This is a genomic window from Arcticibacterium sp. (assembly GCF_055134445.1).
Genome location: NZ_JBSRVI010000099.1, coordinates 1 through 57,175, shown reverse-complemented (window position 1 = coordinate 57,175; position 57,175 = coordinate 1). Strand labels below are relative to the sequence as shown.

Genomic DNA, 57,175 nt, shown 5'->3' with positions numbered 1-57,175 from the left:
CTATTGGCCAATCCTAAACTCATTATTGTAGATGAACCCACTGCTGGCTTAGACCCTGCTGAGCGAAATAGATTTCTGAACCTTTTATCAGAACTAGGCGAAAACACGATTGTGATTCTTTCCACACATATTGTGGATGATGTTAAAGAGCTCTGTTCTGATATGGCTATTTTCAATAAAGGCGAAATTTTATTTAAAGGAAGCCCTGAAGATGCTTTAAAAGACATAGAAGGAAAGATATGGGAGAAAAAAATCAATAAATCTGACTTGGTAGATCATAAGGCTAAATACCAAGTGATTTCTGAAAAACTGATCGCAGGAAATCCAGTTATCCATATTCTATCGGATACTAATCCAGAAGATGGTTTTGAAGCCGTAGAAGGTGATTTAGAAGATGTCTATTTCTCTAAGATTTTTGCCCAAAATTAATTCTAACCTAAAATTTACAGATCATGTTTAAAGAAATTTTAAGGTTCGAATTTGCTTACCGTAAGAAAAGACCCGCTACGTATCTCTATTTTGGAATACTCTTTCTTTTGTGTTTTGCTGCGGTTACATCAAAATATGTTACGATTGGTGGCATAGCTGGTGGCCAAATTAAAGAGAACAGCCCATATAATATAGCCTTCATGACGCTGATCATGACCTTCATTTTCACCTTTATTGCCTCCGCTATTATGGGCGTAGCTGTATTAAGAGATTTTGAACATAAAACGGAATCTTTGATGTTCAGCACTACCATGTCCAAATTCGACTACCTCATTGGTCGGTTTGCAGGCTCATTCCTTGTTATGTTGCTTATTTATAGTGCCATTTGGATAGCCTTTATGACCGGTTTTGGTATTGGAAAGCATTTGCCATGGGATCCTTCTTGGAAAGAAAAAGCCATGCTACCTTTTGATGCTTGGGCGTACTTCCAACCCTTTATCATTTGGGGATTCACCAATCTTTTCATTCAAGGAGCCATCTTTTTTGCCGCTGGAGCATTAAGCAGATCCACCGTAGTTATATATACACAAGGAATTATTCTTTTCGTCTTATATCAAATTTCAGACACGCTTTTAGAGGATATTGAGAACAAAAATTTGGCTTCCATGTTGGATCCTTTTGGTATTAGGGCATTCTCTATTTTTACAGAATATTGGACACCCTCAGAAAAAAATAGTCAGCTGGTTCCTTTGGCGGGTATGTTACTTTGGAATAGGATTCTATGGTGCGGCATTGCCGTTTTGATACTGGTAGGCACTTATTTTTCCTTCAGTTTTAATGTGGTGAGAAATAGCATTTTTAAGAAGAAATTGAAAGTAGATAAGTCGCCTAAAATCAAACCAGAGCTCGTGAATATTCCATTTGCGATTCAATATTTCGGTTTTGGAACACAATTAACCCAGCTTTGGCGGCAAACTATTTTCTATTTTAAAATGGTGATAAAGGAAGTGCCATTCTTGGCCATCCTACTTGTGGGAGTGGCTCAAACCATTATCAGTTCCTTCTATTTCGCCAAAATGTATGGTACGAGCTCTTACCCTATTACCGCCAACGTGATAAATATGCTGGATGAATTTGATCTGTTTTTTCTAATCATCATTGTTTTCTATTCAGGCGAGTTGATTTGGAAAGAAAGGGTGTCAAATTTTCATTTGATAGTGGATGCCACACCAACGCCCGACTGGGTGAATCTCACGGCGAAGTTTTTTGGTATGATGCTAATAAATATAGCAATGATGCTTCTCTTAATATTTATGGGTGTAGCTATTCAGGCAGCTCATGGATATTTCAATTTTGAGTTGTTATTATACTTTAAATCTATGTTTACTGGTACGTTAGCCTTTACAGTCCTGTATACCTTATTGTCGTTTTTCGTACAAGTGATGTCCAATAACAAGTTTGTTGGCTTTGCCATGATGTTCGTGTTTTTCTTAGTAACCTTCTTTTTGGGAGCAGCAGGTATTCAGCACCCATTATTGATATTTGGCAGTGGTGGGCTGGGGAGCTATTCGGACATGAATAAATTTGGGCATTTCCTAACATCCTTCTCTTGGATTAAACTGTATTGGTTAGGCTTAGTCATTTTCTTGTTTGTAGCTTCTGTCGTGCTATCGGTCAGAGGTTCTGAATCCATTATGAAAAGTAGGCTTAAAGTGGGAAAACTTCGTCTTACTAAACCTGTCCTTACATTGGGGATATTTGCGTTAATGGCCTTTGTATCCACAGGTTGTTATGTGTTTTATAACACCAATAAGGTTAATAAATACCTCTCAAGAGAAGATGAAGAGCAAATACAAGTAGATTACGAAAAGACCTTGTCAAAATATAAGAATAAGATTGGCCCTAAAATTACCGATGTCAATCTTAAGGTTGACATTTATCCAGAGCAAAGAAGTTTTGTGGCAGAAGGCTATTTTTGGCTGAAAAACAAGTCGGATAAACCGTTAGCTGAAATTCACATTCAAAATGACTTCCAGCATAACATGCAAATTGAATATTTAAAATTCAGCAAAGCAACTCAGGCGGATACCTCAAATGATAAGCTAGGCTATACTATTTATACCTTAGACCAGCCACTTGCCCCTAGCGATTCGGTGAAAATGTCTTTTAAAACCACCTATGAAAGTAAAGGTTTTGTAGCCAGAGGCTCAAACACCGATGTCGTTTTCAATGGCACCTTCTTTAATAATATGTATTTCCCCACATTGGGCTATTCCGAAAACTTTGAGATTAATGATGATGATACAAGAAGGAAATATAAATTACCTGAAAAGGAAAGAATGATGGAGCAAAATGACCCTATCGGACTTTCACAAAACCTTTTTGGTGATGACGCCGACTATATCAATTTTGAAATGGTAATTGGAACTAGTAAGAAACAAACGGCCATAGCTCCGGGTTATTTGGAAGAAAAATGGGAAGAGAATAATCGAAACTATTTCCATTATAAAATGGACGTACCGATGGTTAATTTTTATTCGATTGTGTCTGCCGAATACGAAGTAAAAAAGGATAAATGGAATGACGTAGACCTTGAAATTTATTATAATAAAGGTCACGAGTACAATTTGGACATTATGATGGCTTCCATGAAAGCGTCATTTAATTATTATTCAAAGAATTTCAGTCCATACCAGTTCCGACAAATGCGAATTATGGAATTTCCGAAGTATGCGGATTTTGCTCAGTCTTTCGCCAATACGGTACCTTTTTCTGAAGGGATAGGCTTTATCCAAAAAATAGCAGATCCAGAAAAAGACCTAGACATGCCTTTTTATGTGACTGCTCATGAGCTTGGTCATCAGTGGTGGGGGCATCAGGTTGCAGATGCCAAAGTAAAAGGCAATGCTATGCTTTCTGAAACCCAATCACAATACGCTGCTTTGATGGTCATGAAGAAGAAGGTAAAACCTGAAATGATGCAGAAATTCTTAAAATATGAGCTTGACAGCTACCTAAAAGGGCGTTCTATAGAAAGAAAGAAGGAACAACCCCTAAACATGGTGGAAGGTCAAGGATACATTCATTATAGAAAAGGCTCATTAGTGATGTTTGCCCTTCAAGATTATATTGGTGAAGAGAAAGTCAATTTAGCTCTTAGAAACTTCTTGACGGAATGGCAATATCCTGGACCAGATTCTAAAAACAAGCGTTATCCTACAAGTAATGATTTATTGAAATACATAAAGGCCGAAACCCCAGATTCTCTTCAATACATTATTCAAGATATGTTTGAAACCATTACGCTATTTGAAAACAAAACAGAAAAGGTAGAATACCGAGAGCTTAAAGACAAGACATTTGAAGTCACTATCAACACCATTTCAGAGAAATTTAGAGCCGATAGCTCTGGTAATGAAAAATCAATAAGTCTAAGCGATTGGATAGATGTGGGCGTTTTTGGAAAAGATGATAAAGGTGAAGAGAAGCTACTTTATCTTCAAAAGAGGAAATTCACCAAAAAGGAGAATACTTTTAAGCTTATCGTAAAAGAGAAACCAACCAAAGCAGGCATTGACCCAATTAACAAATTAATTGATCGTCATTCGGACGACAACACGAAATCAGCGGTTTTAATGGAGGGAGTATAGTTTTCAAACCAATATCGTACACAAGGAGTTAAATCTATTGCTAATAAATGGTTTCACTTTCCTATTTAGTTTAAGAAAAGAGTTCAGTCATAGCATGGCTGAACTCTTTAAGTTTTAAATACTTGATTCCTACTTCGCACTTTCCACTACTTCCTCCGATATAAAAAACTGCTCACCAGCTAATACCTTATTCATAAAGTTTAAAAGCACCTCTTGCTTGCGATAAAAGTACCATCCCGCGAACTCGTGCTTTCCGCCAACAAAAGCTTGCAACTGAGCACTTACGTCCAGTGACTTCAAGTGCTGGTAAATAGGTTGAGAACCAAAAAGCATCATCCAACCCACTGTCTCTGGCCCGCAGTAATGATGAGACGCAGTAACAAAAGGCACTACATTATCTACGTTTCCATGAAAGAACAAAGTCGGCATGGCGGTTTCTTTGGTAATAAGGTTGAGATCAATGATGGCTCCAGCACCAGAAATCATGCCCTTATATTTAAAATCACTAGACAAAGAATTACCATGAAGGCTCATCTTTGCTCTGTCAAGATATGCGGCATGGAGCACCGCTTCTCCGCCAGCACTACTTCCAGAAATAAAGACCTTGCTTTTGTCAAAACCTATTTCATCTGCCTTTTCCAACAAGAAAGCGGTTGCTTCCCAAAGTTCACTAGCGGCTAAACGCATCGCCATAATCTTGTCTTCCTGCGGTGTATCACAGCCAAAACCCTTTCCTTTTCTTGAAAGTGTATAAGTGATGGTGGCATAAGCCACATTGTTCTTTGATAAATATCTGCCAAAGGCGTGTCCTGCTGTTCTATTTCCGCCAGAAAAACCACCGCCGTGAACAAATATCATTAAAGGGACGTCTTTGACCGACTTATCGTGAGGTAAAAAAAGGTCTAATTGTAGACTGGCAGTATCACCTTGTAGATAAGTTAAGGTTTTAAAATCCTGTGATTTTGATGATAAAGCGACAAAAAATAGGCTTAGAAAAAAGAGCGTTTTAAGATTAGAGTTTTTCTTAGAAATCATGTTCATTTGAAAGAGGGTTGATTAAACTCCAATTTAACATTTACGCTCAAACTTATCTTTCCTAAACGAGCTAAACTGCCACTTTTGTCTTCAACAAGTCGACATCCTTCACTTTAGAGCAGAAGAAGCAACTTCCATTTCCTTTCAAAGTTCCACCTCCAAAACAGTTATATCCCTATCCCTGTCTTTAGAAATGTGTAGTAATTTGGTGCTTTTGGAATAAGCCACACTCTGGCCACCGTAGGTTAGACCTTTCCAAGGACCTTTTGAGATTTGCCCAACCAAATCTGTTCCTATTACAGGGCAATTTAGTTTCATTGATACATTCTTAACCACGGCGTGTAATTCCTTACCATGCTCTGGCCATTGTTCCACTTTTGCTGCCCAACCATAAGGTATCAACATTAAATCTGGCTTTAAATCAGCCATTTCCATCAACAAATCTTCCTCAAAAGTATCTGCACAAATCATCACACCAATTTTCCCAAATTTAGTTTGTACAGCCTGAACACCTTTTCCTTTACTATATGGAGGCTCCATCAGTTCCGATAATATATTATTCTTTCTATGTTTTAACAGTATTTCACCTTTCTCACTTATTAAAATGGCACTATCATAGAGTTTTTCGCCCTCTTTCTCCCCTAAGCCAATACACAAATAAACGCCATACTTTTTCGCCAATTTGGCTAAATAATCAGAATCTTCTCCGGGAATAGGTTTCGATAATGAATGTGCATCAGGATTCACCCATCCCACTAAGGACATTTCAGGAAATAGTATAATTTCAGCTCCGCCATTCTTCGACTCGATGATGGCATTTTCAATTCTCTTCAGATTTCCACTTTTATCACTATCCAAACAAAAAATCTGAGCCAAAGCTACCTTAACAGTTTTTTGAGCATATGTATCCATTGATATCAAGGTCAAAGTGAACACTAGAAAATAAAATAACTTCATAAGTTTAAAATCCCTTTTTTCCATATCACTAATATAAAGATATGTGCATAAGTATTTAAAGCTAATTGACTTGAAGCAAATAGTAAAAATTTGAACTATACTGTAAGAAGGAATTGTTTGGTCTATATTGCAAAGCAAGAAAGCTATAAGAAATGAACTTCAAACTTACGTCTGATTTTAAGCCTACGGGAGACCAGCCACAAGCCATTGAAAAATTGGTTAAAGGTCTAAATACAGGAGAGCAAGACCAAGTGCTTTTAGGGGTAACCGGCTCTGGCAAGACCTTTACCATAGCCAATGTCATAAAACAAATTAACAGACCTACTTTAATACTTAGTCATAATAAAACTTTGGCGGCACAGCTGTATGGGGAATTCTTACACTTTTTCCCTGAAAACAAAGTAGAATATTTCGTGTCCTACTATGACTACTACCAACCGGAGGCATTTATAGCTACAACGGGAACTTACATTGAGAAAGACCTTCAGATAAATCAAGAAATTGAAAAACTCCGACTAAAAACGGTTTCTTCATTGATGTCTGGTAGACGTGATATTGTGGTGGTAGCTTCTGTTTCTTGCATTTATGGTGCAGGTAATCCTTCAGAATATAAAAAGAGTGTCGTTCACATAAAAAAAGGCGAAGAAATTAGTCGCAATAAATTTTTACATAGTCTGGTAGATATCCTTTACTCTAGAACGGAACTAGAGTTTGGTAGAGGAACTTTCAGGGTAAAGGGAGACACTGTTGATATTTTCCCGGGTTATGCAGACTATGCCTATAGAATCCTTTACTGGGGAGATGAAATTGAAGAAATTCAAATGATTGACCCAGAAAATGGCAAGAAGATGGATGATCTTTCTGAGCTTATTATTTATCCTGCCAACTTATTTGTGACAGGTAAAGATGTCATGCAAGATTCTATCAAACAGATTCAGGATGACATGATGAAGCAGATCAAGTATTTTGAGGAAGAAGGCAGACCTCATGAAGCAGAAAGAATTCAAGAAAGAACCGAGTTTGACCTTGAAATGATGCGTGAGTTAGGCTATTGCAGCGGTATTGAAAACTATTCTAGGTATTTTGATAAACGTGAGCCTGGTCAAAGACCTTTCTGCCTTTTCGATTATTTCCCCGAGGATTTCCTATTGGTAGTGGATGAAAGTCATGCCACCTTACCTCAAATAAGAGCCATGTATGGTGGTGACCGTTCTAGGAAGGTCTCTTTGGTAGAAAACGGTTTCAGACTGCCTTCTGCCATGGATAATAGACCCCTAAAATTCCCAGAGTTTGAAGAGTTAATAGGACAGTCTATTTATGTGTCTGCCACACCTGCCGACTACGAAATCAACAAATCAGACGGAGTCATCATTGAACAAATCATTAGACCTACGGGACTTTTAGACCCTGAAATAGATGTTAGACCAAGTTTAAATCAAATTGACAACCTGCTTGATGAAATTGACATTAGAATCAAGCGAGAAGAAAGAGTACTGGTGACCACCCTTACTAAAAGGATGGCAGAAGAGCTCAGTAAATATTTTGACAAAGTGGGTATTAAATGCCGCTACATTCACTCCGAGGTCAAGACCTTAGACCGCGTAGAAATTTTAAGAGAATTAAGATTGGGCGTTTTTGATGTGTTGGTGGGAGTAAACCTTTTAAGAGAGGGGCTTGATTTGCCTGAGGTCTCCTTAGTGGCTATTATGGATGCTGACAAAGAGGGATTCTTGAGAGACATTCGTTCTTTGATTCAGACCATTGGTCGTGCCGCCAGAAACTCAAATGGTAAAGTGATTATGTACGCCGACAAGATCACGAAGTCTATGGCACAGGCCATTGATGAAACTGGTAGACGTAGGGCTCTACAAATAGAATATAATGAGGCACATGGAATCACGCCTACTACCATATTAAAGAGCAAAGAAGCCATTATGGGTCAAACCTCTATTGCAGACACTAAACCAATTAACAGAGGCTACTATGTGGAGCCGGAGACCTTTAATATAGCCGCAGACCCACTTACTGCATTCTTAAGCAAACCTCAGCTTACAAAACTGATGGGGGAAGCTCAGCGGAAAATGGAAAATGCTGCCAAAGACCTCGACTTTTTACAAGCAGCCAGATACAGAGATGAAATGAAGCAGCTAGAAGCTAAATTAGCAGAGGTATAAATCATAATTAAATTTTATGGAAGAGATAAAACCAAAAAAAAGAGGTGCCGTTTGGCACCTCTTTTAGTATCTCATCATCTGATGATTATTTTCCAGCTAAATCTGGATTTAATAAGTCATAGAATTGCTCAATCTTAGGCATTAAGATAATTCTTGTTCTTCTGTTAGTAGATCTACCTTCTTTAGTTGAGTTATTAGCGATAGCATTATACTCACCTCTACCAGCAGCAATCAACTTATCAGGGTCAATTCCAAAGTTCTTTTGAAGAACTCTAACTACAGAAGTAGCTCTTTTTACACTTAAATCCCAGTTATCTTCGATACAGTCTGTATTGATAGACTGGTCATCTGTATAACCTTCAACCATAACTTCAAGCTCTGGTCTAGATTTGATGATTTTAGCAATTTTACCTAACACATCATTAGCTTTAGCAGTAATTCTAGAGCTTCCGCTTCTGTAAAGCATTTTGTCAGAAAGGTTAATCATAACCACTGTTCTGTCCACTTTAATCTCAACATCTTCGTCTTCGATGTCAACATCAAGAGATTTTGTTAAATTAATCGCCAAGGCAAGATTCATAGAATCCGCTTTGTTTTTTGCATTTCTAAGTAAGTTGATATACTTATCTCTCTGCTCTAGCTGAGCCAAAGTTTTGTCAATATTATCAGCTGCTGCTTTCGATAAAACAGTCAAACCTTCAACTTGTTGCATTTGCTGATTACGAGAAGACTGAAGATCTGAAACTTGACCTCTTAGGTCAGCAATTTGTTCTTCACGAAGTTTGGCAGTGTTAGATGCACTGGCTCTTTCGTTGGCTAAATCGTTTTCTGCTTTTGTTAAATCTTGTTTGTATTTTAAAAGGTCGTCGCTGCAACTTTGAAGAGAGCTTTGAGATTGAGCTAATTCAGATTGTAGACCAGTAAATTTCTTCTTACTTACACAAGATGTGAATGCAGCAGATGCCATAAGAATCACCGCAATACGAGTTGTTAATTTCATTTTTTATCAGAGTTTTTTTGGTTAAATTTTACGAATATTGACACAAACTTAAGCAAAAGAGGATGGCATTACCAAGTTATTATAAGCCATACCGCATCTTTTTTGATAAATAATAGACATAAGGTACTATTCTGATCCAAATTAGTTGTCTTTTGCTCTTAAAATAGCTTTTCTAAGTCAATTCTATCTCGATTCCGTTCAGGTTTGTCGTTAAAAAATCAGTCATTATATCTAAATAAGGTCTCATTTCAGAATAAACTCCAGAAGCTATTTGAGAGAAATCTTTTGATAGCACCTCCTTGTCTGTAAACCCGTGCATTAACACGAACTGTTTATGTCTTAAAAGGTCTATAGCTTCATGATCTTTTGCAAAACCCTTGGGTGCACTTTTCAATTGATCCCCTTTTACTTCTCCAAAATACGCCAAGAAGTCTGGAGCGTTAATTATTTCCCTGTACGCTTCGCTTTCTTGACTTAGATGCTCTCTTATCAATTTTAAATCTTCTTTCTCTGGCCCCCAAAACCCACCAGCTATAAAGGATTTATTCCCAGGTCTAAGATGAAAGTAATAACTACCTCTTCTTTGGGCCGTTGCTCTTTTTATTCTACCACTCCAATTATTCTTATATGGAATCTTCTCTTTTGAGAATCTTACATCCCTATATATTCTATGTAAAGATTTCTTACCAGAGTTAGTTTCTAAAACATCATGCTTACCCACTTCCAATAACAGCTCATCTGCAAAAGCGATAACACCACTTAAAGCAGTTTCATAGTCCGCCCTATATTCGGCAAACCACTCTCTATTATTATGCTCAGCCAAACGGGCTATAAAATCTAAAGACTGTTTCATGTCCATTGAAAAAAAATAATATTAAACCATTTTGAAAAAGTCTCTTAGACCACTAAGAATACTTTGAACAGCATAGGAGGCCAAAATAAGACCCATTATTTTACTAATAACTGTAATTCCATACTCCCCTACTTTCTCCTGAACGATGTTGGCACCCAAAAGTAGCAAACATGTTAAACCCACGACAACAGCCACAAGAACGGTAAAAATAAGCTGCTGCTGGAAATTATAAATATGATTATCAGTCATTAATACCACCGCCATGATAGCACCAGGAGATGCAATAGACGGAATGGCCACAGGAAAAATAGTGACGTGTTTATAATCCTTTATGAGATGCTTTTCCATTTGGGGTTTACCATCACCAAAAATCATAGTTAACGCAAATAGAAATAAGATAACACCCCCAGAAATTTGAAAAGCATCCAAGGAAACGGCCATACCCTCTAAAATTAACTGACCTATGACAATGAAAAAGACTAAAATAAAGAATGCTATGACCGAAGCACGTAAAGCCACCTTCTTTTTATACTTAATATCAAACTGCTTAGTGGCCTCCAGATAAACAGGAACAGATCCCAGAGGGTCTATTACGGCTATTAGAAAAAAAATGGTTGCAAAAATGTCGGACATAGAAAAATATTTTTTGGTTTCTCACTTAGTTTTTAACGGCATACATTATAAGAATAAAAACAGTAATTAAAAGCCAATGAACGCATTTTCTCTCAATTGAAATTTTCTACAGTCCATCAAATACCTTAATACCAGAAAAATAAAACTTCGTAGCCAAAAAAACAAAAGCCGCTTAGTGATTCTCACTAAGCGGCTCAATATCCCTTATCTTAAAATTAGGCGTTGGCAGATAGATACTCAGAAACACTTTCGTGACTTTCCTTTAAAGTATCTTCTCCAGATTGCCAGTTTGCTGGACAAACTTCACCATATTTCTGGCTAAACTGCCAAGCGTCAATGGTTCTCAATTCCTCATCAACACTTCTTCCTATTGGGAAATAATTAACGACTTCATGACGTACGATACCTTCTTTATCTATTAAAAAAGTACCTCTGAATGCTACAGGCTCACCCACAAAAGTTAACTGGCCGTTAGCATCTTTCTCATAAGAACCACCTAAAACGCCAAAGTTGCTAGCGATGGTTTTATCGGTATCTGCAATAATTGGATATGTAACACCTTGTATGCCACCTTGCTTTTTTGGTGTACGTAACCAAGCCAAATGCGACTGCTCCGTATCTGTAGAACATCCTACTACTACAACTCCTCTTTTTTCAAACTCTTCTAATTTGTTCTGAAAAGCAATTAGCTCCGTAGGACAAACAAAAGTAAAGTCCATTGGGTAGAAGAATAATAAAACTTCATTTTTCCCTATATATTTCTCTAAAGAAAATTTCTCATCTAAAGTGTAACCTTCTATAGCCGCAACTGCTGTAAAATTTGGTGCTTTCTTTCCTACTAATGACATATTCGATTTATCTTTTTTTCGTGTTTACAAAGTTACGTTTCAAACCCTTTTCACTGCAAAGTTTTGAGCGACTTTCAGCCTTAAAAACAAAAATCAAATAGAACTATTCTAAGATTGATTTTTACACAAAAAAGAACTTAGGACTTAAGCAATTTTAAATATTAAAATTACCCGATCGCTAAAATAAGCTTCTTTGAGATTTCGAATAGTAATTAATGAATATCACAAACGAGATTTAATAATTCATAGCATAAAAGTAACCGTAAAACAGGCTGACAAATCCCAACCCAAATTAAACTATTTCAAGAACTCAAAAGACCTACTGAGCCTTTACTTATTCAAAAATCGAATGATAACCAAGAAGCAACGATAACAGTCTTATCGGGACTTTTAAATAAACAGCTCATGGATTTTAACCTCAAAATTGACATGAATCATATAATTCACTTTATTTAGAGCCTGTTTTAAAGTATAAAACACATATTTGAGAGAATAATTGGAATGCTTTTTGCGTTTTCACGTTAGTAATAAGCATCATAAAAAAAGTATACATGTTTAATAAAACCTATCTAGCACTTATTTCTACCTTTTTAATACTGGTCTCAACTTCCTTTAACTCGGACGATAGAAAACAAGTTGCTTCTGAGATTAACTGGATGAGTATGGAAGAGGCTTATGCCGCAGCTCAGCAGAACCCTAAAAAAGTTTTAATAGACGTATATACAGACTGGTGCGGTTGGTGTAAAGTGATGGACAAAAAAACTTTCACAAATGCAGAAGTTGTGAAATACGTGAACGAGAACTTCTATGCCGTTAAACTGAATGCAGAAACGAAAAGTAGTATTACCATAGGCGGTACTACTTATGAATATAATGAGCAAAACAGAGCTAACGATATAGCTGTGGCTCTTTTACAAGGAAAGATGAGTTTCCCGAGTATCGTTTATTTGGATGAACAGTTCAATATGATACAGCCAATTCCTGGTTATATGGAAGCAAGAGCTTTTCATGAAGTCATCACATTTATTGGCGAAGACTACCACAAAAAGGAGACTTTCGATGATTACAAAGCCAATACTTACAAAACCGTTTTTAAGACTGCTTTAGTAAGTTTGTAAATTAATAATTTACTTGAAGCTGTAGCCTCAAAGTATTACCTTTTACATTGTAATCTGGTCTGATAGCATCTTCAAAAGTTCGATTTGATATCATATAAAGAGCTACTATTTCCAAGTATCTTTTATACTGCCATTCTACGCCTATTTCGGTATCTTTTACTAAGTATGAACGGGCATCAATTTCAAATTTCTTACCGCCATCGTAATATTGATATTTTACAAAGGGAGTGAAATTATGATGTTCTGTCTGTATTCTGTACATCAATTGAGCGTAGCCGCCCTTTAGGCTCTGCAGTTCCGTTTTCATGGTGGCAGGGTTAAATTCTGGACCTTTCCCTATATTATACTCTGCTTGAAAGCCAAAAGGCTGTGGATGATAAACAAAAGATGCTGCTATCCTCTCATCTTTCCACAAGTCTGTATTAGACAGATTATTATCACTTAGCGAAATACTATACTTACCCTTATACGCTTGAATACCTGCTTCTATCATCTGTCCATTGGTCAGCTGAAAAGGGTAAGACAATCTAGTAAAAGCGTGAAGATTATCATTCTTTTCTATTTTCCCAGGACCCTGTCCATTAACCAAGCCAAAGGCAAACATGCCGAAATCACCTGAACCTTTGTTCCAGCCACTAGTGAGCATTGCTAAACGTTCACGTACTTTCACAGGAGCATAATAAAATGTTATACCCATATCTCTCTCATTACTAACCGCAGAATTCAAGGCATCATTTCTGTCCAACGTCAATCTATTACTGGAAGATTGCATATTTTCAAAGCCATAAGGTAGCTTGCTCTGACCTATTCTGAATCTATATTTTCTTTCATCATCAATAGCCAAATCGAAATAGGCATCCTTTAAACTTAACATATGCTGAAGCGAGTTACCGGCAGATGTAGCCATATCTACCTGGATATAAGCATACATCTTTTCATTGATATTTCCATCTAATTTGAGCCTGGCTCTTCTCAGGAAAAAGCCCTTTCCAGCTCCCAATGATTTATCGCATTGCTCGCATTCTAGGTTCTCATTGGTCTCAAATAGTCTATTATATCTTAACTGGGTATAACCTCCAAACCTAAACCTTTCATACCAATTTGCTCCGATATGCTCTACTTTTTGCGAAAAAGCATGTGTGTGACACAATGCAAAAAAAAGAGCCATCAATTTGATGGCTCTAAAAAAAATCTTCATTCTATTCTTGATTCAAATAATGCCTTGAATCGTATAAGTACTCTTAAAGAGAATTAGTTCCTTGATGCTATATAATTAACAGCTAGGGCTATAACTACCGACACCGTCATACCTAAAACCAACTTACCAAAATCGTTTCTAATAATTGGGAATAACTTTTTCATTTTTCTATGTTTAGAAAGAGTCGTTATGGCCATTTCTCTACCACTTAAAAGGCCTATAAATACCCACGTAGTAGACATCGGTATAGAGTTAATTTCTTTAAAGAAGAATAGTATGGCGGCATAAACGAAGTCTATGATAGTTGCAGACCTTACGTATTTAGTGTTTGTCTTACTTAAAACGATGTTTTGAATTTTACCCCCACCTTCTCTAAAAATGAAAAAGATAACACTGGTAAAGAATACTAAAATAAGCACAAGCTGAAGAGCTGTAATCTGACGCGGCAAGAATACCGAAATATTGGCGACATCATGTGTTAACCAGCTCCACCATAAAAACCCAGTAGACACCCACTGTAATCTCACCCATAAATCCTTGTTTTTCCCTCGGATACTGGCCTTTTCATCTAAAACCTTAGAAATAGCAATCCAAAAAACATAAGCCGTAACTGCTGCCAAACCATACCCAATGATAGACTTAATCAGCATAGATTCTAAAACAACGGAAGAAGCAAAAGTTGCTAAAATTAAAAATGAGGTAGAAACCGGAATACCTATTCTAGTTAAAAATATCAATACCACAGGAGCAATTCCATGGTACCAGTGCACCTCTATATATGGTATTTTCTCTAGTCTACCGTAGGAGATATCTCCATTATTAGCAAACCAGCTATACGAAACCGTTAAAATTAAACCCACAGCAGCAAAAGACGCAAGATAATACCATGGCATCTTCTTGTTTGAAGACATCCAAGTTCCTAAAGTTTGAATTGAGTCGTTTGCGATTACCGAATAAGAAGCTAGAAGGAAGAAAAAAATTGATAAGAACTGATCCATTACTTATAATTTTATTTGGAGATATGTATTGTTATATAGTGGACAAACCGCTCCTTATTTTAAGTTTGAGATATCAAATTTCACTTCTCTAACCTTCAAAAATCCCGCATTTAATAGATAAATAGTCACAAATGCTACAAACTAAATATCTTGCTGGAAAAGCTTATTCCTTCACTCTTATTAATTATTGTGCCGCAAAAGTCCGTAATAAAAAAAACTAGCTGGCACTTTCCAATATTAATAAATTGTTAAGTTTAGCAAAATGGCGACTTAAGCGAGCCCAAAAAGACACACAAACCTTCTACTTGAAGGGACATAAGACCATGACATAAACAAGCCTTACTTTGATGTATTGAAACCCCAATGGCAGAAAGCAGGAAACCAACCGAAAAATAGACTTTCAGATGGTTTCAAAACACTATCAACCAAAAGCCCATCGAAATAGAAGAAATAAAGAAGCCGATAAAAGAATCGAAACAGGCAATGTTAGCACCCAGGCCAATGCAATAGATTTTACCGTTCCAGATTGCAAATTCTTTATTCCCTTATTTGCCACCATAGAACCTGCAATACCTGAAGAAAGTGTATGCGTAGTGCTTACGGGCATTCCAAACCCAGTGGCCAAACCAATGGTTATGGCTGCCACGAGCTCCGCAGAAGCTCCTTGGGCATAGGTCAAATGAGTTTTACCAATTTTTTCTCCTACCGTAACAACAATTCTTTTCCAACCAATCATAGTTCCTAATCCTAAGGAAATTGATATGAGCAGAATCACCCATAAAGGTGCGTAGTCTGTTGCTTTACGGATTCCCTTTTCTTCTTTAGTAGCAAGGAGTGCTAGTTCCTTTTTATCCTTGTTGCTTAAGTTAATATTTTCAGATTGCAGCAATTTTTTGGCATTGCTAGAAATACTGAGAATAGCCCCTCTAATTTCAAGTTTATTTACATTTTCATCTGTAAAGGCATTTTGTAATACCAGGGTATTCGTTTGAATCGTATTAATCTGTGTTTTTTCTGAATTTCCTAAACCCAGCGTATCAATTTTAGAAACAATGGCATCAATGGAATTAACTTCAGGTTCCAATTTTTGAAAATCCTTTATGGATGTAACCCCATAAATGGAAGGCAGAATCCCTATGAGTATAAGCATGATAAGACCAATGCCTTTTTGACCATCATTTTTACCATGGAAAAAACTGACTAAAGTACATGTTCCTATAAGAATTAACCTTATCCAAGTGGGAGGCAAAGCTCCTTTTTTGGGCTCAGAGAAAACAATCTTTTGTAGCTTTTTATTTATAGCATTCTTCAATAAAAACATTAAGGCAATAGCCATGGAAAAGCCCAATAGTGGAGCTAGTAAGAGTCCTGTAAAGACACTTTGAGCCTTTTCCCAATTTACCGCAGCCAAACCAAGAGTATTATCTGGCAATAAGGCATAACCTAAACCTACTCCTAAGATAGCCCCAATTAATGTATGGGAACTAGAAGAAGGTAATCCTAAATACCAAGTTCCAAAATTCCAAATAATGGCCGAAATCAACATGGCCATAACCATAGCAATACTATGGTATATATTTTGGTCAATTAATAATTCTACAGGAAGTAAATAAATGATACTGATACCAACGCCTACTCCACCAGTAATAACCCCTAAAAAATTCATAAAACCCGACCAAATAACAGCATGGTTTGGTTTAAGTGAGTTGGTATAAATTACGGTAGCTACAGCATTAGCGGTATCATGAAATCCATTGATAAATTCAAAAAGGCATGCAAAGAGCAATGCAACAACCAAAACGGCTAACAAGCCGATTTCAATTCCAAACATGTTTTTAATATTTGACCATTTCAGAAAATTATTAACAGCGATAATGTTCGAAATTGATCCATCAAAAGTCATTATAAATCGGGAATATAATCTCAAACCAATATTAAAAAATTGTAAAGCTTTATTACTTTGCCTACTTCTAAAGGAAACTGATAATTGAACTTATTGTTTTCTTAATTTTGGAACCAATCAAAAGAAACAATGAATATAAAAATAGGACACGGCTACGATGTACATGAACTAGCCCTTGGATACGAATTGACTTTAGGAGGTGTTAAAATACCGCATACCGTGGGTTCAATGGGGCATTCTGATGCCGACGTATTACTGCATGCCATTTGCGACGCCCTTTTAGGAGCACTTTCTTTGGGAGACATAGGATTGCATTTTAAAAACACAGACCCCAGATGGAAAGGAGCCGATAGTAAAATATTTCTTGACGAAATCAACTGCATGATCAATGAGAAAGGATGGGTAGTCGGAAATATTGATTCTACACTTATTCTACAAGAACCGAAAATTGGAAAATATGTCCCTAGTATGAAAAAAGCCATTGCAGAATGTCTGAAGATTGACGAGGACTGTGTGAGCATAAAAGCAACTACGGCAGAAAATATGGGTTTCGTGGGCAGAAAAGAAGGCTTAGAAGCTCATGCCGTTTGCTTATTATTTAAAAAATAGCCCCTTTGGACTATAAAATTTGCCTTTTGAAACAGTTTGAAGTATAATCTTCCTTTTAACAATGCAATGAACGTAAAGCGAATGTTACCTTTATAACAATTCAATTAAAAACCTTTTATGATTAAAAGTAAATTTCTTCTAGGACTAGGTCTCTTAATTTCTTCCGCTTCTTTTAGCCAGCAGATTGCCATAGGTGAAGGAGCCAATGGAGAAATATCTTTTGAAGAATATACCCCAAAGTCGACCTTAGTGGTGGAGCATCATGTACCCACTACGGCCAAATTTCCTTTTATAGATATCCATAATCATCAGTATGGCATGGACACCAAAGCTAAACTGGACGACATCGTACATGACATGGATAGCCTTAATATGAAGGTGATGATTAACCTAAGCGGAAGAGGTTGGTCCAGAGACATTAATGAATCTACAAAGATCTTAGAAGGCTATGTAAAAGCAGTTAATGACAATTACCCAGAGCGATTTATCATTTTCACTAATATAGATTTCAATGGCATTAGCGAACCTGGCTGGACAGAAAGGGCCGTAAAATTGTTAGAAGAGGATGTCAAGCTTCGTGGAGCTGGTGGATTAAAAATTTTTAAAAGCTTAGGCTTTAATGTAACCAATGCCGATGGTTCTGTAGTGGCTGTTAATGATAAACGTATTGATCCTGTATGGGAAATGGCGGGTAAACTGGGTATACCTGTTTTGATTCATACCGCCGAACCTGCTTCTTTCTGGAATCCACTAAACAGATACAATGAAAGATGGTTAGAGCTCAAAACACATCCTCGTAGAGCAAGAAATACAGAGAAAGGTGATTATTCTTTTGAAGAACTTATTGAGCAACAACATGACGTTTTTGCAAAGCATCCAAACACCACGTTTATCAATGCTCACATGGGTTGGTACGCCAATGACCTTCAAAAACTAGACAGCTTAATGTTAGCTCTCCCAAATACTTATGTGGAAATAGGAGCTGTAATAGCAGAACTTGGTCGTCAGCCTAGAGCTGCCAATAGCTTTTTCACAAAATGGCAAGACAGAGTTCTTTTTGGAAAAGACTCTTGGAAACCGGAGGAATACGAAACGTATTTCCGTGTTTTAGAAACTAAAGATGAATATTTTGAATATCATAAAAAATACCACGCCTTCTGGCCAATGTATGGAATTGGTCTTTCAGATGAGGTTTTGAAGAAATTGTATTATAAAAATGCATTGAAGATACTGCCGGGAATTGATAAGCGTATGTTTCCGAATTAGGACAAAAGCAAGCATGATAAGAATGCCTTTGAAAGTAAAATTCAAGGGTATTTTTTTTGAAATTTTCAATATGCTCGCTATTGGTTAAATCCCTTCAAACAAATAGGCATCTTTATAGTCGATCTCATGAGCCTTTAAAAATTGAATATATTCCTCTTTAAATGATTTCTTGCTATGATGCTCTTCTTGATTCTTTATATAATTAATATTTGTAGGTAGTTGAGATTGACCAATAGTAAAAGCCCAAAAGCCAGCTTACCATTCAAACTTACCTTTTACCAATAGTTTTTCATTTATCCATTTAGAGGAATTTGCTTTAATATCTCTAATAAGGTCAGATAGATTTACATTGGCCTAGGTTAAAAGAAGAATGTGAATATAGTCTGGCATGCCGTTAATAATTATTAACTAATGATGCTTGTTAGAAAAAATACCCGAGATATCTTTCATTTGCTCTTGTTTCCATGAAGATTGAATTAAGCTTTTTCTTCCTTTTACAGCAAAAATGATATGGAAGTATAATTGTGTGTATGTGTTAGCCATGAAATAAAAATAACATTATTATTCTAGATGTTTTCAACGATACAGTAAGGGTTAGAGTCATTAACGTTAATAACAAGCTCTAGCGGAGCGAAATTTTATTCGTCCTAAATAAATCGCCAACAATAACATGTCACCCCTCTGGGGTTTCAAAACTTTTAACATAAAATTACTATGAAAATACCACCCTATAGGGGCTTTTAATTGATTATAATAAGCTTTACTCAAATTAAGTGTATTATTGACAATTAAAATATTCCACTTTATTCTTAGCTTTGGGATTCAAACCTGTTAATTCAAAAGAAATATGTATTTATTAGGATTAGATATAGGCACCTCTTCTATCAAAGCTTCCGTGGTAGACGCCAACACAAAAAAAGTGGTGGCATCTGCTCAATACCCAGATTCAGAAACACCAATCTCTTCTCCTAAGGCAGGTTGGGCGGAGCAAGATCCTGAAATGTGGTGGGAGAATAGTCAAAAAGCCATTGAAAGGGTTATTGCCTCAGGAAAATTTAATCCATCTGAAATAGCATCTATCGGAATTTCCTATCAAATGCATGGTCTTGTTATCATAGATAAAAACAAGAAAGTGTTACGCCCGTCTATTATTTGGTGCGACAGCCGTGCCGTAGAAGTTGGAGAAAAAGCTTTTCAGAAAATTGGAGCAGAAAAAGCACTTAACCATCTTCTTAATTCACCGGGAAACTTTACGGCGTCAAAACTAGCTTGGGTTAAAGAGAACGAACCGGCTATTTACGAGCAATGCTATAAAATGATGCTGCCGGGTGATTATATTGGTATGATGCTCACCGACGAAATCACCACCTCTAACTCAGGATTATCAGAAGGCGTATTTTGGGACTTTTGTGACAACAAAGTCTCTGAGGATATTATGAATGCCTATGGCTTTAGCATGGATTTAATTCCCGCTATAAAACCGGTATTCTCTAATCATGGTGAGGTTACCTCTCAAATTGCGGGGCGTTTGGGTTTACCCGTAGGTATTCCTGTGGCCTATAAAGCAGGAGACCAGCCAAACAATGCTTTGTCATTAAACGTAGTCAACCCTGGCGAAATAGCGGCTACCGCAGGTACATCGGGAGTGGTTTATGCCGTGAGCGACCAAGTCTCTCATGACCCTAAGTCTAGAATAAATTCTTTTGCACACGTTAACCATCAGCTTGACGACCAAACAAGAATTGGGATTCTTTTATGTATCAATGGAACAGGAATTCTGAACTCGTGGGTAAAGCATAACATAGCCAAAGGACTTGACTATCCAGAAATGAATGCAGCAGCTTCCAAAGTAGCCATTGGCTCAAATGGACTTTCAGTATTGCCTTTTGGAAACGGTGCAGAAAGGATGTTAGAGAACAAACAAGTGGGTGCACAGTTTGTCAACTTGGATTTTAACCACCATACCGATGCCCATATTTACAGAGCGTCGCAAGAAGGAATTGCTTTCTCATTAAAATATGGTTTTGATATGATGCAAGCAAATGGTGTAGACCCAAAAGTGATTCGTGCCGGCCAAGCCAATATGTTTTTAAGTGACGTATTCTCTGAAACACTGGTAAACGCCACACAGACGCCCGTAGAACTTTATGACACCGACGGTTCCAAAGGTGCTGCTTTAGGTGGGGGTTTTGGAGCTGGCATTTTTAACTCGCTTTCAGAAACTATGGAGGGACTTACACTTCTAAAAACTATAGAACCTAAGGCCAAGCAAAAAGATGCTTTTGAAGAAGCGTACCAAAAATGGGTAAAAGCCTTAACTTTGTTCGTTTAAGGTTAAGCCGTGCCTAGTTGGGTGAAACATTTGATGCCAGATGAACGTGATTTTTAATTTTACACTAAACATCTGGCATTAACTTTAATAGGGTTAACCATACTTCTGAAAGCAAACAAATGAAATTCTCCCAATATAATATATCCGATGAAATCAAGAAGAGCCTTGAGCAGCTAGATTTCAAAAAACCTACCGACATCCAGTATAAGGCCATACCTCCTATTTTAAAAGGAGAAGATGTGCTAGCTATAGCTCAGACCGGAACTGGTAAAACTGCGGCTTTCGCTATTCCTATCATCCATCTGATTAACGAAAGAAAAAAGAGATCTAAAACGAAGGGTATCAAATGTTTGGTAATGGCTCCTACCCATGAGCTTGCCATTCAGATAAACCAAGTTTTTCAAAGCATAGGGAAATATTCAAGAATAAAGACTTTTGCCCTTTTTGGCGGTACAGACCAAGCACCTCAGATTGAAAAACTGACTTCTGGGATAGATATTTTGGTCACCACGCCAGGAAGAATGTTCGACTTAAGAAGTCAAGGACATTTAGATTTGAGCACTGTGGACATATTGGTTTTGGATGAAGCCGATCACATGTTGGATTTAGGTTTTATAGATGACATTAGAGATGTCATTCGATTCCTTCCTTTAAATAGGCAAACCCTCTTTTTCTCAGCCACCATCAACGAGAAAATCAAAAAACTGGCTTACTCGCTGGTTAGAAATGCCATAAGGATTCAGGTTTCGCCTAAAGACCCTGTTTCTAAAAATATTGTTCATTCGCTAATGATGGTAGAAATGGACGACAAACGCTTTTTCCTAGAGCGAATCATCAAAGAAAATCCGGAGAAAAAGATGATTGTCTTTGTTAGAACGAAAGTACGAGCGGAAAGGGTCATGCTCGCCATGGAAAGAGTAGGACTGGCTTCAGAAACCATTCATAGTGGCAAAGAACACAGCGAGCGTAAAGATGTGATGCACCATTTCCATAAAGGAGACAATAAAGTCTTGATAGCGACAGATGTCAGTGCCAGAGGTATTGACATTCCTAATGTGGATTTGGTTATTAATTATGATCTGCCAGATGTAGCAGAAAACTACGTTCACAGAGTAGGAAGAACAGGAAGAGGCATGAATAAAGGCCAAGCGGTAGCTTTTTGTGCAACAGAAGAAATGAAATATCTTACTGAAATAGAAGCGTATCTTGGTGGCCCGATTGAGGTTATTAAGCTGGCAAAAGACGAATACAAAGAGACGTTAGACTTTACTAAAAATGAGTCCAATACCACCTGGAAAGACATTCAAAAAGAAATGCAGATGGCGGAAGAGCTTAGTGCCAAACACCATAAGAAAAAGAATAAAGAGAAGCTAAAGAAGGCAAAAAAGAAAAAGTAATTCCTTTAAAAATTAAAGAACTTTTCAGAAACTTCGAACTCGCAACTGTCGTATCTGTGTTTTAAGAAAAATATAAAACCAATCAATAAAAATGGCTGAAATAACATTAAAAGGAAATCCTATACATACCAATGGCAACTTACCCCAAATAGGCGAACAGGCAAAAAACTTTGAATTAATAGCTCAGGATATGTCAAGAACTAATCTTGATAAATATAAAGGTTCTAGAGTCGTATTAAATGTATTCCCAAGTTTAGATACGGGTATATGTGGTACTTCTGTAAGAGAGTTTAACAAAGTGGCTGCTGACCTTAAAAACACTAAAATACTTTGTATTTCTAGAGATACGCCAATGGCTCAAGGTCGTTTTTGTGGAGCAGAAGGCATCGAAAACGTGGAAACACTCTCTGACCTTGCAAATGGAAGTTTCGGTAAAGATTATGGCCTTCAAATAGTAGATGGTCCATTAAAAGATTTCAACAGTAGAGTAGTTATAGTACTAGACGAAAACCATAAAGTGATCTATACAGAGCAAGTTCCTGAAATAGCACAGGAGCCAAACTACGAAGCTGCTTTAAAAGTATTGGCGTAGTAACTGTCTAACACTAACATCGTAAAGCACGCTAGTTTCGCTAGTGTGCTTTATTTTTGCCTATTCCTTTGAAATCAATCAAAATTAAACCGTTTCGTTTGCTATTTCTTTTGAAAGACATAGCAAACCTTGTATAATGCATTGGGCATTAAGCTAAACCTATTGAAAGAAAAAAGATGAGTATCAAAATCATAAGTATCAACGAATTCTCCGCTACGCCAAAATATCAGCAACTGGTCAACAGTATTCTGGAGAGTATACGATTTGGTCGATTAAAAAAAGGCGATACGCTACCTTCCATCAATGAGGTGAGCTACGGCTTTGAAATTTCTAGAATTACGGTGGAGAAAGGTTATAACGAACTCCGAAAAAGGAACTTTATAGCCGCCCACCCGGGTAAAGGTTTTTTTGTCATTAATGACCAAGTGGAGCAAGACCTTAAAATCTTATTGCTTTTCAATAAACTAAGTGCTCATAAGAAACAATTGTATGATGGACTGGTATCAAAATTAGGAAACCGTGCGGCTATAGAATTTTATATCTATAATAATGACGCCACACAGTTTTGTCAGATTCTAGAAAACAACAGGAAAGGGTATTCGCATTACGTTATTATTCCAAACTTTATTGAAGGGGACGAGCTGGCTCTTAAAGTAATTAACAAGTTACCTAAAGACCAGTTGGTCATATTGGACAAAATGCTTCAAGGTATTACAGGAAAATTTGCGGCTGTTTATCAGCCCTTTGAAACTGATATTTTTGGAGCCCTTGGCGAAGCTTGGGAAACATTGAAAAAGTACAACAGAATGGTGCTTATTTTTCCAGAGAACTCCTACTATCCGAAAGACATTATGGAAGGTTTCATTAATTTTTGCAATAGCTATGAGTTTAATTACAAAATCATAAACGACATCAGAAAAAGTAAAATAAGACCCGGAGAGCTTTATATCAATGTCATGGAAGACGACCTCGTCAAACTTTTAGACATGATCCCCGACTCTGGTTTGATTTTAGGCAAAGACATTGGTATCATTTCATACAATGAAACACCGCTTAAAAAATTCATTCTTAACGGCATCACTACCATTTCAACTGATTTCGCTGGAATGGGCGAAAAAGCAGCAGAGCTTATACTCAACAACAAAAAAGAACATTTCGAAAACCCCTTTACCATTCGATTAAGAGCGTCGAGTTAATCATCGAATCCGCTTTTTATCCCTATTCAATCCCTAAAAGCAATTCCACCAGCCGCTGCTAAAGACATCCGTTTTTAGAAAAACGCAGCTAAATAAGAAATGTTATAAATGACATTTCCCACTATCCTCCTGACTAACAGGACATAAGACGCCTTTTTGTCATTATTTATGAATACATTTTGGAAGAATAGTCCTACTATTTAAATATCCAACAACGAAACAAATCAATACAACGACATTACTTTTTTTTGTATAGACGAAAACAACAGGCACCAGACAGTATAAGACAGCTATTAAGACAGTATATGACGGTCTGAACTCTTCATAGAAATACATTTGGGACTTAAAGAGGAATAAATATTTCTTTTTATATATATATACTATTCAATCCTAAACTATTGTACTATGAAATTAAAAACTACTCTAAAAAAGCAGTGGATGAAGGAATCGGGGATTCTCCTTTTCCTTTTCCTTGGATGCTGCTCTTCTGCGTTTTCACAAATACAGGGAACTGTAATAGATGAAAGCGGAAGTCCCATGATTGCGGTAAGTGTCAGTATTAAAGGAACTACCAAAGGTACCTCTACGGATATCGATGGTAAATACAAAATTGATGCTCCAACTTCTTCTACTTTAGTATTCAGTTTTGTGGGTTACTTAAACAAAGAAGTAACTGTTCAAAACCAAAAAACAATTAATGTTTCGCTAGACGTTGACGACAAACTTTTAAGCGAGGTCGTAGTAGTGGGTTATGGTAGCCAGTTAAAAAGAGAGGTAACTGGAGCGGTTCAAACCGTTGGCTACAAAGAACTTAAAGACTTGCCCGTTTCTCAGGTTGGTCAGAAACTTCAAGGGCAACTTGCTGGTGTTCAGATTAACCAAACTACAGGAAAGCCTGGTCAAGGAATGAACATCAGAATTAGAGGCCAGGTTTCTGTTTCTGCAGGAAGTGACCCTCTTTACGTTATTGATGGTTTTCCTATCACAGGAAACATCGGCTCTTTAAACCCTGATGAAATTGAAGAAATCACCATCCTTAAAGATGCGGCGTCTACTTCTCTTTATGGTTCTAGAGCGGCAAACGGTGTAGTGCTTATCACCACTAAGAAAGGTTCTGCAGGGACTCATGTGAGCTTCAATGCTTACACGGGTATTCAGACCGTTCCGGAGAAAGGTAGAATTGAGATGATGAATGCAGAAGAATTTGCTCAGTTTAAAAAAGAATACTACACAGATGCTGGTCAGCCAGTTCCTGTTGAATTCCAAAACCCAGCAGATTACAGAGGAAAAAACAATGATTGGTACGATGCTCTTCTTAGAAATGCCCCATTGCAGAGTTACACGCTTAACGTAACTTCAAACAAAGCAGATTCTAAAACGGCGGTAGTAGCTGGTGTTTTTAATCAAGACGGTGTAGTTATTAATAACAAATACCAGAGATACTCTTTAAGAATAAACTCAGAGTTTGATGTTTCTGATAGAGTAAAAATTGGTTTTAACATTGCTCCTCAGTATGTGTATGATAATACCCCTAGAACAGATGGAGATAGAGGTACAGGTATTTTGTTCAACGCACTTCATACTTGGCCAGTTATGCCTATTTATGACGACAAAGGTGAGCTAACGCTTTCTAACAAATTTCCTGGAAGTACTGGAAACATCTTTGACTATGCCAACTGGGTAAGAGCAGCGGATGAATTAACAAACGAAACGACTACGACCAATTTGTTATCTAACGCTTACTTACAATACGAGCCGATAAAAAATCTTGTTTTGAAATCTACGTTCAATGTGGAGATGTTAAGGTCTAAATTCTTCTTCTTCAATCCGTCTACTGCCACGAGTCGAATCAACGTTCCAATTCCAACGACGGCAGAATCTATTCGTCAAAACGTAGAAAGCTTAAGCTGGTTGAATGAGAATTTAGCCACTTATACAAAGAGTTATAACGACCATAACTTTGAACTACTAGGTGGTTTCACAAATCAGAAGTTCACAGAAGAAAGCACTAGAGTGCAAGCTGACACTTATTCGGACGATCGCCTTCCAACCATCCAAGGAGCCATCAACATTAACAGAGGTGGTACTTTCAACGGCGTAAATGAATGGAGCTTAACGTCTTTACTTTCAAGATTGACGTATAACTATAAAGGCAAATACTTATTTACTGCTTCTGTTCGTCGTGATGGTTCTTCTAGATTCGGTTCTGAAAACCGTTGGGGTACATTCCCATCAGTTTCTGCCGGATGGGTAATGTCTGATGAGCCTTTCCTTGCAGATGTGGAGCAATTATCATTTGCTAAAATAAGAACGAGTTATGGTATTATTGGAAATAACAATATAGGTAACTATACATCCTATGCACTTATTAACAACACCGTAAATGGTGTATTTGGAAGCACAGTAGCTCCAGGAGCAGTGGTAACCTCTCTTGCAAATAGTAACTTGGGTTGGGAAACCACCAAGCAGTTTGACTTAGGTTTAGATTTAGGTTTGTTTAATGATAGAATCCAATTTATCTATGATTTCTACACTAAGCGTACCACTAATCTTTTGTACAGTGTTCAAATTCCTCAGGAGTCTGGATTCAGTAATTTCAATGACAACATTGGTGAAATTAAATTCTGGGGACATGAGTTTTCTATTAATACCAAAAACTTAAATCCATCTAAGAAGTTATCTTGGAATACTAACTTCAATCTTTCTGTAAACAGAAACAAAGTAATGTCTTTGGCTGATGGCATCGACAGAGTGTATGGTACATTCCATATTACACAAGTAGGACAACCATTTGGTCAATTTTATGGTCATATAGCTCAAGGTGTTTACTTGAATCAAGCAGATTTAGATAGCTCTCCTCAAGTGCCGGGAAGATCTACCGTAGGTAGTATCAAATTAACGGACCAAAATGGTGATGGTATCATTACCAATGGTGGCAATTTTGACGATAGAGTTATCATGGGTAATCCATTCCCATCCTTTACCTATGGTATTACTAACAACTTCCGTTTCGGCGATTGGGATATGAGCATCGTAGGTTCAGGTTCTCAAGGAAACCAACTATTAGTGCGTCACCTTTATAGTACCGCCAACTTAGACGGTGTCTTTAACATGGTGAAGGAAGTTCAGTATCGTTTCCGTTCTGTGGATAATCCTGGTAAAGGATTCTACGGAACTACCGTAGGTGGTGGAAACGTAACGGGTATTGAAAGAGACTGGATGAATAGCCGTTTCATTGCGGATGCTTCTTACTTCACTATCAAAAACATCACTTTAGGTTATACTATCAATAAGAAAAACAAAGTGTTTAACTCTGCTAGAATTTATACTTCCGTTCAGCAGGCGTTTGTATTCACAAAGTATTGGGGAGGTCCTAACCCTGAAACAAGTGCACAGAGTAATGGTCAGGGAGATGGTGGAAACCTAAGTCCTGGTGTTGACCTTTCAAACTATCCAGTGCCACGTACTTTCACTTTAGGAATTAACCTAAACTTTTAAAAACACTAAATCTATTGTAAAATGAAAAAAACTATCATTCTAATATTACTAGTAGCATTTACACAGACTAGCTGTAAGGAAGATTTTCTAAGTCTAGTACCTGCTACCGCCCTGAGTTCTGCCACCTTCTTTACGAAGCAGGCAGATTTTGAACAAGCCGTTAATGCTACTTACGTACCCTTACGTAATATTGTAAATGACAGAGCTTGGTTACTTGGAGAAATGCACTCTGATAATACCTATTATGCAAGAAACATTCTGTTTGGAGCTACCGAACAGCAAGAGGATATCGCAGATTTTTCTATACCTACTGCAAATGGTGTTACTTCAAACACGCATGTGTTGAATCAGTATAGACTTGATTATCAAATAATAGCAAGAGCCAATCAAATTCTTACTCAAATAGATGGTGTGAATTTTGATGCCACTGTAAAGGCCAATCTTAAAGGTCAAGCACAATTCCTAAGAGCTTATGCTTATTTTGAATTGGTAAGATACTTCGGTAAAGTGCCTTTGCACTTAGAGCCAGTGACAGACAGACAAGGTGCTGCATTGCCTTTGGCAGAAGAAGCTCAAATTTATGCTCAAATTATATCTGATGCTACTGCAGCTGCCTCTGGCCTTAAATCTAAAGCAAACCAAGAGCCCGGTAGAGTTACTTCTGGAGCTGCCAAAACTTTACTTGCAAACGTATACATCGTTCAAAAGAAATGGGCGGAAGCAGAAGCTTTGCTTATGGAAGTGGTAAATAGTGGTTCTTATTCACTAATGCCTACTTATGGAGAAGCCTTTTCTGGCAACAGCAGCAACAAAAACAATGCTGAATCAGTATTTGAAGTTCAATTCTTAGAGGGTTCCGCAGGTTTAAATGGCAACTTCATTTATAATTTCCTGCCACGCCCAATTAGCCCAGTGGAACTTGCACCCATAACTGGAACTTCTAATGCACAGCCAGTAAGTGGAGAAGGAAACAACATTCCTACACCAGACATTATTGCGGCTTATGAGGCTGGAGATCTGAGAAAAGATGAATCTATAGCCTATGTGACTTTAGGCGGTAGCTTAAGAGCCAATAAAGAATACCCATACATTAAGAAGTATGCTAAAAAGCATAGCCTTCATAATAACACAGGTACTAACTGGCCAATCTATCGTTATTCTGAAGTATTATTATTCTTAGCTGAAGCTTCTGCGGAGCAAGGAAAAACAGCTCAAGCAGCTCAATACTTAAACATGGTACGTTCTAGAGCAGGACTTGCAAATACAACGGCAAGTACGCAAGCAGATTTAAGAACAGCTGTTTATAAAGAAAGAAGAGTGGAGCTAGCTTTTGAGAATAAGCGTTGGTTTGATTTGGTTAGAACTGGAAGAGCTGTAGAAGTTATCACCGCTTACGGAAACAGAATCAAAGCTAATCCGTTAGCTTATTATTATCCAGCTGGAGCAGTTCCAAGAAGTAACTCTTTCACTAATATTTCATTGTTTTATGGAATGCCAGCAGATGAGGCTTCATTGTCTCCTCACTTCTAGTATTCAGTAGACGAAAATACTGCACAAGAGAGAATTTATTCTTTATCTTGTGCAGTATAAATTAAAATTCAACCAAGGCAAACAATGACACTAAAAAACCGAAGTATTCTCTTGTTAATTGGGGCATCGGCGATAGTTATCGCAAACTCATTTACCTTTCTTAAAAGTCAGGTACTTCCCTCCATGGACAATGAAAACCCTAAGATTAAAAAGCTTAGACTAACCGAGGGCTTTAAAGCCGAACACCTATTTAGCCCATCAGACGCAGAAATGGGTTCGTGGGTGGCTATGACCTTTGACGACAAAGGTAGAATGATCACTTCTGACCAATATGGCTCACTTTACAGATTAAAAATACCACCTATTGGCAGCCCAACTTCAAAACCAGAAGTAGAGAAAATAAAAGTTGGAACCGGTGCCAATGTAGATGAAGTAGGCATGGGTTATGCCAACGGTTTGCTTTATGCATTCAATAGCCTTTATGTCATGATCAATAACGGAAAAAACAACAAAGAATTTCCGCGTTCTAGTGGCCTATACAGGCTTCAAGATACAGACAATGACGACCATTTTGACAAAATTACGCTCATTAAAGAACTAGTAGGTCAAGGTGAGCACGGACCACACAGTATTGTACTTTCTCCAGATGGAAAATCGCTATATGTAATTGCAGGAAACCATACAGACGTACCAGCAATGGACGCTTACCGATTACCTTCAAACTGGCAAGAAGACAACCTTTTCCCATTAATTAAAGACCCAAGAGGACACGCCAATGACCGCATGGCACCTGGAGGATGGATTGCAAACCTTGACCCAGAAGGAAAAAAGTGGGAATTGGTAAGTGCAGGATATAGAAATGCATTTGACTTGGCGTTCAACGAAGTAGGCGATTTATTTGTCTATGATGCTGATATGGAGTGGGATTTTGGACAGCCTTGGTACCGCCCTACCCGTATTAATCATGCGACCAGTGCAAGTGAATATGGCTGGAGAACAGGAAACAGTAAATGGGCTCCTTCTTTCCCAGACAACTTACCAGCAGTTTTAAACATTGGACAGGGCTCTCCTACCAACCTTTTGCATTTAAAAGATGCTAAATTTCCTGCTAAATATAGAAGCTCACTGTTGGCTTTCGACTGGAGTTTTGGAATTATCCATGCCATTCATTTAAAACCAGATGGCTCTTCCTATTCGGCAGACAGAGAAGAATTTTTGTCAGGGATTCCGCTTCCATTAACAGATGGAGCCATTGGCCCTGACGGAGCTCTTTATTTCTTAACGGGTGGTCGTAGATTAGAATCAGACCTTTATAGAGTAGCATATGTAGGGAACGAAAGCACTGCTTCAGTAGCCGCAAAACCTATCAATGCCGAAAACCAACTTAGAAGAGATTTAGAGAAATTCCATACGGGTGGTCCAAACAAAAACGCTGTAAAAGCTGCTTGGCCAGAACTTAGTAACCCTGACAGATTCATTAGATATGCGGCAAGATTAGCTCTAGAGCATCAGCCTGTTTCAGAATGGCAGTCAAAAGCTCTTACGGAGAAAAATCCTGTGGCCTTAACACAATCTCTTATTTCATTAATAAGAATGGGTGATGGCTCTAAGAAAAACGAAATATTAAGTGCCTTAACCAGCATTAATTATAAAGCACTAAATGAAGCTCAGCAGTTAGATGTATTAAGAGCTTTTGAACTAGCATTTCTTAGAATGGGTGAGCCAGAAGGAGATATGAAAACAAAAGTAGTGGCATTCTTAAACCCTAACTACCCAGCCAAAACAGCTCAATTAAACAGGTCTTTGAGCAAAGTATTATTATACTTAGATGCACCTGGAGCAGTTCAGAAGACTTTGGCTTTAATGAAAATTAAAACAGAGCCGGGCACAGAAAGCTTAATGGAAGAAACCGCTACAGCTTCTAGCGATTTAATCTTAAGAAACCCTCAGTATGGTTCTGACATTGCTAAAATGCTAGCAAACATGCCGCCAATGCAGCACACTTATTACGCTACCGTATTAAGCATGGCTAAAAACGGTTGGACTCCTAAAATGAGAGAGACATACTTCAAATGGTTCGATAAAGCTTTCAGTTATAAAGGCGGAAGAAGTTATGTGGGTTTCATAGACAGAGCTCGTAAACTAGCTTTGAAAAATGTACCAGAAGACAAAATAGCCTATTACGATAAAATGTCTGGTGCAGATAAATTAAGCTCAAATGGAAACGACCTTACAGAGGTTGCCTATCCAAAGGGGCCAGGAAAACGTTGGACTATAGAAAGTGCGGAAAAAGCCATGGAAAGTGGATTGACAAACAGAAACTTTGAACAAGGTAAATCCATGTTTGCGGCTACTACTTGTAAAAGCTGTCATACCATGAGAGGTGATGGAGGAATGATTGGACCAGATTTAACCCAATTAGGTTCTAGGTTTTCTACTAAAGACATGTTGGAATCAATCATAGAGCCCGACAAAGTAGTTTCTGATCAATATGCCGCTTCGCAATTCGGACTAAAAGATGGTAACTCAATAGTAGGAAGATTGGTCAACGAAGACAAGACTACTTACTATGTCTCTCAAAATCCTTTTGCTCCAGAGTCTATTGAAAAAGTGTTAAAATCTGATGTGGTATCTGTAAATACTTCAAAGGTTTCTATCATGTTCCCAGGACTGATAAACAGTCTTAACGAAGATGAATTAAAAGATTTAGTAGCCTATTTAATGGCCGGTGGAAACGAAAAAAATAAAATGTTCTCTTCCAAGTAAAACTAGTGACCATAAAATGTTGTCTAAGATCCTTTTATACTAAGAATGACAGGCTATGGTCAATGGTTAATGTTTAGTTAAAAATTAGATTTGGTTCAGATATGTAATTATCTGAACCAATCTTTCTTATTTCTATTTAGCCGGTTCTAAGACATGAAAAACACCAAACTGATATTATTCCTATTCTTGGCTTCTCAAACCCTATTACGGGCTCAAGATACTACTCCAAAATCTCCTAATATACTCTATATTCTGGTAGACCAATGGAGAGCCCAGACCATGGGATACGCTGGAAATCCGGATGTTATTACGCCTAATTTGGATCGACTGGCCTCCGAAAGTATCAACCTTAAAAATGCCGTATCTGGAACACCCGTATGCACTCCGCACAGGGCTTCTCTTATGACCGGCCAGTACCCACTGACCAATGGCGTTTTCATGAATGATGTCTTATTAGACACCAATGCCATTACGCTACCTAAGGTATTTAACAAGCATAATTACAACACGGGATTCATAGGCAAATGGCACCTGGATGGTCACGGCAGAAACACTTACATTCCCCCTACTCTCCAGCAAGGATTTGCGTATTGGAAAACCTTGGAATGCACACATAATTATAACAACTCTGCCTATTATACTGGAGATTCTGACCAAAAGAAATTTTGGGATGGCTATGACGCTGCCGCTCAAACAGACGATGTATTAAAATATTTAGATAAGCAAACCTCAAAAGATAAGCCCTTCTTACTCATGCTTTCCATTGGTAGCCCTCATGCTCCTTATGAAACAGCCCCTGCCGAATTCAAGGAATGGTATGAAAACAAAGAAATAACCCTTCGAGACAATGTGCCAGCTGAACTTAGAGAGAAAGTGCTTGAGGACACTAAAGGTTATTATGCACATATGACTGCCATAGATACTTACATAGGACAAATGTGGCAAAAACTCATCGACCTAAATCTGGAAGAAAACACCATCATCGTTTTCACCTCTGACCACGGCGACCTACTCGGCTCTCATGGTTTCTATAAAAAGCAGCAGCCCTATCAGGAAAGTATTAAAGTGCCCTTTCTTATTCACTACCCAAAAGCATTTGGGAAAGAAGGTAAAACTTTAGAAACCTTAATTAATTCGCCAGACATCATGCCTACGCTTTTGGGGCTGTCAAATATTGCTATTCCAGAAACTGTAGAAGGCATAGATTTTTCGTCCGTCCTCAGCGGAAAAAAGAAAGACAAAGTAAAGCAAACGCTAATTTCTTGTCCACAGCCCTTTGGACAGTGGGCCAGAAAAAAAGGAGGCAAAGAATATAGAGGGCTCTTTACTGGTAAATACACTTATGCCAGAGATTTGGAAGGACCTTGGCTCCTTTTTGACAATGAAGAAGACCCTTTCCAAATGAATAATTTGATTGGCAAAGCCGAATATCAAAAGTTACAAAAGGAAATGGATAAGAATCTAAGCAAGGAACTCAAAAAAAAGAAAGACGAATTTCTTCCAGGAATGGCATACGTTAAGAAATGGAATTATTTGGTAGACGAAACTGAGACCGTTCCATATATCAATGTGAATTATGAAGGAAAACCTATTATAGAATAATCATTTACAATCAAACAACCCGAAATGAATTTAAATCAAAACATAAAAACGCTACTGGCTACTGTCGTAATGGGCTCTTTTACAGTTTCATGTACGCAATCGCATAGTGCATCAAAAGCAGCTCAAGAAACAACAGTAAATAAAGAAGCTGGTTTCAAAAAAATATTTAATGGCAAAAACTTAGACGGCTGGAATGGCGATCCTACCTACTGGAGCGTAAAAGATGGAAATTTAGTAGGAGAAATAACCCCTGCGACTTTGCTAAAAACAAATTCATTCATAATTTGGAAGGGCGGTGAGCCAGGCGATTTTGAATTAAAAGGAGAGTTCAATATTACGGAAAAAGGAAACTCTGGAATCAACTATAGAAGTGAGCAACTTTCTGATATTCCTTTTGCATTAAAAGGATACCAGGCAGACATTGACGGTGCAAACCGTTATACGGGCCAAAACTATGAAGAGAGAGGAAGAGCAACCCTAGCCTACAGAGGTCAGATTACGAGTATTAGACCTCAAAATGGTGACATGACACATGAGCAAGTAAGAGCAAAAGTTCAAAAAAATGCTTGGACCGACTTAGATGTGACCGGTAGTGTTGGAGATTCTGATGAATTAAAAACAAAAATTAACGCCGAAGGCTGGAATGAATTTAGGTTGGTCATTAAAGGCAATAGATTACAACATTATGTAAATGGTGTTTTAATGAGTGATGTAACCGACAACGACACCGTAAACGGGAAAACAAAAGGACTTTTAGGGGTGCAGGTGCATGTAGGACCACCCATGAAAGTGATGTATAGAAATTTAAGATTAAAACAAGAATAGCAAATGACAAAAATCGGATTTAACGTACTAGCATGGTCTGCGAATGTATCGGAAGACTTATACCCTATCATAGAACGCCTAAAAAACATAGGTTATGACGGGGTGGAGTATTTTGTGGGAGCAGAGGAAATTAAAAATTATAAGCTAGTAGGAGATCGCTCAAAGGAGCTTGGTCTTGAAGTTACTTGTGTTACGGTGGTAAGCCCTGATGCAAATCCGGTTAGTGACGATATCAATATAAGAGCAAAGGGTTTAGACAGAATCAAATGGTCAATAGACAGAACAGCCGAATTAGGTTCTAAGATACTTTGTGGCCCTTTTCACTCTGCTCATGCTCATTTTTATGGACGCCCTGCCACGGCTGATGAGCTTAAATGGAGTGCAGAAAATATGCACAAAGCAGGTGAACACGCCAAAGAAGCGGGAGTGACTTTGGCACTAGAAGCCTTAAATAGATTTGAGTGTTATTTAGTGAATACCATGGCAGATTTGGCCAAACTGGTGACCTCTGTAAATCACCCAAATGTGAGGGCCATGTTTGACACTCACCATAGCAATATTGAAGAGAAAAAATATGTTACGGCCATCAATAACATTGCCCCACATTTAGAGCATGTACATATTTCTGAAAACGATAGAGGGACGCCAGGAAGTGGACACATTCCTTTCGACGACGCCTTTTCGGCTTTAAAAGGTATTAATTATGACGGTTGGTTAACCATCGAAGCTTTCTCTAGAAGCGACCCAGATTTTGCGAACGCCATAAACGTTTGGAGAGAATATGACGACGCCTGGGACATTGCAGAAAAAGGCTTGAAGTTTATTCAAGACATGTCTGCCAAACATGGCTTATAAACAAGCATGGTTTTTAAAAGAAACGAATTAAACAACCCATTGAAAAATATCCTATGAAAAATCAACTGCCATTCCGTTTTGGCTCCGAAGTCTACACTTGGTTTATGAGTGGCGACGGTGAAACCCATAAAGGTCAGCTTGGTCACATGATTGAGATTATCGCTAAAGCTGGCTTTACAGGTATTCAGCCCATCTTCACTTGGATGGGCGACTTGGTCAATCCAGAATTATTAGCCGACAAGCTTAAAGAACAAGGCATAGAACTGGCTGCACTGGCTTTAGCACAAGACTGGAATGGAGCAAAAGAAACGGATGAGGAAAAAATAGTTGCAGATAATGCCATAGCACTTTTAGAACATTTTCCTGGAGCCATGCTAAATACGGTTCAAATTCCAACTGGACGTCATGATATAAAAAGCAGAAGAAAAAGCTTGGTTAACATTGTCAATACAGTTTCTAAAAGAGCCGCTGATAAAGGAATTCCATGTAGCTATCATCCTAATTCACCGCATACTTCTATCATCAGAACAGAAGAAGATTATAAAATAGTTTTAGAAAGTCTTGACACTGCTGTAACCGGTTGGACCCCAGACGTAGGTCATATCATAAATGGCGATATGGATCCTCTAAGCAAAATGAAGGAATACCAGTCGCTGATTAACCATGTGCATTATAAAGATTGGGATGGAAATCCCGAATTTGTATTAATGGGAAAAGGAAAAGTAAAGCTTTTAGAAATTACCCAATGGCTTAAAGACATTAACTATGGTGGCTGGATCATCTGCGAAGATGAAGGCTCCTTAGCACTTGAAGACCCAGATGCCGTGACCATTCATGACGGACAATGGATAGTAAACGATTTAATTCCTAAACTGAAGTAAAATGCCCATCATTGAAACAAACGGAATAAAACTCTATTACGAAGAAAGAGGCGAATCTCACAAACCTCCCCTTCTTCTTATTATGGGTATTACCGCTCCTGGCTCTGTATGGTATGCTCACGTGGAAGCATGGGAAAAGGAATTTAGGTGCATTATTGTGGATAATAGAGGCGTCGGAAAATCCGACAAACCGAAAGGGCCTTACACCACAGCACAAATGGCCGATGACTATGCAGGACTTTTAGAGCATCTAAACCTTGATAAAGTAAATGTAGCAGGCGTTTCAATGGGCGGAACCATTGCACTTCAATTGGCTATAAGACATCCTAAAAAGGTCAAATCTCTCCTATTAATGTGTCCGTGGGCCAGATGCGACAATACCGCAAAGGCTATTTTTCAGCACATAATGACCTGCAAAGCACGTTTTAGACCTGAGGAGTTTAGCCACTACATTCAACTTCTTATCTATTCAAAAGCCTCTTGGGATAATGAGACCATTTATAAAGAACTAGAAGATGGTAGAGCAGCAGATGCCATTGGTGAAAACCAGCAGCCCCTACATGGTTTGGAAGGTCAAGCCTGGGCTTGCATAACGCACAACGTTTTGGACAAACTGTCTAGCATTAGTCAGCCTACTTTTATTGTTGGTGGTGAAGAGGATCAATTTACGCCAAAATGGATGGCAAATGAGATAGCAGAAACCATACCTAAGGCGGAATTATATCTCTACCCTAAAAGCGGGCATATTTTTCATTTTGAACATCTTGAAGACTTTAACCAGAGAAGTTTAAACTGGTTTATAAAACAATGAATTTCCTAAAAGAAAATAGCTGGAAAGATAAAATCTCTCATACCTCCCAAATAGGTGGTATAGAAACTTCCATTTTGGACAATGGATTAGGAAAAGGCACTAGAATAGCCTGGATAAACACTGGAACAGGCTTAAGATTTAAGGTCGTTTTAGATCGTGGAATGGACATTGTAGATGCATTTTACAAGGAGCATTCTCTGGCATGGATCAGCCATAACGGCGTTACAGCCCCTCAGCCATTTTCTGATGAAGGCATAGACTGGCTTAAGACTTTCTCAGGGGGTTTACTGACCACCTGTGGACTCTCCAATGTGGGAGGCCCAAATGAAGACGAATATGGCAAAAGAGGATTACACGGCAGAATAAGTAACATTTCGGCAGAAATAGAATCTATTATCCAGCCCGATCCTTTGATAGGAAAAATGGAAATGAGCATCACCGGTATATTGAGAGAATCTACCGTTTTTGGTGCCAATCTAGAACTGCGAAGAACCATTTCCTGCACGCTTGGAGCGTCTGAAATCAAAATAAACGACGAGATTATTAACAGAGGAAATACAAAAGTGCCTGTGATGGTGCTTTACCATATCAACTTCGGTTATCCTCTTGTAGACGAAGGCACCCAAATTATGTGGGAAGGAGACTGGAAAGCTCGCGATACCAAATCAGAAGATATTTTTAAGGAGGGCAATGATTTCAAAACCTGTCCGGGAGCTTTATCGGCACATGATGGTACCGGTGAAGCGGCGGCCTACATAGAGATGGCAACAGACAGCGAAGGTTTTTCAAATTGCGGTATAAGCAATGAAAAATTGAATCTAGCAGTCCATCTAAAATACAAAAAAGACCAATTACCCGCATTCTGTAATTGGCAGCATTGGGGCAAAGGCGAATATGTGACAGGCTTAGAACCCGGAACAAATTTACCTATCGGTCAAAAGCAAGCGAGAGAAGACGGCACTTTACAATTTTTAGAGCCTTTTCAATCGAAAACTATAAATTTTGAATTCAAAATAACAAACATTTAAAAGCATAATATAAACGGAACTATGAGTAACATTTCAAACGCATTAGAACAAGGAAAAGGAATTTTGAGACTTACCCCTACTTGGGTACCTCGTTCTTTTTGTGTACCAGGAAGGAGAATTAAACTTCACCCAGACGATTATTACGTACTAGGCGGAGAGCGTGGCGGTATAGACGAAAGATGGCTTTCTTCTACCTGTGCTGCAGAAAATGGCCCATTAACAGGCAAAAACGAAGGTTTGAGTCATGTGGTTTATAACGATGGAGAAAAGGATGTTTTTGTAACGCTGAAAGATGTTATTGAAGAACTAAAAGGAGAGATTATTGGCGATAGACTTTGGGACGAATACAAAAGCTGGCCGATGTACTCTAAGTTTTTTGACAACATGGGACCTCTCCCTCATCATATCCATCACAATGACGAAAAAGCAGCATTAGTGGGTCAAAATGGTAAGCCTGAAGCTTATTATTTCCCTCCTCAGCTTAATAATCATGGCGGAGATTTCCCTTATACTTTTTTCGGAATAACACCAGGTACCACTAAGGAGCAAATCAAAGAATGCTTGATGAACTTCACAAAAGGTGACAATAAAATCACCAACTATTCCGCTGCTCAAAGACTAGAACCTGGCACTGGATGGTATGTTCCACCAGGAGTTTTGCATGCACCGGGTAGCCTTTGTACCTATGAGCCACAGAAAGCTTCGGACATTTTTGCGATGTACCAAAGTCTGGTCAATGAGGCTATTGTACCAGAAGAGCTATTATGGAAAGGTACACCTCAAGATAAAATCGGTGATTATGACGAATTAGTAAGCGTAATCGATTGGGAACTTAACACAGACCCAAACATCGTTGAGAAATTTTTCATGTTACCAAAACCAGTAAAACCCGTAGCAGAAATGGAAGCTGAAGGTTACATAGAAAACTGGATATGCTACAAGGCTGTAGACTTTAGTGCCAAAGAATTAACGGTACTGCCAGGCCAAACCGTTACCATAACAGATGCCGCAGCTTACGGATTGATAGTGATGCAGGGTCACGGTAAAATGGGCGAATGGAACATTGAAACACCAGCATTGATAAGATATGGCCAATTAACCAATGACGAGTTCTTTGTAACTGAAAAAGCGGCAAAAGAAGGTGTGACTATCACAAATTATTCTGCCCATGACCCAATAGTAATATTGAAACATTTTGGGCCTAACAACCCGGATTTAATAGTGGAATAAGTAAATTATTTTTTAATCAACCCAAACTAAAATATAATGAGTACTAATAATTATCCAAAACTACATAATGCTACTTGGCCAGGAATAGTAGGTAAAGGGCCCGATTCTGAACCCGCCATAGCCTTAGATAACATGTTAAAAATGACTGCCGCTGCTGAAGTGAACGGGGTCAAGTTTGATGGTGTAGATCTAGGACTTTTTGACCCACATTATGATCTTGATACTTCTGATGATGGCGTAAAAAGGTTGGCAGAAAAAGTAGCTGCTTATAACCTTTCCATAGGAAGTTTGGTAGCTCCAATCTGGGGTGGTCCTGCTATGGGAACCAAAGAGCAAAGAACAGAATTTGTAGAAATGGTACGTAAGTCTTGCGAAATAGGTCAGAAACTAAGAGCTATGGGCATAAGACCAAACGGAATAGTTAGAATAGACTCTGCCAGCAGTGTAGCAGACTGGGCAAAAGACCCTAAAGGCAATTCAAAATTAATAGCCGACACTTTCCGTGAAGCTTGTGACGTAGCTGCAGACTATGGTGAAAGACTGGCCGCAGAAGGAGAAATATGCTGGGGAGGAATGCAAAGTATGGATTACATGCTAGAAACCTTTGAGATGGTAGACAGGAAAAACATTGGTTTCCAGGCCGATATGTCACATACCACGCTCTATCTTCTTGGTTATAATGCTCCGGAACACAGGGTATTACCAAAAGATTTCAACTGGGACGACAGAGAAACTTTCTTAGCCGCTCTTAAAAAAATCACGGATAAACTAAGACCTTGGACCATAGATTTCCACGTGGCTCAAAACGACGGAACCGTACACGGAACAGGCTCGCATGATAAAACAGGACGCCACTGCCAAGCATTAGATCCTAACGGAAAACTAGACATCGCAAACGATGCTGGCTACTGGCTAAGGGATGGCTCTGGTGAATTAACAAAGGCATTTAAGCATATCTGCTGGGATGGATGTATGTTCTCTAACGAAATTATGACGCAGCCTCAAACATGGAACGACATCTTGGGAGCTATGATACAAGTAAGAGAAAAACACGGCTGGTACGAGGCCTAAAATTTAGCGGGATTTTGCCATCCCGCTAAATTCAAACTCATACATTTTTAACTCTATACTCAACCTGAAACATTAGAAAGAATGGCACAAAAAAAGAAACTTAGAATAGGATTAGTAGGCACGGGCCTCATGGGTAGAACCCATGCAAACGGCTATAACAGAATTCATAATTTTTTCCCTGATTTAGAATTCGAACCAGAACTTATAGCGGTTTGCTCTAGAAATGAAGAAAAAGTTAAGGCTTTTGCTGAGCAGTGGAACTTTGCCTCTTATGAAACCGATTGGAGAAAACTGATAGCTAGAGACGACATTGATGCTATAGATGTATGTACCCCTAACGACAGCCACGCCGAAATATCCATAGCTGCCGCCGAAGCTGGCAAAATGGTCTTATGCGAAAAACCGCTTTCTAGAACCATAGAAGAAGGTCAAAAAATGGTAGACGCTGCCGAAAAAGCAGGCGTTAAAACCACAGTATGGTACAACTATCGTAGAATTCCTGCGGTCACTTTAGCCAAAAACATTATAGACTCTGGTAAATTAGGCAGAATCTTCCATTACAGAGGAAACTTCTTACAAGACTGGACCATCAATGCCGACTTACCACAAGGAGGTGAAGGCCTTTGGCGTATGGATTCTAACGCCGCTGGTTCTGGAGTTACAGGAGATTTATTAGCTCACTGTATTGATTCTGCCATGTGGTTAAATGGTGGTATTAAAGATGTTTCTGCGGTCACAGAAACTTTCGTAAAAGAGAGAATGCATCAGCTTACTGGTAAAGTAGAGCCCGTCAAAATCGATGATGCTTGCCTTTTCCATTGTCACTTCGAAAACGGTTCTTTGGGTCTTTTTGAGGCCACAAGATACGCCAGAGGGCATAAAGCCCTAAAAACATTTGAAATTAATGGTGAGCATGCCTCTATCCGTTGGGACTTGCATGACATGAACAGACTAGAGTTCTTTGATCATGCTGATGAGTCTAAACTCAGAGGATGGCGTTCTATTCACGTTACAGATGGAGACCATCCTTATATTGACAAATGGTGGATTCCTGGTTGTGGTATTGGATGGGAACACAGTTTTGTACACCAAGTGGCAGATTTCCTTAAAAGTCTGGAAGACGGCAGCGACTGCTCCCCTACTTTCAAAGAAGCTTTACAGACGCAAAAAGTTTGTGAAGCCATCATTGCATCTGCAACAGAGAGAAGATGGGTGGATACCGGCGTAGACGGACAATTCGTATAAAATAAATGCAGCCTAGCAAATGCCAGGCTGCATTTTCTTAAAACCCTATGCCCCTTCTTCAAATCTCCCAAATTTCAAAATCATTTTCAGGAATACAAGTTCTTGAAAATATCTCCTTTGACCTTCAAGCAGGCGAGGTGCATGCCCTCATGGGAGAAAACGGAGCTGGTAAGTCTACTTTGATGAAAATACTCATGGGGATGCTCAAAGCAGACTCCGGCAGCATTTCTCTTTCAGGAGAAAATATCACAAAACTAGGCGTTCAGGAAACCCTAAAAAAAGGCATCGCCATGATTCATCAGGAAATCCTTATGGTTCCTGAATTGAGCATTGCCCAAAACATCTTTTTAGGAAAAGAAACCGCCACTTTTTCCTTTTTAAATGAAAAGCATATCAATCAGCAGACGCAAGAGCTGTTTGATAACATTGGTTTAACGCTAAACCCGATAAGCAAAATGAAGGATTTGAGCATCGCTCAAATGCAAATGGTGGAAATAGTCAAAGCGATTTCAAATGAGGCCAAGGTTATTATCATGGATGAACCTACCTCTGCCCTATCCGATAAAGAAGTGGGGAAACTTTTTGAAATCATCAAAGACCTAAAAAGCAAGAACGTGGCCATCGTTTATATCTCCCATAAAATGGACGAGATATTTCAAATAGCAGATCGGGTCACGGTGTTGAGAGATGGACATTATATGGGCACCAAAGCAGCACATGAGCTCAATAACAAAACCCTGATCAGTATGATGGTGGGTAGAGAAATTGACCATATTTATCCCGTCTCAAGTGCCAAAATAGGCCAAACACTACTCGAAGTACAAGGCTTAAGCTCTAAAGGGAAATTTGAAAACATCCATTTTGATGTTAAAGCGGGAGAAGTTTTAGGCATATCTGGATTGGTTGGTGCTGGCAGAACTGAAGTAGCTAGAGCCATAGCAGGGCTAGATAAATTTGACCGTGGTAAAGTGATTTTAGAAGGCAAGGAATTAAAGCTCAAAAGCCCAAAAGATGCGATTGCTGAAAAAATAGGTTATGTCAGCGAAGACCGTAAAGCCCTGGGTTTCATTCCAGATTTATCTGTCAATGAAAACCTAACTCTAGCCAGTTTAAAGGTTTACTCCAGTAACTATTTTCCGATAAAAAACCGTGAACAAACCGCAGGTCAAAATATGGTTAATGACCTTAAAATTAAAACAACTGGTCTCTCCCAAAAAGTAGGAAACCTGAGCGGTGGAAACCAGCAAAAAGTAGTCATTGGCAAAGTGCTTTTAACTTTTCCAAAGGTTATTATCTTGGATGAACCCACGAGAGGAATTGACATTGGAGCCAAATTTGAAATTTATAAACTCATCAGAACGCTGAGCAGTAAAGGAATTGCCATTATCATGATATCCTCAGAACTGCCAGAAATCTTAGGCCTTAGCGATAGGGTTTTAGTACTTGCTAGAGGCCAACAAACGGCCATATTATCAGGAAAAGAAGCCACTCAAGAAAACATTATGCAATATGCAATTCATTAAAAACCTCAAAGAATACGGCATATTTATCTCCTTTATAGTCACTTGTGCTATACTCTCTTATGCTACGCCGCAGTTTTTGAGTATGGCCAACTGGACCATTATAATCACACAAGTGTCTATCAATGCCTTGCTGGCATTCGGTGTGACGTTTGTAATTATCACCGGAGGTATAGACCTCTCTGTGGGCTCCATTGTGGCAGTAACCGGTGTGGTGGCGGCGTCATTGGCACAAAACGGCGACTACCCCGTAATGGTGGCCGTGGCTGGAGGTTTAATCGCAGGACTGGCATTCGGTTTTTTAAACGGTTTTTTAGTTACCAAGAGCAAAATTGCTCCCTTTATTGTGACCTTGGGCACCATGACCATAGGCAGAGGCCTAGCTCTTATACTGAGTAAAGGCAGGCCGGTTTCCAACCTTTCAGATAGTTTCAACTTTATCGGCAACGGGAAAGTTTTAGGACTCCCTGTACCCATCATTATTCTAATTCTTGTCTTTATCCTTAGTTCTGTGGCTCTTCGTAAAACCATTTTCGGAAGATATGTCTATGCCATAGGTGGAAATGAAGACGCCGCTTGGGCATCAGGAATAAGCGTTAATAAAATCAAACTTGCCGCTTATGCCATCTGTGGAGCTTTATCCGGTTTGGCGGGAATACTATTGACCGCTAGAATAAGCACAGGTCAGCCTAACTCAGGAATGGGTTTTGAACTTGATGCCATTGCCGCAGTAGTGATAGGCGGCACAAGTACCACAGGTGGCCGTGGAACTATGGTAGGAACGCTTATTGGAGTGCTGTTGATTGGTGTTATAAACAACGGCCTAGACCTTATGAACGTAACTTCTTATTTCCAGCAGGTCATTATGGGTATCATCATTATTGGAGCTGTATTGATGGACAGCTGGAATCAAAAAACGAGAAACTAAACAGTATATATGAAATCATTAAAATTACTTTTTTTTGCAGGTCTTATTTCACTCACAGCTTGTAATCCTGCCGAAGACGACGGTAAACTGGTTATAGGAGCTACCATGCTCAGTATGCAGAATGAGTTTATTGTAAACGTGGCTGACGAAATGGAGAAGAAAGCCACGGAAATGGGCGTAAAACTCATTATAGTTGATGCCGAAAGGTCTGCTCTAAAACAGATGGAACAGGTAGAGAGCTTTATAGCTCAAGGCGTTGATGCCATCATTTTAAACCCTTGCGAAGTAGAAGCCAGCTCTCCGGCCGTTGCCAGAGCCAAAGCCGCGGGAATTCCAATTATTAATGTCAACTCTGAAACCGCAGAAAAACCCAATGCTTTTGTAGGCTCAAATGACATGGAATCTGCCCGAATAGCCATGAATTATCTGGTAGATAAAATGGATGGAAAAGGAAATCTGGTGATGATTCATGGCTTTATGGGTCAAGCCGCTCAAATCCAAAGAGAGGCAGGTGCTAAAGAAATATTAAAAGCCCACCCTGACATGAAATTACTGGCAGAGCAAACCGGCGAATGGGACCGTTCTAAAAGCATGGACTTGATGCAAAATTGGATTCAATCTTACGGAAATAAAATAAATGCTGTTTTTGCTCATAACGATGAAATGGGCATGGGTGCCGTAAAAGCATTAGAAACGGCTGGACTAAAAGATAAGGTTCTGGTGGTAAGTATAGATGCCATTCAGGATGCTTTACAGGCCGTAAAAAAAGGAACATTGGATGCCACTGTTTTCCAGAATGCCAGAGAACAGGGAGCTGCAGCCATTAGCACTGCCGTTAAGCTGGCACTAGGACAGGAAACCGAGAAAGAAATATTGATTCCTTTCCAGTTAGTGGTCAAAGAAAACGTAAATGAATTCTTAAAGTAGAAAACTCGTAACTATCTAATTACATAGCAGTTACAAACGATAAAAAACAATATTTTCAACCAAGCAGTACAGTAAAGGACGGGATACCTATCCGACCTTAATAATTTAGCACCTATAAACAAGAACAACATCATGGACATTTCGGTTAAGAATTTTAAATATGTAGACTACCTGTGGGATTTCGAAAAAGCAGAGTCTTTAAAAAATGATCAAGTTGCGTTATTTTTATACAGATCTAACATCTTAGGTGCAGACCTAAGAATTACAAATTATGGCGGTGGTAACACAAGCTGTAAAACGATAGAGAAAGATCCGCTTACCAACGAAGAGCTTGAAGTGATGTGGATTAAAGGCTCAGGTGGAGACATTGGCACATTAACTCGCTCGGGTATAGCAGGTCTTTATACAGAAAGATTACGCAACCTTAAGAACGTTTACGAAGGTCTGGCTGACGAAGACAGAATGGTTGGCCTTTTTAATCATTGCATATATGACTTAGACAGTCGTGCCCCTTCTATTGACACGCCTCTTCACGGTCTTTTACCTTTCGCCCACATTGATCATCTTCATCCAGACGCCCTTATTGCGGTAGCTGCGGCAGAAGACAGCGAAAAAGTAACCAAAGAAATCTGGGGAGATACCATGGGTTGGGTGCCTTGGCAGCGTCCTGGTTTTGACTTAGGTCTTCAATTGGAAAAATGTTTGGCAGATAATCCAGGCATCAGAGGTATTGTTTTGGGTAGCCATGGATTGTTTACTTGGGCCGACAACTCCTATGATTGCTACATCAATAGCCTTGAGGTCATTGAGATGGCATCGGAATACATTGAAAAGAAAATTGCTGAAAAAGGAAGCGTTTTTGGTGGACAAAAAATAGAAAGTTTACCTAAGCAAGAGCGTTTAGATAAAGCCGCTGATCTCATGCCACTTTTACGTGGAATGTGTTCCTCCGAAAACCGTATGATTGGGCATTTTACCGATGCCGATGTGGTTTTAGAGTTTATCAACAGTAATGATTTGGCAAGACTTGCTCCTATGGGAACTTCTTGTCCTGACCATTTCTTGAGAACCAAAATTCAACCTTTGGTATTAACACTTGACGCCAACGAAGACTTATCAGATTCCGAAGCTGTTTTAGCCAAGCTAGAGCCTGCTTTTGAAGCCTATAGAAAAGAATATCAAGCATACTACGATACCTGCAAAAAGGCGAATAGCCCAGCGGTAAGAGATGCCAACCCGGTCATTATTATATACCCAGGTGTAGGTATGTTTAGCTTCGCAAAAAACAAACAAACTACCCGTGTAGCCAGTGAGTTTTACATCAACGCCATTAATGTAATGCGTGGTGCCGAAGCCATTACGGCTTACACTTCCCTACCAAGACAAGAAGCTTTCGACATAGAATATTGGCTTTTAGAAGAAGCAAAATTATCTAGAATGCCTAAAGAAAAGCCTCTTTCTAGAAAAGTAGCTTTTGTGACGGGTGCAGGTGGTGGAATTGGTAAGGCCATTGCCGACAAATTAGCACAAGAAGGAGCCAATGTTTTCTTAACGGATATTGCCGAAGATAGACTAAAAGAAGCCGTAGGAACTTACGGTGGTGATACTGCAGCATATGCAGTTTGTGACGTAACCAACAGCAGCTCTGTAGCAGAAGCTTATAAAGCAGCTTGTTTGGAGTTTGGTGGTGTGGACATTGTGGTACACAGTGCAGGACTGGCCATTTCTAAACCACTGGCAGACACCACAGATGCAGATTGGGACATCTTACAAAAGGTATTGGTGAAAGGTCAGTTTGAACTTGCCAAACAGTGTGTAGGCGTTATGCGTAAGCAAAAACTGGGCGGAGATTTCATTAGCATTGCCAGTAAAAATGGTTTAGTAGCAGGACCAAACAATGTGGCTTATGGCACGTCAAAAGCGGCTCAACAGCACATGGCTAGATTATTAGCCGCAGAATTAGGCCCAGAGAAAATCCGTGTAAACACGGTTAATCCTGATGGGGTGATAGTAGGAAGTAAAATCTGGGAAGGTGCATGGGCAGAAGGCAGAGCCAAAGCTTATGGCATAAAAGTAGAAGAACTACCCGCTCACTATGCCAAAAGAAACTTGATGAATGAAATCATTTATCCAGCAGATATTGCCAATGGCGTATTTGCTTTAGTAGCAATATTAGAAAAAAGTACCGGAAACATTATCAATGTAGATGGCGGTATGGCAAACGCATTTGTAAGATAAAAATTTAAATAAAAAAACACCAGAGCCTTCTGGGTCTGGTGTTTTTTTTTACGATTATAACTACTGTTCAAAGCTTCCGTTTTGAACCACTAGTATTCCATAATGAAACAAAAGGTAACCGCAATATTTGACATAGGAAAAACCAATAAGAAGATTTTCCTATTTGATGAAGACTTCCAAGAAGTACATAAGGCGTATGTACGGTTTGACGAGATTGAAGATGAAGACGGCTATCTTTCTGAAGATATTGAAAAGTTGAAAAAGTGGGTGGTCGAGACTTTTGACAACATACTATCCTCTGGAAAATACGAAATTACAGCTCTTAACTTTTCTACCTACGGTGCCAGTTTTGTGCACATTGGAGGAGATGGAGAGGTGGTATCTCCTTTGTATAATTACACCAAACCTTACGACAGCTGTATTGAAGCTATTTTTTACGCCAAATACGGCCCAATAGACAAATTCTGTCAAGAAACTGGCTCTGCAAAATTGGGTATGTTAAACTCTGGTTTGCAGCTCTATCTTATCAAGTACAAACAGCCAGATCTGTATAAAAAAATAAAATACTCGCTACACTTACCGCAGTTTATCAGTTTCCTTTTTACAGGCACACCTTTAAGCGAGTACACCAGCATTGGCTGCCATACTGCCCTCTGGGATTATAACAAAAACGACTACCACCGCTGGGTCTATGAAGAAGGGATAGATAGCAAATTACCCAAAATAGTATCTACCGAAAGTAGCCTAGACATGAATTACAAAGGTCATCAGATGAAGATTGGTGTGGGTATTCATGACAGTTCGTCGGCCTTGGTTCCTTATTTAAGAAGCTCTGAAAAGCCTTTTTTACTGGTTTCTACCGGCACATGGAGCATAACACTGAACCCTTTTAGTGATGGCATTTTAAACCTTGCAGATTTAAAGGAAGACTGTCAGAACAACATGCTTATAAACGGCGATGCCGTAAAAGCTGCTCGGCTTTTCTTGGGTAATGAATACAAACTACAGGTTAAAAAATTAACCGAACACTACGGCGTAAACCACGAAACACATAGAACAGTCAAATTTGACAAAGCCATTTTTAAGCGTCTCAACAAAGACTTTAAACGGTATTTTTCTTGGGAGAGTTTAAATGACAACAATGCTCCTAGCGAAACAACATTACCTTTTGAGACTTTTGAAGAGGCCTATCATCAAATGATGCTGGAGCTGGTTAAACTGCAGGTAAGAAATATTGAAATAGCCAAGGGCTCAGATGATCTGAGAAACCTTTATATCGATGGCGGCTTTAGCGATAACGACATTTACATTAAACTCTTAAGCTACTATTTAAGTGATATGGAGCTAAGAACTACAGATTCTTCTCTAGGCTCTGCATTGGGTGCAGCCATCACTATTTCTGAGGCCACATTAAGCCCAGAATTCTTAAAGAAAAACTACTCCTTAAAAAAACACGAACCTATCATTTTATAAAAACCTTTACAGCATTTTCAAAGCGTAATGTTCCTAGAGCATTACGCTTTTTTGTTTTCTTCAAAAAGGAAAAGCTTTTCTTCCCTCCGAACAATGCCCTAAAATTTTATCCTAGTATTAAGTTTCCTAAAGCCACGCAAAAACGGAGTGAAATCGAGTTAGAAACCATGAATTTCAGATGGAAAATAGTGCAAAACAAAGGAAAGCACATTCCACCAAAGGGTAAAGAAAACATCTACTCAAAAACGAACTTTTTAGGGCTTAAAAAGCACTCTTATTTACCAAAAATAAACTAAAATTAATAGCGGTTTAAACACTACTACTTAAAGAAATTTGGGAAAATTTGGTCTAAACCCTGGAAATTTAAACTTCATACTTTAAGCAAATTTCAACATCAACACTAACTACTCACTTTCAGTGATTTACATCCTTCATTCGAGTTAATCCCAAATAGGCAACTACCGCCATAAACCTTTCATTTGTCCTTCAATGATACCACTTGGTATGAAAATTGAACACAAACATGTAACAAGTGCTATTTCTTACAGAGGTCGTACTTAAAAAAATGTTTTCTAATGCTGTTTACTTTAAAACTAATAACTGGATTTCAATCCATGGGCTTCGGAAGTTCTTCGAATTTTCTAGCCCTTGGCGTTTTACTATACTTATGCCCAGCCCTCGTTAAAACAGCTATTATAACGCATTTACAAAGTGCCTATGGCTCATTAGCAACCGCCATACGGGACACTATCACTTCAATTAATAAAAACTTTACTGACCACTATCAAGTCCTACTTCCTAGTGTGGCAAAGCTTCAATCAGCAATTAATCCATTCATAATCAGACTAGTATTATGAAAAAAAATATCCGACTGCCATTATTTCAAATGAAATCCCTAATGAAGACCAAAAGGTTCGAAGCTTTACCGATTTGTACAAAGCCTATTTCTGTCAATTTTAAGCTGACAGAAAGTAGAATGCCATACCTTTTGTTCTTGATCATTGGACTTGCCTTTGGTTCAACAGCCTCCTTATATGCCCAAACCACCGTCGTTAGATCCATTACACTTTCTACGGACGACATAGAGGAAGAAGGCTCAGCAGGAAATTATGGACATATGTATCATGGCTCTACCGATATAGAATTAACGGAAGATAACGAACCCACTGCCACCGGAAACCAAAAAGTAGGTTTTAGATTTACCAGCTTAAACATTCCTGCTGGTGCAACGATTACAAACGCCTATTTGACTTTCAGAGCCATAGCTGCGGATGCTCCAATGACCAATAGCCAAGCAACAAACTTGACGATTAAGGCTCATAAATCCACAAGTGCTCCAACCTTTAGTTCGACCAATTTTGATATTACCAATAGAACAGCAACTACGGCAAGCACTTCATGGACAAATGTATCCAGTTGGAGTACGGGTTCAGATTATAATTCACCAAACCTATCAACAGTTATTCAAGAGTTGGTCAACCAATCGGGATGGAGTACCAGCAGCCCAATAGCCCTCCTTATTACTGGTTCAGGACATCGTTCATTGAGCAGTTATGAAGGTGGTGGCGTACCAGCTAAATTGACCGTTACTTATACCACCGCTCCTCCTATTGTAGTAACTCCGTCCTTAACACATGAAACTTGTGCCGGTGCCAATAACGGGACAGTTAATTTAACAGTTTCAGGAGGAACCCCTCCTTACTCCTATACTTGGTCGGACGGCTCTACTTCAAAAAATAGAACTGGTCTAAGCCCAGGAACGTATAAAGTAGCGGTAACTGATGCCGCATCTGGTTTGGCAACTGATTTCTTAACCATCAATGTAGGATCGGGTCCCTCCTTAAGTTTAGCCATCACCCAAGAAAGCTCGCAAGGTGCTGGCGATGGGGCCATAAACCTAACCGTAACCGGTGCCACACCAACAGTAGGCTATCAGTGGAAAAAAAACAACATCAATTATGCGACTACAGAAGACATTAGCGGCCTCGGAGAAGGTACCTATGCTGTAACTGTGACAGACGGATGTCCTTCTACCACTACCATTTCAGGAACCATTGCTCAGTATGTTAACAAACACCTCTATCTCTCCGATCCAAGTCAGGCACTTGATCGCATAGATCCTGTGGCAACAGCAGATGCTACAACATCATCTACTCCAACTATTTCATTAACTGGAGGATGCAGTGAATTCAGTGCTCACGATGATTTTAGCTCAGTTTCGTATAACAATTTCCCAACAGAATGGAATTCTGCTTGGAGTGAGAGTAGTGATGATGGGTCTCCAACTGGAGGTACCATACGAATTGTGTCTGGTCAACTTCGATTTCAACAAGCTGGCACTTTGGACTATATTCAGCGAAGTGCTAACCTTACAGGTGCTACTTGTGCCCAGTTAAGCTATTACTGGCAAACCATTGGATTAGAGGAGGAAATTGAAGTTTGGATTTCAGCATCTCCAACAGGTACATTCACAAAATTAATTGGCTATACCGGCCAATCAGAAAGTGGTAATGCCAGTTTTAATATTTCTGCCTACATTTCATCCCAAACTACTATTAGGTTTAGGAACAGTGGAGCCAACTGGTCGGCTACTGATGATCAGGCATTTTTTGACAATGTCCAGATTGCTTTCGGGTCAACATCAAACCCAACTACCACCTTCACCCAAAGCCCAATTTTATGCAGTCCATTGACCATTTTTGCTGGTAAGACCATCACAGTGAGTAATTATGTGAGTGTTGTCAGTGGCACAATGCCTGCCAATCCGAATATTACCGCCGTTTTAAAATACGGTTCAACCAATATTATCACGCTCAGCAATCCCACTTATAGCGGAGGTATATTGACTTGGACGGGCACGCTAGCTTCCAATGTAAGCGTACCAGCGGGGCAAGCCATTGCCTTACAGGTCACCACAGCACAAACTGGCGTAACTTTTAAGATAGATTATGACAGCCAATCAAAACCCTCCAAAATAGAACTACCCGTCACTACGTTTATAAAAATCAATTCCTATGCAGCATACAATGCCCCCTATCCTAGCGGCAGCATTATAAGCAGTGCAACTGCGGGCGATATCGTTTATTTACGCTCCGTAGTGACCGATCCATTTGGAGCATCCGATATCACAGGATTAGACTTCAATATTTCTGGCAGCTCATTAGCAGCTACTTTGAAAGCGACTGCCGGCTGTACCAAAACCTTTGAATACGCTTGGAACTCAACAGGAGCAAGTGGAAACGTATCTCTTCCTGCTACTGCAAAAGAAGGGTATGAAGGCACCGTGACGGATGTGCGTCAACTTAGCGTAGTCTTTTGTACACCGGTGATAGGAGACCCTACCTTCACGGTGGGTGCCACATCCAGATGCCAAGGTGCTGGTACGCAACAGTATACCGCTACATCTACGAATGCTACTGGAATTACTTATAGCCTCGATGCTACCACCGCAGCATTCGCTGGCAATGCTATCAATACGTCTACGGGATTGGTGACTTTTGCTGCGGGATGGAGTGGCACTTCTATCATTACGGCTTCGGCTGCAGGATGTGGGGGGGTAAAGACAACAACGCGTAGTCTAACCACTACGCCTACTGTAGGCACTCCTGTATTTACCTTAGGTGCCACGTCTTCACGTTGTATCGGAGCAGGCACTACCGCCCCATATACTGCCACCGCAACCAATTCAACGGGTATCACCTATAGTTTGGATGGAGCAAGTATAACAGGTGGCAATAGTATCAATCCTGCCACAGGTGCAGTGACTTTTGTTTCCAATTGGACCAATACTTCTACCATCACAGCATCGGCAGCAGGTTGCAATGGCCCTAAAACGGCGACTCATACTATCACTACCACCATCATTAAAGCCATAAATGATAATGCAATAGGGGTGAGGGGTGAGCCATTAATTATCAATGTACTAGCCAATGACGAATGTGATATAAATGCTTCCTCTATTTCCATCATATCCCAACCGATTCATGGTTCATTGCAGATTGGCACAAATGGTTCAATCACCTATTTACCAAACGGTAGTTATATCGGCACAGACCAGTTTACTTATCGTGTTTGTAGCAATCTATATCCTGCGACCTGCGTTGATGCAGGTGTTGCTCTGACTATAGCGGGTAGTATACTTGATCCATGCTATGTAGCCAATAAAGCTCAAACATTTTATCTGCCATTTCCAGAAAACGAAACACAAGTACGAAAGTCCTTAAAAAGTGCTGGAAATACATCTAACCATGGAAATAGTGTACAATCAGTGACTAGTTTTACAGTTCCTTATGGTAGTACCATTATTACCTATGACCACTGGGAAGATGGTTACGAAACGGATTTACACTTTCCTGTTCAATCCAGTACGCAAGTTTGGGGAGACGGGAATACCAGTAATGGCATAGCACCTGGTTATCCTACAGATATTATTCCTCCTGGTGGTTATGTTATTCTCGATAACACGTTTACCTACAATCCAAGAAATTCAGCCACTATCGTTTATGATGGGAAAGATAAACTGTATTCCTCCAATGATATTTCAGTTTCGAAATATGTAGGTGATGCAGGAGAAATAAACGTACAAAGTTTCAAGACAAACGTTTTGGATATCAGCAGTTTTGGTAAACTTTTTGTTGCTCCATTTGGTGAAAATATTACCCTAGGAGGCACTCCTGCCTTTAAATATACGGGTATGTTCGTAAGGGCAGCCACAAATGGTACCATTGTAAAACTTGATTATGATGGCAATGGCACTGTAGACGCAACCAAGAGCCTAAATGAAGGAGAAGTATGGCTTTATGATGGCACAGCATCAACCATTGGGACTTCCACAGATATCAATAATGCAAATGATATTAAAGCAGGTGCTATCCTCACCGCTAATTATGATGTAGGCGTGGATATGGTGTTTGGTGATATCAGCAATTATGGTACGCGAAATTTTGCCTTATTACCTGGAGCTTATTATAGTAATTCTTACATTACTCCAGTATATACCTCTGCTTCTTCCGGCGTCCCTGTATATGTATTTTTTACGAATACATTGAATACCCCAATCACCATAAACTGGACCTCTGCTGTATCTAGTGGCTCCATCGTAGTGCCCGCTAAAGGAACTAACTACCATAACTTGCCAGCTGGAGTTGTCTCTGGTTATAAATATCAAAGTGCAAGCGGAGATTCTTTTTCTGCCATATCTATTATTGATGCGGATGATCCTGGAACATCCTATGACTGGGCTTTCAACTTGTCACCTACGGAACGCTTGACCAATTTCGCGACGATTGCCTGGGCTCCTGGTTCAGAAAACTTGACCAAAAACTACAATCCTATCTGGGTAACACCAAACGCCCCAACAACATTATACATAAAATATGATGGAAACCTTACTTCTACTACAGGCCCTTTCAGTCCTGTAAATGGTATTCCTTATGATGCCGCAGTTTCCTTAACCACCCTTCAGGGATACCGTGTTTTGGATAACACGGATAATAACCAGACAGGTACAGCTCTATTTACAGAGAACGGAGCAGTGTTTGCGGCAGCTTGGGGACAAGATGCTAAAGATTATTCTGGCAGTGGAACCATTCCAACTGGAGGATCTGCCGTCTCTCAAGATGTAGGATATACCTTAATGCCTAAATGTTTGTCCAGGTTAATTTTGGCCAATGATGATTATAGATCTATTGAAATAAATACCCCAGTAACTATAAATGTAGCTAGCAATGATGGAGGTTTTTTAGCCACACCAGATCCTAAATCTGTAAGTACTACAGGACTTTTGCAACCTAAACATGGTACAGCAGTTTTAAACCCAAGTGGTACCATCACCTATACACCCAATCCAAACTTTGTTGGAATTGACACCTTAGAATATAATATATGTGGGGTAAGTAATACCACTGTATGTGATATAGCTACGGTCTATATCAATGTGGCTTGTGTTCCTGTATGGACTACAGAAAATAAAGTAAAAGGTACCGTTTATGAAGACGTGAATGCCAATGCCATCTATGATGCAGGTGACGTACCATATCAAGGAGCTGTGGTGTCTGTTTATAAGGACAATGGCGTAATAGGTACTTATGAAGCGGGAACTGATGTCTTTGATGGCACAGCTACCACTACAGTCAATGGCACTTATACCCGTACCGTCACCTCTGGTATAGGAAAATATATTATGCGAGTGACCTCAGGACTTCCTCAGGGAGCCACATTTACGACAGACAATGTTGAAACCTCAAACTTTACAGCAACTGGTCAAGCAGATTGTATGAATGATTTTGGTTTAAATTTGAATTATCCTCCTGTTAGTAAAAATGATGCATTTAGCGTTTGTTCCAATATACACATTGATGGGAATTTGTTTGCTAACAATGGTAATGGCGTAGATTCTGATCCAGATGGTGATTCTTTTACGCTTACCAAAATAAATGGTTCTACCGGAAATGTAGGAAGCCAGATCACTTTACCTTCAGGAGCCCTACTTACTGTGACCGCTGCTGGCAATATGACTTATGACCCTAATGGAAACTTTAATACAGGCGGAAGTGATTCATTTACCTATAGAATTAATGATGGATTTGTCGAAAGTAATTTAGCCACTGTAACCCTTACCATTCAGAAAGCATTAAAAGCAGGAACAAAAGGAACTTTACAAATTTGTCAAGGTGAAACGGTAACCGCATCCATGCTGTTCAGCAGTCTAGGAGGAAGCCCTGATCCAGGCGGGGTTTGGTCACCAACATTAGCGGGTGCAGGAAATTATATCTATACGCATGCCGCAACTGGCGTTTGTCATGTTGAAAATGCTGAAGTAATGGTAACAGAGCAAGCTCCACCAGTAGCGGATAGTCCAGATAATGTAACAGAATGTCAAAGTTATACCTTACCAGCCTTAAGTGCAGGGAATGCCTACTGGACTGGTTCTGGAGGAACTGGTACGCAAGTGGCAGCAAATACAGTTATTACCACAACCCAAACATTATATGTTTATGCAGCAGCTACGGCTATTTGTCCAGCAGACCAGAATTCAATTTTAATAACGATAAATAATAATCCTGCTGCTCCTACGGCAAGTGTTACCGCTCAACCTACTTGTACCACACCAACGGGTACTATTGTCATAACAGCACCTGCACCAGCCTCAAATGTAAGCTATACAGTTACAGGGACTAGTCCAGGGATCGATGGTGTAACTCAGTCAACAACGACCTTTGCGGGTCTTGCTCCAGATACTTATAGCGTAACCACTACGAATACAACGACAGGTTGTGTTTCTTCTGGAACTAGCTTAACGGTGAATCCAGTACCTGCTAATCCTGCTGCTCCAACAGCCAGTGTTACCGCTCAACCAACCTGTACCACACCAACGGGTACCATCGTAATTACAGCACCAACTCCAGCAGCAAATGTCACTTATACCGTAACAGGAACAAGTCCTGTTGTCGCTGGCGTAACAAAAACAACAACTACTTTCGCAGGTCTTGCACCAGGAACTTATAGCGTAACCACTACGAATACAACGACAGGTTGTGTTTCTTCTGGAACTAACTTGACGGTGGATCCAGTACCTGCAAATCCTGCTGCTCCTACGGCAAGTGTTACCGCTCAACCAACTTGTACCACACCATCTGGTACCATCGTAATTACAGCACCAACACCAGCAGCAAATGTCACTTATACGGTGACAGGAACAAGTCCTGTTGTCGCTGGCGTAACAAAAACAACAACGACTTTTGCAGGTCTTGCACCAGGAACTTATAGCGTAACCACAACAAATACAACGACAGGTTGTGTTTCCTCTGGAACTAGCTTAACGGTGGGACCTATTCCTCCTTGTCCTGTGACTGAGAAAATAACGGTGCCTTCTTCTACAGGGGGAACCATGAGCAACATCGCTTCTAACGATAAAGTCAATGGACTTCAAGCGACCTTGGGTGCGGGTGGTAATGCTACCGTAGCCGTGAGTGGTACTTGGCCAGCAGGCATAACATTGAACCCTACTACGGGGGATGTGGACATTGCTATCGGAACCAAGCCGGGTCTTTATCAGATTGAATATACTTTATGTGATACTTTATCACCAGTCAACTGTGCCAATATGATGGATACCGTAACGGTAACTTCTGTGATACAGCCTGTGACTGAGAAAATAACGGTGCCTTCTTCTACAGGGGGAACCATGAGCAACATCGCTTCTAACGATAAAGTCAATGGACTTCAAGCAACCTTGGGTGCGGGTGGTAATGCTACCGTAGCTACGAGTGGAACTTGGCCTGCGGGCATTACGCTGAACCCTACTACGGGGGATGTGGCCATTGCCATCGGTACTAAGCCGGGTCTTTATCAGATTGAATATACTTTATGTGATACCTTGTCTCCAGTCAACTGTGCCAACATGATGGATACCGTAACGGTAACTTCTGTGATTCAGCCTGTGACTGAGAAAATAACGGTGCCTTCTTCTACAGGGGGAACCATGAGCAACATCGCTTCTAACGATAAAGTCAATGGACTTCAAGCGACCTTGGGTGTGGGCGGTAATGCTACCGTAGC

At 39.3% G+C, this 57,175-nt stretch carries 36 protein-coding genes and 2 pseudogenes; 28 read left to right on the top strand and 10 right to left on the bottom strand.

What is annotated here, in order from left to right:
- Window positions 1–429: pseudogene (locus ACTBZY_RS13060) on the top strand (ABC transporter ATP-binding protein); the annotation flags it as partial.
- Between the two features lie 23 nt (window positions 430–452).
- Entirely contained in the window at window positions 453–4,079 is a 3,627-nt protein-coding gene (locus ACTBZY_RS13055; protein WP_463046775.1) for an ABC transporter permease/M1 family aminopeptidase, read from the top strand.
- Window positions 4,080–4,208: 129 nt separating this feature from the next.
- Here ACTBZY_RS13055 and ACTBZY_RS13050 read toward each other — a convergent pair whose 3' ends face one another.
- Both ACTBZY_RS13050 and ACTBZY_RS13045 read right to left on the bottom strand, forming a co-directional pair.
- Window positions 4,209–5,114, bottom strand: coding sequence for an alpha/beta hydrolase (locus ACTBZY_RS13050; RefSeq protein ID WP_463046774.1), 906 nt, complete (start codon window positions 5,112–5,114; stop codon window positions 4,209–4,211).
- A 144-nt stretch (window positions 5,115–5,258) separates the two neighbouring features.
- On the bottom strand, window positions 5,259–6,026 hold the full coding sequence (locus ACTBZY_RS13045) for a carbon-nitrogen hydrolase family protein (RefSeq protein WP_463046773.1): 768 nt from the start codon (window positions 6,024–6,026) through the stop codon (window positions 5,259–5,261).
- A gap of 197 nt (window positions 6,027–6,223) precedes the next feature.
- Between ACTBZY_RS13045 and uvrB the strand changes: the two genes are divergently transcribed.
- Window positions 6,224–8,245, top strand: coding sequence for an excinuclease ABC subunit UvrB (gene uvrB, locus ACTBZY_RS13040; RefSeq protein WP_463046772.1), 2,022 nt, complete (start codon window positions 6,224–6,226; stop codon window positions 8,243–8,245).
- Window positions 8,246–8,330: 85 nt separating this feature from the next.
- Here the strand turns inward: uvrB and ACTBZY_RS13035 are convergent, their stop codons facing one another.
- The 4 genes from ACTBZY_RS13035 to ACTBZY_RS13020 form a co-directional block, all read right to left on the bottom strand.
- Entirely contained in the window at window positions 8,331–9,245 is a 915-nt protein-coding gene (locus ACTBZY_RS13035) for an OmpA/MotB family protein (RefSeq protein ID WP_463046771.1), read from the bottom strand.
- A gap of 172 nt (window positions 9,246–9,417) precedes the next feature.
- Complete coding sequence (locus ACTBZY_RS13030; RefSeq protein WP_463046770.1) at window positions 9,418–10,098, bottom strand: DUF2461 domain-containing protein; 681 nt, start codon at window positions 10,096–10,098, stop codon at window positions 9,418–9,420.
- 21 nt (window positions 10,099–10,119) lie between these two features.
- Window positions 10,120–10,731 carry a MarC family protein gene (locus ACTBZY_RS13025; RefSeq protein ID WP_463046769.1) on the bottom strand — a complete coding sequence of 204 codons (612 nt, stop codon included), beginning with the start codon at window positions 10,729–10,731 and terminating at the stop codon, window positions 10,120–10,122.
- Window positions 10,732–10,946: 215 nt separating this feature from the next.
- Complete coding sequence (locus ACTBZY_RS13020) at window positions 10,947–11,579, bottom strand: peroxiredoxin (RefSeq protein WP_463046768.1); 633 nt, start codon at window positions 11,577–11,579, stop codon at window positions 10,947–10,949.
- A gap of 551 nt (window positions 11,580–12,130) precedes the next feature.
- Here ACTBZY_RS13020 and ACTBZY_RS13015 point away from each other — a divergent pair.
- On the top strand, window positions 12,131–12,697 hold the full coding sequence (locus ACTBZY_RS13015; RefSeq protein ID WP_463046767.1) for a thioredoxin family protein: 567 nt from the start codon (window positions 12,131–12,133) through the stop codon (window positions 12,695–12,697).
- A 1-nt stretch (window position 12,698) separates the two neighbouring features.
- On the opposite strand, the gene ACTBZY_RS13010 is transcribed toward ACTBZY_RS13015, so the two are convergent.
- The 3 genes from ACTBZY_RS13010 to ACTBZY_RS13000 form a co-directional block, all read right to left on the bottom strand.
- On the bottom strand, window positions 12,699–13,895 hold the full coding sequence (locus ACTBZY_RS13010; protein ID WP_463046766.1) for a porin: 1,197 nt from the start codon (window positions 13,893–13,895) through the stop codon (window positions 12,699–12,701).
- Window positions 13,896–13,948: 53 nt separating this feature from the next.
- Window positions 13,949–14,893, bottom strand: a complete 945-nt coding sequence (locus tag ACTBZY_RS13005; RefSeq protein ID WP_463046765.1) for a hypothetical protein — start codon at window positions 14,891–14,893, stop codon at window positions 13,949–13,951.
- Between the two features lie 421 nt (window positions 14,894–15,314).
- The gene (locus ACTBZY_RS13000) at window positions 15,315–16,724 is read right to left on the bottom strand and encodes an inorganic phosphate transporter (protein WP_463046764.1); all 1,410 of its coding nucleotides are present in this window, start codon (window positions 16,722–16,724) and stop codon (window positions 15,315–15,317) included.
- 201 nt (window positions 16,725–16,925) lie between these two features.
- Between ACTBZY_RS13000 and ispF the strand changes: the two genes are divergently transcribed.
- Together ispF and ACTBZY_RS12990 are read left to right on the top strand one after the other, a co-directional pair.
- Window positions 16,926–17,405 carry a 2-C-methyl-D-erythritol 2,4-cyclodiphosphate synthase gene (ispF, locus tag ACTBZY_RS12995; RefSeq protein ID WP_463046763.1) on the top strand — a complete coding sequence of 160 codons (480 nt, stop codon included), beginning with the start codon at window positions 16,926–16,928 and terminating at the stop codon, window positions 17,403–17,405.
- A gap of 117 nt (window positions 17,406–17,522) precedes the next feature.
- Window positions 17,523–18,671 carry an amidohydrolase family protein gene (locus tag ACTBZY_RS12990; protein WP_463046762.1) on the top strand — a complete coding sequence of 383 codons (1,149 nt, stop codon included), beginning with the start codon at window positions 17,523–17,525 and terminating at the stop codon, window positions 18,669–18,671.
- Between the two features lie 84 nt (window positions 18,672–18,755).
- On the opposite strand, the pseudogene ACTBZY_RS12985 reads toward ACTBZY_RS12990, so the two are convergent.
- Window positions 18,756–19,214, bottom strand: a pseudogene (locus tag ACTBZY_RS12985) (transposase).
- Between the two features lie 304 nt (window positions 19,215–19,518).
- Between ACTBZY_RS12985 and ACTBZY_RS12980 the strand changes: the two are divergent.
- From ACTBZY_RS12980 to ACTBZY_RS12875, 22 genes are all read left to right on the top strand, one after another.
- On the top strand, window positions 19,519–21,003 hold the full coding sequence (locus ACTBZY_RS12980; RefSeq protein WP_463046761.1) for a xylulokinase: 1,485 nt from the start codon (window positions 19,519–19,521) through the stop codon (window positions 21,001–21,003).
- A 119-nt stretch (window positions 21,004–21,122) separates the two neighbouring features.
- Complete coding sequence (locus ACTBZY_RS12975) at window positions 21,123–22,400, top strand: DEAD/DEAH box helicase (protein WP_463046760.1); 1,278 nt, start codon at window positions 21,123–21,125, stop codon at window positions 22,398–22,400.
- 91 nt (window positions 22,401–22,491) lie between these two features.
- Entirely contained in the window at window positions 22,492–22,992 is a 501-nt protein-coding gene (gene tpx / locus ACTBZY_RS12970; protein ID WP_463046759.1) for a thiol peroxidase, read from the top strand.
- A gap of 176 nt (window positions 22,993–23,168) precedes the next feature.
- Complete coding sequence (locus tag ACTBZY_RS12965; RefSeq protein WP_463046758.1) at window positions 23,169–24,188, top strand: winged helix-turn-helix domain-containing protein; 1,020 nt, start codon at window positions 23,169–23,171, stop codon at window positions 24,186–24,188.
- Between the two features lie 405 nt (window positions 24,189–24,593).
- A complete protein-coding gene (locus ACTBZY_RS12960; protein ID WP_463046757.1) occupies window positions 24,594–27,686 on the top strand; it encodes a SusC/RagA family TonB-linked outer membrane protein in 3,093 nt (1,030 codons plus the stop codon).
- Between the two features lie 21 nt (window positions 27,687–27,707).
- Window positions 27,708–29,216 carry a RagB/SusD family nutrient uptake outer membrane protein gene (locus ACTBZY_RS12955; protein WP_463046756.1) on the top strand — a complete coding sequence of 503 codons (1,509 nt, stop codon included), beginning with the start codon at window positions 27,708–27,710 and terminating at the stop codon, window positions 29,214–29,216.
- 84 nt (window positions 29,217–29,300) lie between these two features.
- Window positions 29,301–31,982: a c-type cytochrome gene (locus ACTBZY_RS12950; protein WP_463046755.1), complete on the top strand. Its 2,682-nt coding sequence runs from the start codon at window positions 29,301–29,303 to the stop codon at window positions 31,980–31,982.
- A gap of 153 nt (window positions 31,983–32,135) precedes the next feature.
- Window positions 32,136–33,584, top strand: coding sequence for a sulfatase family protein (locus ACTBZY_RS12945; RefSeq protein WP_463046754.1), 1,449 nt, complete (start codon window positions 32,136–32,138; stop codon window positions 33,582–33,584).
- A 24-nt stretch (window positions 33,585–33,608) separates the two neighbouring features.
- Window positions 33,609–34,409: a 3-keto-disaccharide hydrolase gene (locus ACTBZY_RS12940; RefSeq protein ID WP_463046753.1), complete on the top strand. Its 801-nt coding sequence runs from the start codon at window positions 33,609–33,611 to the stop codon at window positions 34,407–34,409.
- A gap of 3 nt (window positions 34,410–34,412) precedes the next feature.
- Window positions 34,413–35,264: a sugar phosphate isomerase/epimerase family protein gene (locus ACTBZY_RS12935; protein WP_463046752.1), complete on the top strand. Its 852-nt coding sequence runs from the start codon at window positions 34,413–34,415 to the stop codon at window positions 35,262–35,264.
- A 53-nt stretch (window positions 35,265–35,317) separates the two neighbouring features.
- Entirely contained in the window at window positions 35,318–36,145 is an 828-nt protein-coding gene (locus ACTBZY_RS12930) for a sugar phosphate isomerase/epimerase family protein (RefSeq protein ID WP_463046751.1), read from the top strand.
- 1 nt (window position 36,146) lies between these two features.
- Window positions 36,147–36,956: an alpha/beta fold hydrolase gene (locus ACTBZY_RS12925; protein WP_463046750.1), complete on the top strand. Its 810-nt coding sequence runs from the start codon at window positions 36,147–36,149 to the stop codon at window positions 36,954–36,956.
- Window positions 36,953–37,984 (top strand): aldose 1-epimerase family protein, encoded by a 1,032-nt coding sequence (locus tag ACTBZY_RS12920; RefSeq protein ID WP_463046749.1) that lies wholly within the window; start codon window positions 36,953–36,955, stop codon window positions 37,982–37,984. The genes ACTBZY_RS12925 and ACTBZY_RS12920 overlap by 4 nt, the downstream gene beginning before the upstream one ends.
- Window positions 37,985–38,005: 21 nt before the next feature.
- Window positions 38,006–39,214 (top strand): hypothetical protein, encoded by a 1,209-nt coding sequence (locus ACTBZY_RS12915; protein ID WP_463046748.1) that lies wholly within the window; start codon window positions 38,006–38,008, stop codon window positions 39,212–39,214.
- 36 nt (window positions 39,215–39,250) lie between these two features.
- On the top strand, window positions 39,251–40,285 hold the full coding sequence (locus ACTBZY_RS12910) for a sugar phosphate isomerase/epimerase family protein (protein WP_463046747.1): 1,035 nt from the start codon (window positions 39,251–39,253) through the stop codon (window positions 40,283–40,285).
- Between the two features lie 81 nt (window positions 40,286–40,366).
- On the top strand, window positions 40,367–41,530 hold the full coding sequence (locus tag ACTBZY_RS12905) for a Gfo/Idh/MocA family protein (RefSeq protein ID WP_463046746.1): 1,164 nt from the start codon (window positions 40,367–40,369) through the stop codon (window positions 41,528–41,530).
- A gap of 47 nt (window positions 41,531–41,577) precedes the next feature.
- Window positions 41,578–43,053, top strand: coding sequence for a sugar ABC transporter ATP-binding protein (locus tag ACTBZY_RS12900; RefSeq protein WP_463046745.1), 1,476 nt, complete (start codon window positions 41,578–41,580; stop codon window positions 43,051–43,053).
- Entirely contained in the window at window positions 43,040–43,978 is a 939-nt protein-coding gene (locus ACTBZY_RS12895; RefSeq protein ID WP_463046744.1) for an ABC transporter permease, read from the top strand. The genes ACTBZY_RS12900 and ACTBZY_RS12895 overlap by 14 nt, the downstream gene beginning before the upstream one ends.
- A 9-nt stretch (window positions 43,979–43,987) precedes the next feature.
- The gene (locus tag ACTBZY_RS12890) at window positions 43,988–44,905 is read left to right on the top strand and encodes a sugar ABC transporter substrate-binding protein (protein WP_463046743.1); all 918 of its coding nucleotides are present in this window, start codon (window positions 43,988–43,990) and stop codon (window positions 44,903–44,905) included.
- A gap of 132 nt (window positions 44,906–45,037) precedes the next feature.
- Complete coding sequence (locus tag ACTBZY_RS12885) at window positions 45,038–47,143, top strand: bifunctional aldolase/short-chain dehydrogenase (RefSeq protein ID WP_463046742.1); 2,106 nt, start codon at window positions 45,038–45,040, stop codon at window positions 47,141–47,143.
- A 102-nt stretch (window positions 47,144–47,245) separates the two neighbouring features.
- Window positions 47,246–48,616, top strand: coding sequence for an FGGY-family carbohydrate kinase (locus tag ACTBZY_RS12880; RefSeq protein WP_463046741.1), 1,371 nt, complete (start codon window positions 47,246–47,248; stop codon window positions 48,614–48,616).
- An 853-nt stretch (window positions 48,617–49,469) separates the two neighbouring features.
- Window positions 49,470–57,175, top strand: a 7,706-nt coding sequence (locus ACTBZY_RS12875) for an Ig-like domain-containing protein (protein WP_463046740.1), incomplete at its 3' end; no start/stop codon positions are given.

What these genes read in the sequence shown, in the direction of transcription:
- ACTBZY_RS13025 (WP_463046769.1), bottom strand. Translation starts at nt 10,731, where the DNA reads ATGTCCGACATTTTTGCAACCATTTTTTTTCTAATAGCCGTAATAGAC.
- ACTBZY_RS13035 (WP_463046771.1), bottom strand. Translation starts at nt 9,245, where the DNA reads ATGAAATTAACAACTCGTATTGCGGTGATTCTTATGGCATCTGCTGCA.
- ACTBZY_RS12935 (WP_463046752.1), top strand. Translation starts at nt 34,413, where the DNA reads ATGACAAAAATCGGATTTAACGTACTAGCATGGTCTGCGAATGTATCG.
- ACTBZY_RS13030 (WP_463046770.1), bottom strand. Translation starts at nt 10,098, where the DNA reads ATGAAACAGTCTTTAGATTTTATAGCCCGTTTGGCTGAGCATAATAAT.
- ACTBZY_RS12900 (WP_463046745.1), top strand. Translation starts at nt 41,578, where the DNA reads ATGCCCCTTCTTCAAATCTCCCAAATTTCAAAATCATTTTCAGGAATA.
- ACTBZY_RS12885 (WP_463046742.1), top strand. Translation starts at nt 45,038, where the DNA reads ATGGACATTTCGGTTAAGAATTTTAAATATGTAGACTACCTGTGGGAT.
- uvrB (WP_463046772.1), top strand. Translation starts at nt 6,224, where the DNA reads ATGAACTTCAAACTTACGTCTGATTTTAAGCCTACGGGAGACCAGCCA.
- ACTBZY_RS12965 (WP_463046758.1), top strand. Translation starts at nt 23,169, where the DNA reads ATGAGTATCAAAATCATAAGTATCAACGAATTCTCCGCTACGCCAAAA.
- ACTBZY_RS12945 (WP_463046754.1), top strand. Translation starts at nt 32,136, where the DNA reads ATGAAAAACACCAAACTGATATTATTCCTATTCTTGGCTTCTCAAACC.
- ACTBZY_RS12905 (WP_463046746.1), top strand. Translation starts at nt 40,367, where the DNA reads ATGGCACAAAAAAAGAAACTTAGAATAGGATTAGTAGGCACGGGCCTC.
- ACTBZY_RS13005 (WP_463046765.1), bottom strand. Translation starts at nt 14,893, where the DNA reads ATGGATCAGTTCTTATCAATTTTTTTCTTCCTTCTAGCTTCTTATTCG.
- ACTBZY_RS13055 (WP_463046775.1), top strand. Translation starts at nt 453, where the DNA reads ATGTTTAAAGAAATTTTAAGGTTCGAATTTGCTTACCGTAAGAAAAGA.
- ACTBZY_RS12920 (WP_463046749.1), top strand. Translation starts at nt 36,953, where the DNA reads ATGAATTTCCTAAAAGAAAATAGCTGGAAAGATAAAATCTCTCATACC.
- ACTBZY_RS13045 (WP_463046773.1), bottom strand. Translation starts at nt 6,026, where the DNA reads ATGGATACATATGCTCAAAAAACTGTTAAGGTAGCTTTGGCTCAGATT.
- ACTBZY_RS12925 (WP_463046750.1), top strand. Translation starts at nt 36,147, where the DNA reads ATGCCCATCATTGAAACAAACGGAATAAAACTCTATTACGAAGAAAGA.
- ACTBZY_RS12950 (WP_463046755.1), top strand. Translation starts at nt 29,301, where the DNA reads ATGACACTAAAAAACCGAAGTATTCTCTTGTTAATTGGGGCATCGGCG.
- ACTBZY_RS13020 (WP_463046768.1), bottom strand. Translation starts at nt 11,579, where the DNA reads ATGTCATTAGTAGGAAAGAAAGCACCAAATTTTACAGCAGTTGCGGCT.
- tpx (WP_463046759.1), top strand. Translation starts at nt 22,492, where the DNA reads ATGGCTGAAATAACATTAAAAGGAAATCCTATACATACCAATGGCAAC.
- ACTBZY_RS12960 (WP_463046757.1), top strand. Translation starts at nt 24,594, where the DNA reads ATGAAATTAAAAACTACTCTAAAAAAGCAGTGGATGAAGGAATCGGGG.
- ACTBZY_RS12915 (WP_463046748.1), top strand. Translation starts at nt 38,006, where the DNA reads ATGAGTAACATTTCAAACGCATTAGAACAAGGAAAAGGAATTTTGAGA.
- ACTBZY_RS12955 (WP_463046756.1), top strand. Translation starts at nt 27,708, where the DNA reads ATGAAAAAAACTATCATTCTAATATTACTAGTAGCATTTACACAGACT.
- ACTBZY_RS13000 (WP_463046764.1), bottom strand. Translation starts at nt 16,724, where the DNA reads ATGTTTGGAATTGAAATCGGCTTGTTAGCCGTTTTGGTTGTTGCATTG.
- ACTBZY_RS13050 (WP_463046774.1), bottom strand. Translation starts at nt 5,114, where the DNA reads ATGATTTCTAAGAAAAACTCTAATCTTAAAACGCTCTTTTTTCTAAGC.
- ACTBZY_RS12890 (WP_463046743.1), top strand. Translation starts at nt 43,988, where the DNA reads ATGAAATCATTAAAATTACTTTTTTTTGCAGGTCTTATTTCACTCACA.
- ACTBZY_RS12930 (WP_463046751.1), top strand. Translation starts at nt 35,318, where the DNA reads ATGAAAAATCAACTGCCATTCCGTTTTGGCTCCGAAGTCTACACTTGG.
- ACTBZY_RS12980 (WP_463046761.1), top strand. Translation starts at nt 19,519, where the DNA reads ATGTATTTATTAGGATTAGATATAGGCACCTCTTCTATCAAAGCTTCC.
- ACTBZY_RS12940 (WP_463046753.1), top strand. Translation starts at nt 33,609, where the DNA reads ATGAATTTAAATCAAAACATAAAAACGCTACTGGCTACTGTCGTAATG.
- ACTBZY_RS12975 (WP_463046760.1), top strand. Translation starts at nt 21,123, where the DNA reads ATGAAATTCTCCCAATATAATATATCCGATGAAATCAAGAAGAGCCTT.
- ACTBZY_RS12895 (WP_463046744.1), top strand. Translation starts at nt 43,040, where the DNA reads ATGCAATTCATTAAAAACCTCAAAGAATACGGCATATTTATCTCCTTT.
- ACTBZY_RS12990 (WP_463046762.1), top strand. Translation starts at nt 17,523, where the DNA reads ATGATTAAAAGTAAATTTCTTCTAGGACTAGGTCTCTTAATTTCTTCC.
- ACTBZY_RS12880 (WP_463046741.1), top strand. Translation starts at nt 47,246, where the DNA reads ATGAAACAAAAGGTAACCGCAATATTTGACATAGGAAAAACCAATAAG.
- ACTBZY_RS12910 (WP_463046747.1), top strand. Translation starts at nt 39,251, where the DNA reads ATGAGTACTAATAATTATCCAAAACTACATAATGCTACTTGGCCAGGA.
- ispF (WP_463046763.1), top strand. Translation starts at nt 16,926, where the DNA reads ATGAATATAAAAATAGGACACGGCTACGATGTACATGAACTAGCCCTT.
- ACTBZY_RS13015 (WP_463046767.1), top strand. Translation starts at nt 12,131, where the DNA reads ATGTTTAATAAAACCTATCTAGCACTTATTTCTACCTTTTTAATACTG.
- ACTBZY_RS13010 (WP_463046766.1), bottom strand. Translation starts at nt 13,895, where the DNA reads ATGAAGATTTTTTTTAGAGCCATCAAATTGATGGCTCTTTTTTTTGCA.